This is a genomic window from Pseudonocardia sp. HH130630-07 (genome assembly GCF_001698125.1).
Taxonomy (GTDB): domain Bacteria; phylum Actinomycetota; class Actinomycetes; order Mycobacteriales; family Pseudonocardiaceae; genus Pseudonocardia.
Genome location: NZ_CP013854.1, coordinates 3,583,187 through 3,640,857, shown reverse-complemented (window position 1 = coordinate 3,640,857; position 57,671 = coordinate 3,583,187). Strand labels below are relative to the sequence as shown.

Here is a 57,671-nt window from a genome sequence, read left to right as displayed (position 1 = left end):
GTCGAGCATCGGGTGCACGAGGATCTGGCGGGCGGGCGGGGGACCTTCCCGGTCCCGGGCCATCATCGCCACCGCGGCGGCCATCCCGGCACCGGCGCTGTCCCCCATGACGGCGACGCGTGCCGGGTCGGCGCCGAGCTCGATCGCGTGCTCGACGGCCCACAGGAACGCGGCGTACGCATCCTCGACCGCGGCCGGGTAGGGGTGCTCCGGGGCGAGACGGAAACCCACTGACAGCACCGCCACGCCGGACGCGACGGCGTAGCGGCGGCAGAGCGGGTCGTGGGAGTCCAGGCTGCCCAGGAACATCCCGCCGCCGTGGAGGTAGACGACCATCGACCCGGTGGAGGGGGTGGTGCCGCGGTAGAGGCGCAGCGCGACCGGCGCCCCGTCCGGGGCGGCCGCGACATGCTCGGTCATCTCCGCACCCGCCTGCTCCGGCAGCGCCGCGGTGTAGGTGCTGATCAGGCTGCCGCCGAGGTCGCGGCGGGTCTGCCAGTCCCCGGCCGCTGGCGCCGGTGCGGCGGCCGCGGCCGCGGCGATGGGTGCGATCGACTCGGCGACCTCGGTGTCCATCTGCAAGCTCATCGGTCTGCTCCTGACCGGGTTCATCGCGCCCCGGATCGACGTCGGCCGGTACGGATCGGCACCGGTCAGTACTGCTCGGCGAGGCGCACGACGGTGTCTCGCAGTGGTGCCAGTGCCCGCGCGACGCCGTCACCGGCCGCTCCCGGGCAAGCGACCAGGATCGACATCCGCTCGCCCACCGCGAGCGGCACGACGGCCACGTCGGCGCCGGGCACGAAGATCCGCCGGAGTAGGTCGTCCCGCCGTGGCGCCGGTTCCTCCCCGGTACGGGTCGCCACCGGCTGACCGCTGTTCAGTGCCTGGCGGATCGTCACGTTCAGCGGGCAGGGGTCGACGAGCGTCCGGTAGGCCTGCTGGACGGGGGCCAGCACCGGGTCGTCGAGTGCGCGCGCCTGCCGCAGCACGCGCGTGACCACGTCGGGCGACACCGCGAGGCACACCCGCTGCCGGGTGACGAGAAGCAGCCACACGTCACCGTCCGGCAGTGCCGCGACCGCATCGCGGACCTTACCGAACAGCGCCCGGTCGAAGGACGTCTGCAGCGCCGCGAGCGCGGCGCCCGCCCGCCGCTCCAGCACGTCGTAGCCGGTGCGAAGGGTGACGAGGAGGTGGTCGCGGACCCCGCCGAGGACGTCGGTCCCGAACGTGCGTGGGAGGGTGAGGCACACCGAGTCGAACCGCCCGATGCTGCCGTCCAGAGCGGTCCGGTGGTCGACGTACACGCCCGGTGCGTCCAGATCGGGTGTGGCGACGTCCTGCAGGGTCATCCGCAGGGTCCGTTCGCGCTGGAGGTCCGGCCGCAGCTTCAGCACCAACCTGTGGCCGCCCGCGTAGAGCACCTGCACGTCCGGTGCTGCCGGCTCGGCCCGCTCGTCCAGCACGTCGAGGACCGCCTGGGTGCACAGTGCCAGCAGCACCTGCTCGAAGCGGTCGAGCTGCGCGCCGACGTCGCCGTGCGACGCGCTGCCCAGCGGATGGTCGAGGCTGCGGGTCACGCGGCGGCGCAGGGTCGCTGCGGACGGCGGATCGGGACCGACCATCACCGGACCCGCCGGCGGAGGCTCGGGCCGGACCGCGACCCGCCCGTCCGCCGCGCCGGGCCGTGGCGACGGCGGACCGGCGGGCGCTGCCGGCGGTACGCCTCCGGTGGCGCCGTACCAGAGACTGCGGAACTGCTCGATGTCCCCGTGGAGGAAATGTACGACGCGGTGCACGGAATCCCACGGAGGAACCTCGGGCGCAGTGAAGATCTTGGACAGGGTGGTATGACTGCAACCGACTCCGCGGGCCATCTGACGAAGGCTCGGCCACCCGGCCCGATGATGGAGTTCATGCAGTGCCTCGTGCAATTCTCGGGCTGGCCCGTCCGGCAGTGGAGGTCGGGTGAGGGGCTTCATGCAAGTAGTCCTCGCACGTTATTCGACGGTTTATCTGCGGCCGCGCGAACGGCGTGTCACGGACGTCGTCAATGACCCCGTGGCCGGGCCGGGTACGCGGTCCGGCGCGGTCGCGTGGCGTGCTCGCCACCCTCCGCGAGGGCGCTTCCGACCTGGCGTGACCAGGGCCGAGCACCCTATCCCGTGCGTCAGCCATGTAACCAGCAAATCGGACACATGTCCAACTTCAGGCAGGAATCGGACCGTTTCCCCTGCTCGTGGGCTCAACCCCGGACCGTAGGCGGCGACCCACCGCACCGGCGCGGAAGCCGGTCCGTCCGGCGCCCGCGCAGGGGTGGGCGACCCGGACCCCACCGGCCCGGCCCGGAGGGACCGGCGCGCCCGGGGACCGCCGCCGTGGTTCGTGCGTGGTCGATCCTGGCAACTTCGCAACCCGGATGGACATCACTGGCGCCGTCGTGGCTAATGCGTTGTCGAATACGCCGTATTGCGTGTGACGTGTTGTCCGAATCACCGCGGCGATCAACCCGGTGCAACGACCTGTCCAGAGCGAGGGGATTTCTGGTGAATTCGGTGAGACACGATCCGACCGAACTATCGGCGTATCAGAGGGACATCTGGGCCGCCGCGGCGCAGGATCCGGAGCACCCGCAGTTCACCGTCGTCGTCGCGGAATGGCTGGACGGGCCGGTGGACACGGCACGCCTGCTGCGCTGCACCCGCCAGCGGGTGGCCCGTACCGACGCGCTGTGCCTGCAGGTGACCGAGCGGGCGGGCTCGCCGGTGCAGGTCGTCGATCCCGACGGCGTGACGGTGGACGTCCACGTCCCGGAGGAGGGCGTCGAGGAGTGGATCGCGGCGGCGGCCGACCGCGCGTTCGTTCCCGGCGACGGTCCGCTGGCGGCGGTGACGCTGCTGACCGACGGGCCGGACCGGTGCGTCCTGGTCGTCGCCGCGCACCACATCGTCGCGGACACCCGGGCCCTGACGCTGTTCACCGACGCGGTGCTGACCGACTACGCCGGAGCCGGGCCCGAACGGGACGGGCGGTCCTACCTGGACGCCGTCGCCGACGATCTGGCCTACCGGAGCTCCGACGAGCATGCCCGTGACCGCGCCGCGCTGGCCGGGGAGCTGGCCGACGCCGTGCCGGTGCTGTTCGGCCGCGACACGACAGGTTCCGGTGCGCGGCACCGCCTGTTCCTCGACGGCCCCCTGGTCGACCGGATGCTGGCACTCGGCGAGTCACCGTTCTCGTTCGTCGCGGCGGCCGTCGCGACCTACCTGTCCCGCGTACACCACGCCGAGGAGGTGATCATCGGGGTACCGCTGCTGAACCGCCGGACGGGCCGGGACGAGTCGACCGTCGGTCAGTTCGCCAACACGCTGCCGCTGCGGCTGTGGACCGACGGCACCCGCACCCTGCGCGCGCTGGCGGGCGAGGTGCGGGCGTCGACGTCGTTCCTGCGCCAGCACGAGCGCCTCTCGCTCGGGGACCTGCTGCGCGAGCTGGAGCCGACCGCGGGCGGTCCGCGCACCCCGTTCGACGTCACCGTGTCCTCCCTGCGCCACCCCCGGCCGGTACAGGTGCCGGGGATCCGGCGCACGACCTCGCACCGCGCCTCGGCCCACCGCGGCGACGCGCTCGCGATCCACATGCACGCGGTCGAGGGCCGGCCGGGGATCGAGGTCGACCTCCACTTCGGCGAGGGCGTCTTCGACGACGACCTCTCGGCCGCCGCCGTGGTCGGGCACCTGGAGAACCTGATGCGCGCGGGCGTCGAGGACCCGCTGACACCGGCCGGCGGGCTGGCCATGACCACCCCGGACGAGCGGGACCGGCTCGCTGTCATCGCGGCCGGTCCCGAGATCGACCATCCCGCGGACCTCACCCTGACCGAGCTGATCGAGCGGTGTGTCGACCGGGATCCGCACGCGCCGGCCGTCGTCGGCGACCATCCCCTCACCCGGGCGGAGCTGGACGCACGGGCGAACCAGGTCGCGCGCGGGCTGCGGGCCCGCGGCGTGCGGCGCGGCGACCGGGTGGCGGTGCTGCTGGAGCGCGGCCCCGAGCTGCTGCCCGCCGTGCTCGGCGTGCTCAAGGCCGGCGCGGCCTACGTGCCGGTCGACCCGTCCCACCCGGCGGAGCGGATCGGGTTCGTGCTGTCCGACAGCGGGGCGTCGGTCGTGCTCGTCGGGGCCGGCGCGCCGGTGCCGCCGCCGGCGGGTGCGGTGCCGGTGGCGGACCTGCTGCACGGCCCGGACGGGCGGCTCGGCCCGATCGCCGGCGCCTCCGATCTGGCCTACGTGATCTACACGTCCGGGACGACCGGACGCCCGAAGGGCGCCATGATCGAGCACCGGTCGGTGGTCAACCGGCTCGGCTGGATGCAGCGCGCCTACCCCATCGGTGGCGGCGACGTGCTGCTGCAGAAGACGCCGGTCTCGTTCGACGTCTCGGTGTGGGAACTGTTCTGGTGGGCCGTGGACGACGCCGCCGTGTCGCTGCCTCCGCCCGGCGCGCAGCGCGACCCGGAGCTTCTATTGGACGCCGTCTCGGCGGCCGGGTGCACGGTGGTCCACTTCGTACCGTCCATGCTGGAGCCGTTCCTCGGTGTGGTGGAGGCCGCGCCGGACGGCCGCGACCGCACCGGGTCCCTGCGCCGGATCTTCTGCAGCGGGGAGGCGCTCCCGCCGGCCCGTGTCGAGCAGTGCGCTCGCGTGCTGGGACCGGACGTGCAGGTGGTGAACCTCTACGGGCCGACCGAGGCGACCGTCGACGTGTCCTACCAGGACTGCACGACGGAACCGGGGGTGACGCCGCGGCGGGTGCCGATCGGCCGGCCGATCGACAACACCTCGCTGTTCGTGCTCGACGCGCATGGCAACCAGCAGCCGGTCGGTGTACCGGGCGAGCTGTGCATCGCCGGTCGTCAGCTCGCTCGCGGCTACCTCGACCGGCCGGACCTGACCGCCGAGAGGTTCGTCGGCTGCGCGTTCGCGCCGGGCGGGCGGGTGTACCGGACCGGCGACCTCGCCCGCTGGACGGCGGACGGCACGCTGGAGTTCCTGGGCCGGCTGGACGAGCAGGTCAAGGTACGCGGGAACCGGGTGGAGCTCGGTGAGGTCACCGACGCGGTGCGCCGCCTGCCCGGCGTGCGCGATGCCGTCGTCGTCGACCGGACCGCGCCGGACCTCGGGACCCGGCTCGTCGCCTATGTCGTGACCTCCGGCGAGCCGGATCCGGCCGGGTACCGCGCCGGGCTGGCGTCGACGCTGCCGGACTACATGCTCCCGACCTGGTGGCTGCGGATCGACGAGGTCCCGCTCACGGTCAACGGCAAGACCGACCGGCGGGCGCTGCCGGACCCGGAGCCCGCGACGACCTCGGCGGGGGCCGAGCCGTCCGGGCCGGTCGAGGTCGCGCTCGCCGACGCGTGGGCCCGGGTGCTGGGCACCGGGCCGGTCGGCGCCGACGACGACTTCTTCGTGCTCGGCGGCGACTCGCTGCTGATGCTGCGTGTCCGGGCGGAGGCGGCCGCGGCCGGCGTGCACTTCTCGCTCACCGACCTGCTGCGCGCGCCGACGGTCGCCGGGCTGGCCGCCGTCGCGACCCGGGAGGCGACCGGGCAGGCGCCGGTCGAGCCGTTCGAGCTGGTCCCCCGGGTGGACCGGGCACGGCTCTCCGGCGTCGAGGACGCGTTCCCGGCCCCGCGCCTGGCGCTGGGCATGCTGTTCCACAGCAGCCGCGGAGCCGGCTCCGAGCACTACCGCGACGTGTTCCGCTACAGCCTGTCGATGCCCTGGGCGGAGCGGGAGTTCCGTACCGCGTTCGACGCCCTCGTCCGGCGGCACCCGGCCATGCGCAGCTCGTTCGACCTGGCCGGCACGTCCGAACCGCTGCAGCTCGTCCACCCGTCGGTCCCGTCCCCACTGGAGGTCGTCGACCTGCGCGGCCGGCCGGAGCGCGACGCGGAGGCCGAGATCGAGCGGCACGTCGCCGAGCGCCGCCGGCACCCGTACGCCGTCGACCGCCCGCCGCTGCACCTGTTCCGCGTGCACGTGCTGGACGACTCGGTCGAGCTGGTGGTCAGCTTCCACCACGCCGTGTTCGACGGCGGCAGCGTCGCCCACCTGCTGTCCGAGCTGTTCGCCGACTACCGGCACGCGCTGGGCGAGCCGGTGGACCCCGTCCCGGACCTGCCGCTGCCCGCGCCGGCCGAGCACGTGCGCGACGAACGCGCCGCTCTGGAGTCCGGGGACGACCGCCGGTACTGGGCCGGGGTGCTCGACGGTGCCCCCCGCACCCGGATCGAGCCACTCGCGCCCACGTTCCCGCCCGCCGGCCGGACCCACTTCGCCCGCAGGCTCGACCTGGACGACGATCTGGTCACGGCCGTGCGCGCGCTCGCGGCCGAGCACGCGGTCCCGGTCAAGTCCGTGCTGTTCGCCGCGCACTGCCTGGTGCTCGGCCGGCTGACCGGCGACGACGAGATCGTGACCGGACTGGTCACGCACTGCCGGCCCGAGCGCCGGCACGCCGAGCGGATGGTCGGGCTGTTCCTGAACACGGTGCCGGTCCGGCTGCCCGTCGACGGCACCGCGCTGGACACCGTCCGGACCGCGCTGCACCGCGAACGCGAGGGACACCCGCACCGCCGCTACCCGCTCAGCGCCATCCAGCAGGACCTCGGCAGCACCCCGGTGTTCGACACGGCATTCAACTACGTGCACTTCCACGTGCTGGAGTCACTGCACACCGGCGACCGGGTGCGCCTGGACCGTTTCCGGACCTGGGAACGCACCGAGTTCGCGTTGCTGGTCAACGCGTTCACCGACCCCGGCGACGGGAGCGTGACGCTGCGGCTGGACTTCGACGGCGAGCAGTTCGCCCCGGAGCAGGCCGATCTGGTGGAGAGCACCTGGCTGACCGTCCTGCGCTCGCTGACCACCCGCCCACACCGGCCGGTCGACGGTCCCGACCTCGCCCCGGCGCCCCGGACCGCACCCGCCGCGCACCCGGCGGAGACGGTCGTGCAGTGGGTCGACGACCGGGTACGCACCGCCCCGGACGCCCCGGCCCTGATCGACGGCGACCGGACATGGAGCTACGCGCGACTGGACCGGGCCGCGCGGGCGATCGCGCACGGGCTGCTGGCGGCCGGTGTCCGCCCCGGCTCGGCCGTCGGGATCGCGGTCGGGCGGTCCGCGGAACTGGTCGCGGCCGTGCTCGGCACCGCCATGGCCGGCGCGGCGTGCCTCCCGCTGGACACCTCGTACCCGCCGGCGCGGATCACGGCCATGCTCGACCGGGCCGCGCCCGCCGCCGTCCTCGCCGGTTCCGACGACCTGCCGGACGTCGGGATACCGGTGCTGCGCCCGGACGACCTGATCGCCACCCCGGCGGACCCCGCCGCGGTGCTGCCCCGTCCCGCCGCCCACGACCCCGCCTACATCCTGTTCACCTCCGGCTCGACCGGCGAGCCCAAGGGCGTCGTGATGCCGCACCGCGCCCTGGCCAACCTCGTGTGCTGGCAGAACGCTCGGGACAGCGGCGCCGTGGGCGGGCGGACGCTGCAGTTCGCCCCGATGAGCTTCGACGTCTCCTTCCAGGAGGTCTTCTCCACGCTCTGCGGCGGCGGGACACTCGTGCTCGTCGCCGACGAGCTGCGCCGCGACCCCGCCGGGTTGCTGCGCCTGCTCGACTCCGCCCGGGTGCACCGGGTGTTCCTGCCCTACGTCGCGCTCGAGCAGCTCGCCGACGCGTCCGCGCTGCTGGACATCGTCCCGTCGGCACTGCGCGTGGTCGTGTCCTCCGGCGAGCAGCTGAGGGTCTCCGACCCGGTGCGGGCGCTGTGCGCCGCACGCCCCGGCATGGTGCTGGAGAACCAGTACGGCCCGACCGAGACGCACGTGGTGTGCGCGCACACCCTGGCCGGCGACCCGGCCCGGTTCCCGGCGCTGCCCCCGATCGGGCGGCCGGTGGACGGCACCGAGGTCGCGGTGCTGGACCGGCGGGGGCGACCGGCCGCCGTCGGAGCCCGCGGGGAGATCCACATCGGCGGCGCCTGCCTGGCCGACGGGTACGTCGGGCGTCCGGACCTGACCGCGGAGCGCTTCGTCGCGCACCCGGACCGTCCCGAGGACCGCCTCTACCGCACCGGGGATGCCGGGATCGCGCTGGCCGACGGCTCGGTCGTCTGCCTGGGCCGCCTGGACGACCAGATCAAGGTCCGGGGGTTCCGGGTCGAGCCGGCCGAGGTCGAGCTGACCGTGCGGCGGGTCGCCGGACGCACCGTGCGCGACGCCGCCGTGGTCGCGGTCCCCGGTGACGGCGCGGATGCCCGGCTCGTCGCGTTCCTGGTCGCGGCCGGCGACGGCCCGGTGGACGGGACCGAGGGGCTCGACGGGATCCGGCACGGCCTGCGCACCGAACTGCCCGAGCACCTGGTGCCCGGCCACCTGCAGTGGATCGCCTCCCTGCCGACCACCCCGAGCGGCAAGCGCGACGACACCGCGCTGCGCGCCGTGCCCCTGACCGGACCGGCCGGCGGGACCCCGGCCGCGCCACGCGACGCCTACGAGCACGTGCTGCTCGACATGGCCGGCGAGCTGCTGTCCCGCTCCGATCTCGGCGTGCACGACGACCTGTTCGCCGCCGGGGCCACGTCGCTGACCGCGATGCGCCTGGTCGTACTGATCGAGCAACGCTTCGGCGTCGCCGTGGGGCTGGGGGCGTTCGCCGGCGCACCGACCGTCGCCGACGTCGCGGCGCGGCTGCGGGACGGCCGGGCGGAGGCGGCCTACGACCCGCTCGTGACGCTGCGCGCGGACGGGGACGGCCCGCCGCTGTTCCTGGTGCACCCGATGGGCGGCAACGTCCTCTGCTACCTACCGCTGGTCCGGCACCTGCCGGCCGGGTACCCCGTGTACGGGTTGCAGGCGGCCGGCACGGAGCCGGGCAGCGAGCCCGTCGACTCGGTGGAACGGATCGCCGGGGCCTATCTGGACGCCGTGCGCCGGGTCCGGCCGGACGGCCCCTACCGGCTCGCCGGCTGGTCGTTCGGCGGGTTCGTCGCGTTCGAGATGGCCCGCCTGCTACGCGCGGCCGGGGAGGAGGTCGACGAGCTCGTCCTGATCGACTCGATCGCCCCGGGCACCGGGGACCGCAGCACGGCCGACCCGGACGCGTTGATGCGGTGGTTCTTCTGGGAGCTGCTGTGGCTGCGGCACGGCAGCGGGACCGCCGCCGTCGACCTGCCGGCCGCCCTGGACGAGCACCACCGGTTCGAGCACCTCGCGACGCTCGCGGTGGACGCGGGCGTCCTCCCGCCCGGCAGCACCGGGGCCCTGGTCCGGCGTCTCTTCGCGATGTTCCGTGCGCACTGGACCGCGCTGGACGGCTACCGGCCGGCGCGGACCGACCAGGACCTGACCCTGGTGCACGCGACCGGCCCGCTACCCCCGGTGCTCGAACCGCTGCACGCCTCGCTGGACACCCAGCACGCCGACGCCACCAACGGGTGGAGCAGCTGGACCGACGGCCGTCTCGACGTCGTCGACGTCGACGGTGACCACCTCGACCTGATGGAGGAACCCCACGTGCGCCACGTCGCCGACGTCCTCGCCCGCCTGCTGGGCCGCACCCGGGCGGGGGTGACCCGATGAATCCCGGCCTCTCCGCCGTCGTCGTGGGCTCCGGTATCGGGGGCCTGTCCGCGGCCATCGCCCTGCGCCGGGTCGGTGTCGACGTCCACATCTACGAACGGGCCAGCGGGATCCGCCCGGCCGGCACCGCGCTGTCGCTGATGAGCAACGCGATCGCCGCGCTCGACGAACTCGGGATCGACCTCGGCCTGGCTGAGCGCGGCGCGGTCGTGCGGCGCTTCGACATCCGGACCCGGCGGGGACGCCTGATGCGCCGGATGCCGTTCACCGAGATCTGCGACGACCTGGGCGCCCCCAGCGTCTGCATCAGCCGCTCGGACCTGCAGGCGGCGATGCTCGACGAGCTGCGCGACCCGCCGCTGACCACCGGAGCGACCGCCACCGGGTTCGAGCGCGAGCCGGACGGACGGGTGCGGGTCGACTTCGCCGACCACCCCAGCGCCCGGGCCGACCTCCTGGTCGGCGCGGACGGGTTCGGCTCCCGGATCCGGGAGGCGCTCGCCGGGCCGGAACCGGCGAGGGACAGCGGCTACGTCTGCTGGCTGGCCGTCGTCCCGTTCGACCACCCGCGCCTGACGCCGGGCTACATCGGCCACTACTGGGGCGCGGGACAGCGCTTCGGCCTGATCGACATCGGTCACGGGCGGGCCTACTGGTGGGGCACCCGCAACATGCCGGCGACCGAGTCGGCGAACTGGACCGGCGGCAAGGCCGGCGTGCTGCGGGCGTTCGACGGCTGGGCGCCGGAGATCCGCGAGATCGTCGACCGCACGCCCGAGTCGTCGATCATCGCCGTGCCGAGCCGGGACCGGGCGTTCCTGGAACGGTGGGGATCGGGTCCGGTGACCCTGCTCGGCGACGCGGCGCACCCGATGCTGACCAGCCTCGGGCAGGGCGCCGGGATGGCGGTGGAGGACGCCGTCGTCCTCGCGCACAGCGTGTCCCGGGCCCCGGACGTGGAGACCGGGCTGCGCGCCTACGAGGACGCCCGGCGCGACCGGACCCGCGCGATGGTCGCGAACTCCCGCGCGGTCAGCGACATGGAGCAGATCGAGCGCCCGGTGCGCCGGGTCCTGCGCGACCTCTACATGCGCACCGTCCCGCGGCGGGTGCTCACCGAGCGGGCCCGCGCGGCGCTGGCGTTCCCGGGACTGGCGGGGGTGGCGTGATGGATCCCCGCCCGTTGAGCCCGCTGGAACGCTGGTACGACGTCGCCGACCGGATCAGCCCGCTGAACGTGGTCGGCCGGCTGACCGTGCACGGCCCGGTCACGGTCCCCGCGCTGCGGGACGGCCTCGACGCGGTGCAGCGCACCCATCCGCTGACCCGGGTCGCCGTCGGCGGCGACGGGCCGCGGCCGCGCTTCGTCCCGGCCCGTGCGCCGGTCCCGTTGCGGGTGCTGACCGGGGACCGGGAACCGGGCGTCGTCGAGGACGAGCTGGCCCGGCGGATCGACAGCCGGACCGGGCCGCTGCTGAGGGCCGCGGTCGTGCTCGCCGAGGACGGCTCCGGCGCGGACCTCGTGCTCACCGCCGCGCACAGCATCGCGGACGGGACGACGGTGCTGTCCCTGTTGCAGGAGTGGGTGGAGCGGGCCGCCGGGACGACGGCGCCGGCGCGGCCGGGCGTCCGCCCGACCGAGGAGCTGTTCCCGGCGCCGGCGCGGGGCCGTCCGGGCGCCGCGGCCGCCCGGGCGAAGGCCGGGCGGGACCACGCGGACCTGGCCCGGCACCGGCCGGCGCGGGTCGAGGCGGACCGGATCGTGCCGCACGCGTCGCGGCGCACCGGGCTGGTCCGCCGCGAGATCGCCGGCCCGGCGCTCTCCGCTCTGGTCATCGCCTGCCGCGCGGCGGGGGTGAGCGTGCACGGCCTGCTCGGGGGCACGCTCGCCCGGGTCGTGGCCCGGGAGTCCCCCGGCGCCGGGTGCATGGTGCTCGGCTCCCCGGTGGACTTCCGGGCCGACCTGGAGCCCCCGGTGGACCGGCACGAGGTGGGCAGCTTCGTCGCGACGCTGCCGACGGTCGTCGACACCACGGGTGACCCGTGGGACGCGGCCGCCGCGATCGGCGACGACCTGGCAGCACGGCGCGCCCGCGGCGAGCACTTCTCGATGATCACCGAGCTGGGCCGGGCCGCGCCGGCGACCCCGGACGCGGCCGGGCCGTTCCTCGACCGTCTGGACCGGGAGGGCCCGATCAACCTCTGCCTCACCAACCTCGGCGTGTGCGCCGTCCCGGACCGGATCGGCCCCTGGGACGTGAGCGGCGCCCGGTTCGCGGCCGGGATCTCGGTCGTCGGGCTGCTGGTGGCCGCCGTCACCACCCACCGCGGCGTGCTGTCGATCGATCTCACGCACGTCGAGGACGCGGTCCCGGCCGCCCGCGCGGCCAGGATCGCCGACGGATGGCTCGACGAGCTGACCGGTCTGGTCGCCGCGCGGCGCCCGATCGCCGCACCGGCCGGGGTGGCCCGGTGAGCGCCCGCGGAACGGTCCTGGTGACCGGCGCGTCGTCCGGCCTGGGCCGGCACTGCGCGCTCACGCTGGCCCGATCCGGGTTCACGGTGCTGGCCGGCGTGCGCCGCGGCACCGACGGCGAGCGGATCGCCGCCGACGCCCGCCCCGGCGCCGTGCACCCGCTGCGGTTCGACGTCACCGACGAGGACGCGGTGCGCGCCGCCGCGGCCGAGGCGGAGCGGCTCGGCGGGATCCGGGGCCTGGTGAACAACGCCGGGATCTGCGTCTCCGCGCCACTGGAGTGCCTGCCGCCGGATGAGCTGCGCCGCCAGCTGGAGATCAACGTCGTCGGTCAGGTCTCGGTCACCCAGGCGTTCCTGCCCCAGCTGCGCAGGCATCGGGGACGGATCGTGAACGTGACGTCCGGCCTCGGCAGCCTGGCCGTGCCGTACATGGGTGCCTACGCGATGGCGCAGTTCGCCAAGGAAGCCATGAGCGACGCGTTGCGCCGCGAGCTGGCACCCCTGGGCGTGCGTGTCTCGGTCGTGCAGCCCGGTGCGATCCTGACCCCGATCTGGGACAAGGTCTCGGACACCGCCGACGAGGTGCTCGCTCGCTCACCGGACGTCGCGGACACCTACCGGGACGTGTTCACGCGGTTCCTGCGCGGCAACGCCGAGGGCGCCCGCACCAGCAGAACCACACCGGACGACGTCGCGCGCGCGGTGCTCCGGGCGCTGACCGCGGCCCGCCCGCGGACCCGCTACCCGGTCGGCCGGGACGCCCGCTCCGCGGTGCGCCTGGCCCGGCTGCTGCCGGACGGCCTGCTCGACCGCCGGTTCGTCCCGCTCACCCACACCTGAACACCTCCCCGCGCCGCGGGGCCACAGAGGAGAAGGAGAGTCCCATGTCGTTCGTCAAGTACACCGCCGAGGACGCGTCCTGGATGCGCTTCGCCGACCGCCGGATCTTCCTCGGCGACGTCGTCGACGCCTCGAACTCGACGTCCATGGGGGTCGGGCTGGCGCACTTCGGCGCCGGCGAATCGATGCCCTGGACCCCCAGCTACGACGAGGCGGTCGTCGTCCTCGACGGCGAGTTCACCGTCGAGCGGGGCGCCGAGCGGGTGACCGCGGGGCCGGGCGAGATCATCTGGCTGCGCCCGGGCCCGGAGGTGGTCTACCGCGCGGGGCCGGAGCCGGTCACGCTCGCGTTCGCCACGCACCCGGTGTGGACCAGCACCGACGAAACCGCCGCGGCGGCCTCCGTCCTGCAGCCGGTCGCGCTCGCCGAGGTCGAGGGAGCGAACCGATGACCGCCGTGCAGCCGATGTCCACCGCCGAGCTGGTCGACCGGGCCCGCGCGCTGGGCCCGCTCGTCGCCGAGCACTCCGCCCGCGGTGACCGGGACCGGCGGCTGCCGGACGAGGTCGTCTCCGCGCTGACCGACGCCGGCCTGTTCGACCTGTCGGTCCCGCGCGCGCTCGGCGGCCCCGAGCTGCCGGTGCGCGGCGTCATCGAGGTCGCCGCCGCCGTCGCCGAGTCCGACGGCGCCGCCGGCTGGGTCACGGCCATCTACAACTCGTGCGCATGGATGGCCGCGCTGTTCCCGGACCGGGCCCGGGAGGAGGTGTTCGGCGGGACGGGCGGACGGCGGGTCTCCGGCGTCGTCGCCGGCACCGCCGAGACCGCCCCGGTCGACGGCGGCTACCGGGTCAGCGGGCGCTGGCCGTACAACTCCGGGTCCTGGCACGCCGACTGGGCGGTGCTCGGGGTGCCGGTCACCGGGGACGACGGGACGGTGCTCGACCAGGCCCTCGCCCTGGTGCCGACGGCCGCGTGCCGGGTCGAGGACACCTGGGACGTCGCGGGGATGCGCGGCACCGGGAGCAACACACTGGTCGTCGACGACGTCGTCGTCCCCCTGCACCGGATGTTCTCGGTGACCGGGGCGCTGCGCGACGACCACGTCGACGGCCCCGGCTCCCCGTACCGCTCGGCGTTCCTGCCGTACGTGTCCGTGGTGCTCACCGGGCCCCTGCTCGGCCTCGGCCGGGCCGCGCTGTCCCTGGTCACCGCGAAGGCACACGACAAGGCGATCGCCTACACGACCTACGAGCGGCAGGCGGACTCCGTCGCGTTCCAGCTCGCGGTCGCGCAGGCGGCCACCGAACTGGACACCGCGGAGCTGCACGCCCTGCGCGCGGCCGACGACGTCGACGCCGCGGCGCAGCGCAGCGAGCCCCTGTCGCCGCTCGTCCGGGCCCGGGTGCGGGCCGACATCTCCCGGTGCGTGGAGTGCGTGCTGTCCGCGGTGGACGGGCTCGTCTCGGCACACGGGGCGGGATCGTTCGCGACCCCGAACCGGCTGCAACGGATCTGGCGGGACACCGGCACCGCTGCACGACACGCGGTCCTGGCGCCCGCGCTGGGCTATGAGCTGTACGGCAAGGCACTGCTGGACGTGCCCAACACGACGTCGCCCTTCGTCTGAGGCGTGCGCCCATTTCTCGAACGATGGTACAACTAGTACTATCGTCCAGGAAATGTCCCGACCGAGAGCGAGGTCCGCATGACCACCTCCACCCGACGACGCGCCGGACCGAGGGAGTGGGCCGGTCTCGGCGTCCTGGCGCTGCCGACCGTCCTGCTCGGTCTCGACGTCACGGTGATGTACCTGGCCATCCCGGCGCTGTCCGCCGACCTGAACCCGAGCAGCGTCGAGGCGCTCTGGATCATGGACGCGTACGGGTTCCTGATCGCCGGGCTCCTGATCACGATGGGCACCCTCGGCGACCGGATCGGCCGCCGGCGGCTGTTGATGATCGGCGCGGTGGCGTTCGGTGCCGCGTCCGTGGCTGCGGCGTTCTCCACCAGTGCCACCATGTTGATCGCCTCGCGGGCTGCGCTCGGGATCGCGGGCGCGACGCTGATGCCCTCCACCCTGGCGCTGATCAGCAACATGTTCACCGACGTCCGCCAGCGGGCGTTGGCGTTCGGGGTGTGGGCGACGATGTTCGCCCTCGGGATGGCGGCCGGTCCGCTGATCGGCGGCCTGCTGCTGGACAGCTTCTGGTGGGGCTCGGCGTTCCTGGTGGCGCTGCCCGTCGTCGCGCTCGTGCTGGTCGCGGCCCCGCTGCTGCTGCCGGAGTACCGCGACCCGGGCAGCGGCCGGATCGACCTGATCAGCGTGGGGCTGTCCCTGGCCGCGATCCTGCCGGTGATCTACGCGATCAAGCACGGCGCCTCGGAGGGCGTCGACGCCACCGCGGTCGTCGGGCTCGTCGCGGGCCTGGCGTTCGGCGTCGCGTTCGTCCGGCGCCAGAACCGCCTGCCGGACCCGCTGCTGGACCTGCGGTTGTTCGCCGCACCGGCCTTCACCTCGGCCCTGACCATCCTGCTCGTCGGGCTGGTCGGCGTCGGTGGCGCGATGTTCCTGGTCACCCAGCACCTCCAGCTCGTCGAGCAGCTCCCGCCGATGCAGGCGGGGTTCTGGATGGGCCCACCGGCGCTGATGATGTTCGTGGCGGCGATCGGCGCGCCGCTGCTGGCCCGGCGGATCCGGCCCGGCCACATCGTGGGCGGCACGCTCGCGCTGTCCGCGGTGGGCTACGTGCTGCTGCGCAGCGTCGACGGCCCGGGCAGCATCGGGCTGGTCACCGCCGGATTCGGCCTGGTCTATCTCGGGCTCGGCGCGATCGCCGCGCTCGGGACCGACCTGGTCGTGGGCGGCGCGCCACCGGAGAAGGCCGGCTCCGCGTCGGCCATGTCGGAGACCGTGCAGGAGCTCGGACTGGCCGTCGGCGTCGCCGTCCTCGGCAGTCTGGCGAGCGCGGTCTACCGGGACCGGCTCGTCGCACCCGCGGAGCTGCCCGCACCGGTCGCGGCGGCCTACGGCGAAAGCCTCTCGGGGGCGTCGTCGGTGGCCGACCGGCTGCCGGCCGGCCTGATCGAGCAGGCCAGGGCGGCCCAGGTCGCAGGCCTACAGGTGACGGCGACGGTATCCGCGGTCGCCATCCTCGCGCTGGCCGTGCTGTCCGTCGTCGTGCTCCGGCACATCGGGACGGTCGGCGACGACGAGACCCGCGGCGAGACCGAGGACGCCGACGAGCAGGCCGGGGCCGCGGTGGACGCCGGACGAGCCACCGGGTCCGGCTGACGAGGATCCGGTGCAGGACAGGGTCGCCGGCACGGGCGCCACGTGCGCCCGTGCGGGCGACCGCCTACGCTCACCCGATCGGCATTCCGGGGACGACCCGGCACCGGGACAGGAGGAGCGATCGGTGGCCCGAACCGACGCACGCGACCGCAGCACCCCGGACCCGAGCACGGACGGCCGTCGCGCCCGCGGTGAACGCAAGCGGGGCGAGATCATCGACGCCTGCCTGCGGGTCGTGCAGCGGGACGGCGCGTCCGGGGTGACCCACCGGACCGTGGCCCGCGAGGCCGGTGTCCCGACCAGCCTGACCACGTACTACTTCGCGACGCTCGACGAACTGCTGGTCGCCGCGCTGTCGGCGGTCGCCGAGGCCTACGCGGTCACGTTGCGGGACATCGTCGACCGAGCCGGCGACGAGCTGGGCGAGCTGGCCGGACTGATCGCCGCCGCCGGCACCGACGCCGGTCGCGGGCGCGCCCTCGCCGAACGCGAGCTGTCCACGCTCGCCTCCCGGCGCCCCGCGCTGCGGCCGATCGCGCAGCACTGGCGGGACGAGGTCGCCCGGATCGGACGCCTGCGCACGACCGACCCGGTCGCCGTCGACGCCCTGGTCGCCGCCGCGGACGGCCTCTGCGCGGCCATCCTGGTGTCCGGCCAGGCACCCGAGGTGAGCCACATCCGCGCGGTCCTGGCACGCGCACTCGGACTCGACCCCGACGCCACACCGACCTGATCACGGCCGGCTGCCCCTGAGGGCTCAGCGGGTGGCGTGACCGCCGATGGCGAAGATCGTCTGCCCAGTCTTGAGCCCGTCACAGACCACGATGCAGGCGTCCGCGACTCCACGGTTCTTGATCTCGGTCAGGACCTGCAGCCAGTAGCGGAACAACCAGCGGCGGCGGACGACGAATCGACCACGAGACGTCACCTGACGCCGCCGCGTCAGCCCGCGCCGACGTCACCGTCATCGCCGACCACGCAGACATGACCGCGCCCGCCCTGCAGCAGCTGTTCCGGTGCCACCTCGGCTGCTCACCGAGCGCGTACCTGCGTCGCATGCGGCTCGACGGCGCCCGCTGCGACGTGCGCGGGAGCGACCGCTGCCGCCGGGATCACGAGCTCCGGGCATCCGCAGCGGCGAGACCTCCACAGGGTGTGCGGCCGGGGTCGAGCCCGTCGCGTTCAACCCGCCAGGAACGCAAGACGATGCTCGGGTTCTGCCCCGACTGTCACCGGTAATCGGCGGCGAGCCAACCCGAGTTCGAGAACCCCCAGCGGGCCGCGATCGGGCCAATGGTGTTCCCGTCTGCGCAACCTGCGGCGGTGTTCCCGTCTGCCACACCTGCGGCGCAGAGGTCTCGGTGCGCACGTTCGAGACGGATTCGACGCAGGTAGGTCAGCGGCGTCCGACACGGTGACGTCCCGCGGAGTGGGGTAGGTCCGGTCGCGGGGATCTCTGCGGGTTAGATCATGCGATGAGCTGCGGTGTCGCCACCTCCTCGGTACTGGCGGTGGTCGTGGTGAGCTGGGCCATGGTGGCTTCGCCGAGGTAGCGGCGGTCCCCGGTCTGCCACTCGTCGTGGGCCTCGGCCAGTACCGGGCCAGCCGCAGCAGCGCCTCGGGGTTGGGGAACACCCCGACCACGTCGGTGCGGCGTTGACCTCCTTGTTGAGCCGTTCCAGGGTTGGTCGACCAGATCTTCTTCCAGTGGCTGACCGGGAAGTCGGCGAACGCGAGCAGGTCCGGGGCGGCATCGCGCAGCATCGTTTCGACCTTCGGGGCGTGGCGGCCGAGCAACCCGGCGATCACGGCGACTTGGTCGCGGACCATGTCGGCCGTGGGCTGGGCGAAGATCGTGCGCACGGCGGCGGCGACCATCTCGGCGTTGCCCTTCGGGACCTGCGCCAGGACGTTGCGCAGGAAATGCACTGGACACCGCTGCCACGCCGCTCCCAGGAGGACCGCGGAGATGGCCTGCTTGAGGCCGGTGTGGGCATCGGAGATGACCAGCTGCACCCCGCCCAGACCACGCGCCTTCAACGAGCGCAGGAATGCGGTCCAGAACGCGCCGTCCTCGCTGTCGCCGACGGCGAACCCGAGGACCTCCCGCCATCCGTCGGCGCGGACGCCGGTGGCGATCACGACCGCCTGGGACACCACCCGGTGGTTGACCCGGGCCTTGCAGTAGGTGGCGTCGAGGAACACATACGGGAACGCCTGCTCGGCCCGTGACCGGTCTCGGAACGCGCCGACCTCGGTGTCGAGGTCGGCGCAGATCCGGGAGACCTCGGACTTCGAGATGCCCGAGTCGGCACCGAGGGCTTTGAGCAGGTCGTCGACCTTCCTCGTGGAGACGCCGTGCAGGTAGGCCTCCATCACGACCGCGAACAGGGCCTGGTCCACCCGCCGGCGCCTCTCCAACAGGCTCGGGAAGAACGAGCCGGTGCGCTGCTTCGGGATCCGCAGCTCCAGATCCCCTGCCGTCGTCGACAGCGTGCGGGCCCGGTGCCCATTGCGTTGGGCGGATCGTGATCCGGTGCGTTCGTGCGGGGCGACGCCGATGGTGTCGGTCAGCTCGGCCTCGATCAACGCCTGGTAGACGGTTTCGGCGGCGGTGCGGACACGGTCACCGACATCGGCGGCCTTGAGTGCCTCGAGGACGTCGAACAGGGCAGCCTGGTCCAGGGCCATCGCGTGGACTTCCTTCTCTGACTGATCCTTGGCGGGTTCAAGCAGAGATTCACGCGATGGCCCCTCCTATATGGACACGCCACGCCGGAGCGGGCCCGGACTTACACCACCACCTGGGACGTCACCGTCGACATCTACGCCCAGAGCGACAATTGAGGTGCCTGTGCCGCCAACATAGCCTGCCTCGAGTACCGGGCTCGCGTCGCGACGCGGACAGAGTGGACGTCGCATCGCCCAGTCAGCGCCCGCCTACGTTGCCGCGCAAGTGGAACCGTCGCGGACATGCCCAGCCCCCTAGCGGGGGCGATGGCGCAGTTCCTGTATGTATCCCGCCGTCGATCGCGACCTGCGACCGAGCCGTGCAGGTGCCCGGCAAGATCGCTGGGTCACCCGCCGCGGCAACAGGATCTCGTCCGACCGCTCGGTCGGTCCACCCGCCGCGGCCACGGTGCCGGGCGCAGAGTGCTCTGAGGTCCGTGCCGCCGGGAGTGTGTGGCCCGGTCACGTGGCCCGGTCAGCGCGGTTCGTACACCGCCACTGATCGGTCACCGCCTGTGGTGGCGCATCTGCTCGACCAGCGCCACTACCGCGGCGGGATCAGCGACTCGCGATCGTGTCTTGACGGTCCCCGTGCTGTCGGCATGGAACTCGTGAACGTCCGCGGCGATCAGCAGATCCGCGCCGTCCACACCGACGGTCAACGTCGCGATCCGCGGGTCACCCCACCCGACATTGACCATCGGCCCCTGCGCGCGCCGCACGACCAGCCGACGCCGCGTCAGCGCCACGGTCCAGCGCACCGGCTGCCTGGACCACGAGGTGTACCGGCCCGGCGAGCGGTAGTGGCGATAGGTCAACGACCCCGACACCGTCTCGCAGAACACCACACCCTCCCCCCGCAGGTCGGACACATCCGGTGCCTCTCGACGCCACCACGCCACACCACCCAGCCTATCGACCGGGCACGATCCTCGATCATGACGACATCGAGAACGACCACATCAACGAGCGAGCATGCACCGACACGGACCGCACTCGTTGTGGTCGACATGCAGAACGTGTTCATCGACCCCTCCGCCCCATCCGCCATGACCGGGGCCGACGCCGTCCTCGACGCGGTCAACACACTCGTCGCCGACGCCGTCGACCACGACCGGCCGATCTTCTACACCCGCGACGTCGACCCGACCGACCTACCACCCGGCGACCCCGACAACCAGACCGGGCTCCACCCGGATCTCGACACCCGCGGCACCGTGATCGACAAGGGACCCGGCAAGCACGGCGTGTACTCCGGGTTCGTCCTCAACGCCAACGACCCGGACAGCGGCGGCCCCGGCCGGGGCGGGCTCAACGACCTCGCCGAACACCTGCGCGCCACCCGGGTCACCCACCTCACCGTCGTCGGACTGGCCGCCGACGTCTGCGTCGCCGCCACCGCCCGCGACGCCCGCCGCCTCGGCTACGACGTGACGATCCCGCTGTCCGCGACCGCGTTCGTCCACGCCCACCCCGACGGCGACGACGCCGCCCTGGCCGACCTCACCGCCGCCGGGATCACCATCACCGACTGAGATGTCCGCTGGCGAGCACGACCCGACACCGTGGGGCCTCACGCCCGCCCGACCCGGACCGGTGCCTCGCGGCAGTACCCGTCCGCCGAGCGGGTCAGGGATACAACCAGCCCGTGAGCAGGCGGGCCAGCGCCGGCATCACCAGCCACGTCAGCAGCGCGCCCATGACGGGAACGAGCAGCGCGAATCGCAGCGGGGCGGGCAGGACCGCGAGCCAGGGCCCGGCCGCCAGCGTGATCGCGGTGATGAGGCACCAGATGGCGACGCTGGACACGATCCAGGTCTTCCACCGTCGGGGCGGCCGGACGACCCGCCCGTCGCGGCCGGCGAACCAGGCGTCCTGGGCGTCGGCGTCGCGTTCGTGCGGTGCGGCGTCGGTGAAACCGGCGGACAGCTCGACGAGCCGCCGGTGTTCGACCGACTCGTGCCACGCCCCGCAGGTCCTGCGTGAGGCGAAGCGGTACACCAGGACGGCCCCGCGATCCGGCTCGTCCGGGACGAGCAGCGCCGTCCCGCGGATGCCGGGCCGGCGCCCGAGTGCGTCGCAGACCCGCTGCAGGTCCGCGGCGAGGCCCTGCTCGTGCCCGGGTCGCGCGGTACGGGTCGCGATCACGGTCACCGCGGTGCGACGGCGGGCCGCGGCCGGGGCGCTCACACCGGCTCCTCGGCGGCGATCACCGGCCGGTCCAGCACCGCCCGCAGCCTGCACCACACGTCCTCGGTCGCGGCGGCGTCGTAGGTCTGCGGCCGGTCCGGGCACAGGAACCCGTGCGGCTGTCCGGGGTAGGTGACCATTTCGTGCGCGACGCCGGCGTCGTCGAGTCGGGCCCGGATGCGTCGCCACTCGTCCTGGGAGACGACGTGGTCGTTCTCGCCGACCACCCCGAGCAGCTCGGTGCCGAACCCGGCGATCGCCTCGGCGTCGTCCAACGGCGGGTGCGGTTCGGACAGCGGTGCGCCACCGTCCAGCGTCCACGCGCCATAACACGACGCCACCAGGTCGAACGGCATCGCCGTCGCGGCAAGCACAGCGACATGACCCCCACGCTGAACCCGAGCATCGCGACACCACCGGTCTGGTCTGCCCGCTCCCTCACCAGATCGCGGGCGCCCGCGACGTCGGCGAGCGCACCGTCGGCGTCCACGGCCGCGAGCAACTCGAACCCGCGCTTCCGGTCGTCGTCCTCGTAGCCGAGTGCGATGCGCCGCCCGCTGCGCCAGTACAGATCGGGCGCCGCAGCGACCACCCCGAACCCGGCCAGCCGACGCAGCGCGTCTAGCACGTGGTCGGTGATCCCGAACAGCTCGCCGACCACGACGGCCGCCCCCGGACCCGCCCCTCGGGCATCGCCAAGGCCGCCTCCGCGCCGGACTCGACGCCGACCCACTCGATCGTTGCGCTCACGGTCGCCTCCTCGGTCTTTCGACCAGACGATTTCCGCGCAGCCGGACAACGCCCGTCCGGCGATCCCAGCGTTGAGCGGCACTCATGATCCACCGCGATGGGCCGCGCGCTCCTCACCCTCGCACTGCTCGACCTCGCGCTCCGCCTCGGCCACGAACGCCCGCGCCGCCGCCGACTCCGCCCCGCTGACCCAGGTCAACGCCGTGCACAACGCGGGTGCGTCGTGCAGCGGGACGAACACGACGTCGGGATGGTTGTAGTAGTCGGTGATCCGCGCGGACGTCGGGTGCACGATCCGGCCACGGGCCACCGCTTCGAGCACGTCCCAGATACCGTCGACGTCGAGCACCACCGGGATCGGGCGCCCCGAGGGCGTCGCCTTCGGCAGGATCGGCAGGTGCAACGATTCCGGGTAGCGAGGGAACCGACAGACCCCCCGATCGGCCAACACCTCCACCGACACCGACCGGGCGGCAGCCAGCGGATCGGTACGTGCCACCGCGAGTACCCGCCCGTCACGGTCGAGTTCCGGGCCCACCGCGAGGTCGGGCTCGTCGAACGGCAGCCGGACCACGACCAGATCGAGCTCACCACGCCGCAGCATCGCCAACGGATCCGAGGTCGTCGGCTCGACGAGCATTACCCGACATCCCGGATGCGCCGACCGGAAACGACGATCAGCCGCACGCAGGCTCGGCCCGTTCGACATCGCCATCGGAACCCCGCAGCGTCCCGCCGACCGGCGCCGCGGACCCGCTCACCCGGTGCTGCACAACAGCGTCCAGCAGCGCCCGGTAAGCCGGCTCGACCGCGGCCCGGAACCGCTCACCCCGAGCGGTCAGCACGACCCCCCGGCTGCTGCGCTCGAACAACGTGTCCCCAACCGGCGTTCCAGAGCGGACACCGTCTGGCTGACCCGCGACGGGGTCAACCCGAGCCGCGTCGCCGTACGGCCGAAATAAGCTCCTCGGCCAGCACCAGGAACACCCGCAGGTCACGGAGCTCGACATTACCCGCCACGAGTCCACGGTAGGACGATCCCCACGTTCGTCAACCGACGATGTCGTTCCGGGACGGCCAGTAGCCGCACCGGCCCTGCGGTGCCGCACCGCCGAGGTTGTCGAACACCGACCCGACCGGATCCGCTGAGGTAGGGAGCCATGCGATGGTCCGCCACCGGCCACACCTGACAGAACGACCCGTAGGTCTTTCGGCCGACCAGCAGCACGTCGGCGTCGTCGAGCAGGCGTATCGTGTACTGCTCGCGTGGTTCGACGACTTCCGACGGGGCGGCGTTGAACAGGTCGACCTCGTCATTCGGCCCGTCCACTGAGTACACCCCCTCACGCGCCCGGTACCCGGCAACATCCCCGAGGGGCTGCTGGGAGGAGTCGACGACCCGGCGGCCCCGATCGACGTCGAGCCCCCGCTGGGCGGGCTGCGGCAGGCGTTGCCGCCGACTGTCCCCGAAGGCAGGTTCGAGGCCCCCGCACCCAGGCCCGGAGTGCTCCTCACCCAGCGGTCACGGCGCAGGTGAGCACGAAGCCCAGTAGCAGCAGCCACGAGCGGACCGCCTGGTACCGCTCCCACCGGGTCCGGGTCTGCTCCCAGTCCGGCGGCGGGTCCTCGGGCTCCAACCGGCTGGTCGCCATGTTGATCGGGACGTTCACCACCACCGTGGTGGTTACCGCGACCAGGAACGAGGCCGCCGCCGCCCAGCTGACGGCGGTATTCCGGTCGACCGCGAGGCTGACGCCGACGACGACGCACATCACCATCCCGGCCGGCATGACCCGGCCGAAGGTCTGGAGCAGACCCTTCTCGACGTCGATCCGTTCGCGGCTGGGCAACCGCCGCATCACAGGATGCACGAAGGCGTAGGAACCGAACTCCGCGCAGGACACGAAACCGGTCACCGCGAGCGCCGCGACGGCGAGCGCGGTCATCGTCGCGGCCCCGCGGACGCTGCACGGACGGGGCCCAGCGTGTGCTCGACGAGCGCGGCCGGATCCGGCCAGGGCATCTCTGGCTTGGTGATCCGCAGGTCGACGACCCCGTGCAGGGAGGCCCACAGCTCGACTGCCAACTCCAGGATCTCGCTGTCGACGTTGATCTCGCTGTCGACGTTGATCTCGCTGTCGACGTTGATCTCGCTGGCGAGGCAGCCACCGACGGCGTTGAGCAAGGTCCGGAAGGACGCCGCACCGGGGTGCTCACCATCCGCTGTGATGCCGAGTCCCGCGGGACCGGCTCCGGTGGCACCGAACAGGACGCGGTAGGTGCCGGGGTCGTCGAGGCCGGCTCGGACATAGGCGTGTGCCATCGCGGTGAGCCGGCCATCCGCTCCGTGCGCCCCGTCGCGCGCAGTTGTCAGGATGGTGGTGAACGCGGCGAAGCGATCCCCGATCACGGCGCGAACCAGGCTCTGCTTGTCCGGGAAATGGCGGTAGACCGAGGGCGCGGTGACACCGGCGGTGGTGGCGACCGCGCGCATGGTCAGCGCCGCGACATCACCGGTCTCGGACAGCAGCGCCGCCGTGGCGTCCAGGACGACCCGGCGAAGCTCGTGCCCGGCGCCTCGCCGACGACGCGCACCCACAGCGTCGCCGGAACGGGTAGCAGTCACGGTGTCAGGCCGAGCGCAGGCCCGGCCTGCCCGCCACCCATCCGGCGACCCACCCCCTCGGCAAGCGCGGCCAGGGCGGGCAACGGCCGAAGGAACACCGTCAGGTCCGCGATCCGCCCATCAGCGGCAGGCCGGGCGAACAACAGCCCGTCGGCGCGCCCCGGATAGCCCGCCACCGCTGCGGTGAATGTCTGCACCTGCACGCCGACACCAGCGTCGGCGACAGCGGTGGTGACGGCGGCGGGAACAGCGGCGAAGTGTTCGACGGGCCTCACGTCGTGCAGCGGCCCGTCGAGAACCACCTCCAGGATCGCCTGGGCCGCCGCGGCGCCGGAGAACGGCCGGTCGTGCACGGCCACCCGCAGTGTGACGTCGTCGTGCAGGGTCGCGGCAGCATCTGAGGCGTCCGCATCAGCCAGGGCCTGGGTGAGTCGTTCGAGCATGGCACCCCCTCTAGGATAACAATCGTTATGTTAACAGGCGTTACTCTAGCTTGGATAGCAGCACTCGACTACCGCGGGGGAGTCCTCGTTGCCGAGGGTCGATGCAGCGGCACGAGGTGTCCGAGTCCTCAGGGCGCAGGTCCAGCCCGGTGTTCGGGCCACGAAAGGTTCACGCCCATCCAGCACCCACCCGCCTGAGCGATGCACCACAGTCGAGTGAATGGACTGGTGACCGCCAGGCCGCGGCTGGCAGGTCTGCCAGCCGTACCGGTTCTATATGCTGCCTGACGGTGTGTCGGAGCTCATCGAGCGACGGGTCGATGACTTTCCGCCGGGTAGCCGTAGCAGGCCTGTCACGGTGGCGAGGACGACGAGGGCGGCCACGGCGGTCACAGCGGTGCGGAAGCCACCGGCGTCGGTGAGCCCGCCGCCGAGCAGCGGCCCCACGACCAGGCCAGCGGCATAGGCCAGGTTGAACGCCGCGTAGGCGGCGCCGAGCGCCGGTGGGCTCGCGCGCATGCCCTGGTGGCCGATCAGGGTGGTGGCCGGTGCGAGCAAGAACGCGTTGGACGCGCCGAGCACCGCCATGCATACCGCGACCTGCCAGGTCACCCCGGCCAGCCCCAGCCCGGCCAGAGCGACCACGGCGAGTCCACCACCGAACCCGGTCAGCAGCCGCGCGTCGACGCGACCGACCAGACCACCGACCACCGGGTTGAGAACCGCACCGGACAGCACCAGCAACGCGAACAACAGCCCCACCGCCGCCGGGCCGAGCCCCTGATCAGATGCCAGGTGCACCGGCAGGACCGGGCCGATCACGGCGAGGGTCGCCGCCCCGACCAGGACCACGGTCAGGACGCTCCCGCTGCCGCGCACCCGCATCACCGCGCCCGGGCCCGCGGTGGGCCCGATCTGTGGTGGGTCAGAACGCAGCAACGTCACCCGCAGCACGCCGTCGAGCAAGGCGACGGCGGTGGCGGCCAGGAACGGCGCGCGCGGCCCGAACGCATCCACCAGGGCACCGGCCAGCGGCGGCCCGACCAGCACACCGACCGACACCATGCTCATGGCCAGCCCCATCGACCGACCGCGGTCGGCCACCGGGGTGTTCGCCGCGATCAGCGACAAACTCGCGACCCACGCCATCCCGGCCGCCAACCCCTGCAGCACACGAGCCACGACCAGCAACGCGAACGGCCCACCCACGGCGAACAACAGTGTGGACGCGGCCAGCCCGAGCAGCGCGACCAGCAGCGGGCGGCGGGACCCGACCCGGTCGACCAATCGACCGGCCACCGGTGTCGCGACGATCATGGCCAGCGCGTAGACGGCGAACAGCACCCCGGTCGCGGCCGGGCCGGCGTCGACCGTCGCGGGCAGCAACGGCAACACCGGGATGGCGATCCCGTAGACGAGCATGTCGGTGAACAGGGCGACACAACCGACCAGTAGCGCCACTCGCGGTCGCACACCACCGACGGGCCGACCGGCCGGATCATCGCTCATCGTCGCCTCCCTCGATCAGGCCGTGCACGACCGCGGCCGCGGCGGCACGACGCTCGCTGTCGGTGCTCGGCAACCGGTCCGGTTCCAGCGCCGCCGTGTCGTTGCTCCCGAGCACGACCGCGACGACCACGAACACGGCCATGTCCGGGGTGACGCCGGCGCGCAGGACCCCGGACGGGCCGAGCACGCCGTGCAGCTCCGCTCGCCAGCCGTCCAGGGACCGCCGGTGCTCCTGCAGACCCTCCTCGCCGCCGGCCCGGGCGTGCGGCGCCACCAACGTGGTCACGGTGGCCAGGGCGCGGAACGACGCGTCCTCGGCCAGCCGGCGCAGATAGCCGACCAGGAAGCCCCCAAGCCGGTCGGCGGGTGACCCCGCCGGCTCACGCAGCGGCGCCAGGACGGCGTCACCGTGGCGCGCCCACTGCTCGACCAGCAACTGGACCAGCAACTCGTCCTTGCCGCCGCGGAAATGATGGTGCACCGCGCCCCGGGTCACCCCGGCGCGCGCGCCGATGTGCTCGAACGTCGCACCCTCATAGCCACGCTCGGCGAACGCGACCGTCGCCGCATCCACCAGCCTGCGGCGCGTCTCGGCGGCATCGGCCGCACTCCGTCTCATACAAACAAGCTGGCACGTATGTAAATTCTGGCAAGAGGGCCCACGACGGAGATCAGGCGGCCTCCCCCCAGAAGCCGTCGCCCGGCCAGGTGTACCGCGTTGGTGGTCGCCGCCGGCTACGACCGTCCCGCGACGATGCCGCCCGTCACCGTCCGCCCGACGCCGTTCGACCGTCGTCGACAAGTCGGCGCGCCACACGAACCTCGAAGCAACTCTGTCGGACGACATGAGCGACCTCCGCACGTGTCGCCGCGTCTGACGTAACGGCCTCCATCGAGGCGTTTGACCGACGACAACGCGCGGCGATCACCTGGTCCGGGTTTCGCCTCGTCGACGTTGCCGCGCGAGCCGAAGCGTCGCACACATGGTCAACTCCCCGAGCGGGGGCGGTAGCGCAGTTCCTGTATGTATCCCGCCGGGGGCACACCTTGTGCCAACAGCAAAGATCGGCCCCTCACCTGGTAAGACAGGGTGAGGGGCCGATCTTGTTGTGTCCGGAGGTCACCGGCCATGGGTGGCTGTTGACGGCTACTTGTTCCCAGGGTGTTCCCACGTCCCGTTCCCAGGACGTTCCCACGATCACCGGCCGTTGAGCGCGGCCTCGACTCGCTGTCTCGCGACGGTGTCCTGGCCGTCGAGACACTTCGCGTAGACCTTCAACAGCACCTCCACTGAGTGCCCGGCCCACTCGGCGACCTGTGTCGCCGGGACGCCGCCGTTGAGCCACGTGGACACACACGCGTGCCGCAGCGTGTAGGGCGTCGCCCCGAGCGGCCCGGCTGCAATGTCGGCGGTGAACGCCCGCTGCCGCGCCGCCCGCCACGTCCGCATGTACGTGAGCTTCGGAAGCTCCAGGGCCCGCTCCCCTGGGAACAGCCGCCCGTCGACCCCGAGCGGGCGACTCGACAGATGACGGTTCAGGTGAGCGGTCAGCTCCGGCGGCGTCGGGACAGTCCGCCCCTCCCCCAGTGCCCGGTTCTTGAGTTGACGGACGTCGCGCTGCTCACCGGTGTCGGTCCAGTCAGCTCCGGCGTAGGGAACGGCCTCGTCGATGTAGATCTCGCCCCACCCGGACGACGGCAGCGAGAGATTGCGCTTCCGAACGTTCGCCGCCTCCTCCGGCCGGAGCGCAGCGAAGTAGAGCAAGGCGAAGAACGCCACCAGTTGCGGGCCGCTCCGTTGTGTCTGATCGACTGCGACCAGCAGAGTGCGGGCCTGAACCGGGTTGACCACTGTCCGCCGGTCGATTCCCGCCGAGACCTTGGGCGCGGTCCACTTGAACGTGGACAGCGGGTTGGTCGTGAGTAGCTGCCGCTCTACGGCGTACTCCAGGACGTTGAACAGGACTCGCCGCCGCTTACTCACGACGCTGGCAGCCGCCGGGCGGCCGTCGAGCCGTTTCGCCAGCGTGTCAAGAACTCCTCGGAGCACCGTGCGGTCAGCGAGTCGACTAGGGTGTGTCTCCCAATGCGCGGAGCCAGGTGACGATTGCCTTCAGGACGGCGCCGCCGCGGAAGGTCAGGGCGAGCTTGTCGTAACGGGTGGCCAGCCCGCGCCACTGCTTGACGTGGCAGAACCCGCGCTCGACGACGTTGCGGTTTCGGTAGTCGACCGGATCGAATGCGGGCGGTCGGCCACCGCGTGAGCCCCGTCGTTTGCGGTGTCCCTGCTGGTCAGAGGGCTCCGGAATGACAGCGATGATCCGGCGCTCGCGCAGGTGCCGGCGGATCGCGCGTGAGGAGTAGGCCTTGTCCGCGCGCACGCGTTCGGGCCGGGTCCGGGGTCGTCCCGGGCCCGGTCGGGCGATGCTCAGGTGCGCCATCAGGTGCGGAAACATTGGCGAGTCGCCGCCCTGGCCGGGGCCGAGGAGGACCACCAGCGGGCGGCCGTGCCCGTCAACGAGCTGGTGGATCTTCGTCGACAGCCCTCCGCGGGACCGTCCCAGCGCGTGATCTGCTGGTTCGGCGAGCAGATTCGTGTAGTTCGATCCGGCCCCCTGTGTCGCGCTTGAGGGTCGCGGCGTGCTGGTGGGCACGGATGATCGTGGAGTCCACGCTGACCGCCCACCCGAGCACCTCGGCGGCGTCGGCCTCGACCAGAAGAGCAGCCAGGATGTGGTCCCAGGTGCCGTCGCCGCTGTAGCGGCGGTGCCGCTTCCACAACGTCTGCCACGGCCCGAACTCGGCTGGGACGTCGCGCCAGGGAAGCCCGCACCGATACCGGTAGATGATCCCCTCGAGCACCCGGCGGTCATCGCGGAACGGGCGCCCGCGACGACCCTCGGAGGAGGGCAACAGCGGCGCCAGACGGGCCCACTGGACATCAGTCAGGACAGCGGTACGCGGCACCGATCAAGCATCGCGCACCCCGCTCCGCCTATCTGGGAGACACGCCCTAGGGCGTGTCTCCCATATGGGTGTCCGGACTGCCGGCAGGATGAGCCGGTGAGTTCGTCGAGGTTCGCGCTGCTCTCGGATGCTCAGTGAGCCTTTTTCAACCTGACCAGCGAGCTTCTGCGTCAGGAGATCGCGAAGGTTGCAGCGCAACTGCTCTGACCACAGCTGCACAGGTCACCGGCTCGCCAGCTCGGCGTCTGCACCCACACAACCAGGCCCCTGAGCTGCCGGAACGGCAGGTTGAAAAAGGCTCAGTGGCAGTTGATCGGGCCGCTGCTGCCCTCCAACGCCGGGCGGCGTGGGCACCCGTTCGGCGAGGATCGCCGCGTGGTGGAGGGGATCATCTTCCGATACCGAACCGGGATCCCCTGGCGAGATCTGCCGCGGGAGCAGTTCGGGCCCTGGCAAACGGTGTGGAAGCGACACCGCCGCTACGCCGCTGACGGCACCTGGGACACCGTGCTGGCCGCACTGTTGGCCCAGGCCGACGCCAAGGGCGAGATCGACTGGACGGTGTTGACAGGTGTCGGTGGACGCCACGATCAACCGGGCGCACCAGCACGCCACGAACACCACCCGCCCCGAGCAGGACACAGGGGGCACGGTCGAACTACACGAAATCCCCTGACGGGTTCATGCCCAGCCCGCTCGGCGGACCGCGAGAACCCGCAGGTCACGGCATCGGCCGTTCCCGTGGCGGGCTGACGACGAAGATCCATGCCGCGGTCGACCGGCGGGGCCGGCCGCTGGCGGTGGTGGTGACCGGCGGGCAGCGCAACGACGGCGCCATGCTCGAGCAGGTCCTGGCCGACATCCGCGTCCCCCGCCTCGGCGCGGGACGGTCCCGCACCCGACCCGACGCCGTGGTGGCCGACCGGGCCTACTCATCCGGGGTCAACCGGCGCGCACTGGCCCGCCGCTCGATCACCACCGTCATCCCGCAGAAACGCGACGAGATCGCCGCCCGCAAACGCCGCGGCTCCCTCGGCGGCAGACCACCCGGACTCGACGTTGAGACCTACAAGGGCCGCAACGTCGTGGAACGCCACTTCGCCCTGACCAAGCAGTGGCGCGGGCTGGCCACCCGCTACGACAAACTCGCCATCACCTATCGCGCCGCCACCGTCCTCAGCGCCTGCATCACCTGGTCACGCCTATTGGGAGACATGCCCTAGTTGGTGTGGAGTAGAACTGCCCCTGCTGCGGATCCAGGGGGTCGTGCAGATCCGATTAAGGGTGGTGTCACTGGCAGCTGACTCGGTCCTCGAACTGTGTATTTACCGGTCCTTGCCAGGCAACCGGCCAGCCAAAGGTCAGCTCCGATGACTTCCCGCGCGAGGCGGAATCGGGTCTGGCGGTGACTCTACACGCACACGCGCCGCCTGGACGAACGTGTCGGGTCGAGTTCATCGGCTACGCCCACACCAGTACCGGGCGCATCTCGACGCGCTGATGTCGAGCCGGCCGCTCTCGGCCCATGGCTCGCTAGGCCCGCCGCCAACACCTCGCACCGCTTCCGCGGGCGAGCGAGCGGCCTGGACGTCCGCGGCACCGGCGCGCTCGCGCCGACCGCCCTCGAACGCTCCCGGGACTCACCCGGGAGCCGAACTCACCCCACCGTTGATCGGAGACCTTGTCATGCCCGCATTCCGGCGCCTCGCCGCTGTCCTGGCCGTGTTCGTCGCGGCCGTCGCGCTCGCCCTCGTACCCACCTCCGCCGCTCTTGCCGCGCTTCCGCCCGGACCGGCGTCGACCAACATCGCCACCGATGAGATCTCTGATCTGTTCCGGCCCGGTGAGGAGGGTGGCCAGCTCGTGCGCAGCGCCCGGGTCCGGCTCGACGAGGGCTTCTACACCTACGGCCAGCTCTACAACACGAGCATGACCCACGACCGGACCGGGGTGTACCTGCCCGCCGGAACCTACGAACTGTTCGACATGCTCTCCGACACCTGGGACACCTCCCGCACCATCGACGGCGAGCCGATCCGGATGCACGCCTCCTGGCTCGACCCCGTCGACGGCGCCGACCCCATCCCCGGCGGCGTCATCATCACCGGCCGCGCCATCCCCGCCACTACCGAAACGATGGACTGGGGCTGGATGCTCCTGCCCGAGCCCGCCGAGTAGCACCCCTCCCCCGCGCGCACGGCGCGCCGAACCCCCTCCACATACCAAAAGTCCATTGTGGACTTCAGGTATGTGGAGGGTCGCGCCGAACGGGATCCGGCCGAGTTGCCCGCGGCGAGCGGGCTCGGCGATGCCGGCAACGGCGAGACGGAAGCCGAACCGCCCGGCCGACGCGAGTCATCCTGCGTGACGTCGACGTCGTCGGGCTCCGGACAGGCCCGGGTTCGGATCATGCGGCGACTCGTCCGCGTGGCCCGCCGCCGCGGGCTCTGTCGCGCCGTGATGCGGGTGGCGTGGCTCAACGTGCGAGTCGGTGCGAGTCGACTCGCGGAACGACTCGTGCCCGCGGCATCCCCGGGCCCCGCGACGCGCCATCACCGGCGGCCGGGTGCCGCCCGCCCCGGCTCACGACCACGCGTCCCGGGCCTGCCCCGTCCCTGCACCACCGGCCGGACCGGGACGCCCAACCGACAACCCCCCCCCTGCTCTGCCAGCGACCCGGACACCCACCCGGCCCGCTTTAGAGGTCGTTGCAGAAGTCGGGGCGTGTTGGTCCTATGTAGATGGACCTGGTCGGGTGATGCTCAGAGTTGATGGCAAGGGCATCGACGGTCGAACGACTGGTCACCGACGAGCTGTGGGAGCTGATTGAGCCGCTGCTTCCCCGTCCTCGGCCACGTCGGCGAGGCGCGCGGACCGGCCGGCCACCAGTACCGGACCGGGCCGCGCTGGCGGGGATCGTGTTCGTGCTGACCACGGGGATCGGCTGGAACGACCTGCCGCCCGAGTTGGGCTGTGGATCAGGGACCACCTGCTGGCGACGGCTACGCGACTGGCAGCGGGCGGGGGTCTGGGATGAGCTGCACCGAGTAGTGCTCGATCGGCTCGGCCAGGCCGGGGTTCTGGACTGGTCGCGAGCTGCGGTGGACTCGGTCAGCGTGCGCGCCAAGCGCCGCGGCGAACAGACGGGGCCCTCGCCGACCGATCGTGGGAAGGCCGGGTCGAAGTACCACGTGTTATGCGACCGCAACGGCCTGCCGCTGCACGCGGTCGTGACCGGCGCGAACACCCACGACAGCCGGATACTGGCCGAGCTGCTCGACACCAACCCCGGCGTCCGCGAACGGCGCGGCCAGGCCGGACGCCCGCGGCGGCGTCCCGGCAAGCTGCACGCCGACAAGGGCTACGACTATCCACGGTGTCGCCGCTACCTGACCGGGCGCGGGATCGGGGTGCGGATCGCTCGCCGCGGAGTCGAAGACTCCTCCCGGCTCGGCCGGGTCCGGTGGGTCGTGGAGCGCACGATGGCCTGGCTGCTGTCGTTCCGGCGGCTCGGGCTGCGCTACGAACGCTCCCGCACCAGCATCGAGGCCTTGCTGAAACTGGCGTGCGCGTTGATCTGTTTGCGCCGTCTGCCCTGAACGACCCCTCGCGGTGGATCAGGACCGCGCCGTCGCGCTCGCCCCGGCCAAACGCTCCAGCGCTCGGTCGGTGGCGACGAGGTCGAAGTGGTGTGGGTCGAACCGGTCCGAGCCCCACCACTCGACCCGCTCGGCGTGCTCAGCATGATCGGGATCGGCGAGCGCGTCGACGAACTCCGAGTAGCCGAACACCCCGCCCACATCCTCGGGCGGACACGCACCCTGACCCTCGACACAGCGTGGGTACCGCACCCCAGGCTCTGGGATGGTGACCGCGTCGACGACCAAAACGTGGTGCCAGTTGTCGCCGAAGTCGTAGACGTAGCCGGCGTCATCACCGGCAGCCAGCACCCGGAACAACTTCGTCTTGGCCTCGTCGAGCGTGCCGGTGTCCCAATCCGGATCAGGCAGCCCGTAGCGGACACCGTCGATCTCGAATTCGTGCAGGTGGGAGTTGGTCCAGCCCATCGCGTCCTGCACGACCTCGTGCAGGACCGCGAGGCTGGCCTCACCCGGAACCTCGACCACCCGTCGCACGGTCGGCTCGACATCGACCAACACGATCTCGATCCGGAAGATCTTCGTCTTCGTCGTCACCCGAGGCCTCGCCATGCTGCGATGCTCCCACCGCTCCTCGCACCCCCAGCACCCGCTCCCGGACTTCTGCAACGACCTCTTAGCACGGGCCCGTCCCGCCCCCCCCCCCCCCCCCGGGGTCGGCGGCCGGGCCCGCCGTCCCCAAGGGGGTGCCTGCTCTGCCAGCGGCGGGGCCCCCCGGCGCACGACGACGGCCGGGCCGGACACCCGCGTGGTCACGGTGTCCGGCCCGGCCGGGGGTGATGCGGGGGACGGTGGTCCCCGGATGGTCAGTCGTCGAATGTGGGGTCGGTTGCCCAGGACGGGCACCACGGTTCGCACCGCTCACCCACCCCGGCCCCGCACAGGTCGGCGGCACCGACACACGCCGGGACCGGGCGGGCGTCGTGGGCGGCGGCGCACGTCGGGTGCATGTACCCGGTCCACCCGGACCGGGTGTGCACGAACGTCGACGTGGCCTGTCCGCATGCGGGGCAGGCGTCGCCGGTGCCGTCGTCGTCCGGGTTCAGGGTCAAGGTGGCGTGGTCGCCGGTGCCGCGCTGGCAGGCAGAGCACCCCGCCCCGCCCTGGTCAGGGTCGCGTGGTTCATCGGGCGCGTTGCGGTAGTGGGCGTGCAGGGCATCCATGACGGCCCGTCGCAGCGAGTCGGACGCGGACACGGTCACCACCCCCCAACAACGGACACGGCGGCGATGATCGCGACGGCGAACGCGACACCGCACAGGAAGATCACCACAGCGTGCCCGACCACGCTACGGCGACCGGTCACCGGCTGCGGCAGCGGCCAGCGCTGCCGGTGCCGCGGTGGGCGAGCCGAATCGACTCGATGCCCTGGCGAATCGAAACCGACGTCGGGGGTGTGATCGTCGGGGGTGTTGCTGGCAGGCTTGGACATAGCCGGGACTCCTGGTCTTGTCAGGATGAACGGTCAGGCCCTGGCCCGGCGGTGCAACGCCGAGTCGGGGCCGTTCACATCGGTTCCCCGGGGTGCTGTGCCCCGGGTTGTAGCGTGACCGGGGTGCGGGTCACTGAGCCTTTTTCAACCTGACCAGCGAGCTTCTGCGTCAGGAGATCGCGAAGGTTGCAGCGCAACTGCTCTGACCACAGCTGCACAGGTCACCGGCTCGCCAGCTCGGCGTCTGCACCCACACAACCAGGCCCCTGAGCTGCCGGAACGGCAGGTTGAAAAGGGCTCACTGCCCGTCGGTGTCCGAGTCCGACTCGACGTCGGCCACGGTGTCGTCGGTCGTGTCGTCGGCGGTGACGTCGTCGGCCCACTGGTAGCGGCGCGGACGGTCCGCGGTGACGATGACCGTGCCCGCGTCGACCATCCGGTCGGCCGAGTTCTTGATCGCCCCGGGGCTCTTGCCGCCGATCGCCTTGCTGATCTCACCGGGCGACCAATCCTGATCGGCGTGGTCGCGCAAGTGGGTCGCGACCATCGTCTTGAGCTGCCCCGGCAGTAGCGCGGTCCCGCCGTCGTTGGTCTGGCGACCCCCGGCCGTCGCCGACGACGTCGCCCCGCTGGCCGCCATCATCGCGGCCTTGCGGGCGTTGGCGATGATCGCGCCCGGGGTGACCGGCGCCCACCGGGTGACCTGTCCGTCCTGGTCGGCGGTCACGATCCCGACCCGCTGAAAACGGGTGAGCACCCGGTCCACAGCGGCGACGTCCAAGACGACCCCGCGGTCTTCGGCGTCGGCCGCCATCCGCCGCGCGGACACCCCGGGCGACGTGTGCAGCGCGTCCCATACCGACTGCGCCACGATGACTTCGGGCATCGTCGGGCGGCTACCGGACTGCAAGGCAAGCCACACGATCGCATCCGCCCACGTCGCCGACGACAGGTCCGCATCATCGACGCTGTCCGTGCCGGTGGTGTCGGTGGTGTCGCCCGGCTCACCGGCCGCAACGTCGGTCGCGGTGTCGGTCGTGGTGTCGTCCACTGCGGGGGCCGAGTCGGCCGCCGCGTCGACGGCGGCATCGGTGGTGGTGGTGTCGTTGGTGTCGGTCGCCGCGGAACGGGGCCGACGGGTGGTACTGAGCCTTTTTCAACCTGCCGTTCCGGCAGCTCAGGGGCCTGGTTGTGTGGGGGCAGACGCCGAGCTAGCCCTGGTGATTCACGGAGCTGCGGATTGACCGCGTGATCGGCTGGCGGCGGATCCGGTCCGGTTCGTTCGATGGGTGGGCATGGCGAAGGGGCCGGCCTGCGCGTTCTGCCGGGAGCTCCCGCCGCTCGTCGTGTCGGGCTTCGGAGATCAACCAGCAGGAACAGGCAACGCGCACAGCCGCGCGAACGCGCGGGCGAGATCGACCGCCCAGGGCCAGGACCGTTGGATGCGGACCCAGACTCGGCGTTGCCCGCGGGTGATCCGCGCGGCGGTGTGCAACAACCGGTAGCGCAACGCCTTCGGCTCGACCTTCGCCAGGTCGCCGTCGAGAAGCAGGCGCTGGGTCCAGGTGATCAGGTCGACCGCGAGCATGACCACGGTCAACCACGCCGCGTTGACGGCGAAGGACCGGGACGGGAAGTGGTTGAGGCCGGTGTCCTTGCCGCAGCGGATCCGGTCCTCGACCCGGGCGTGGGCGCGGTGGCGGGCGTCGAGGAAGGCGAGCTGCCCGACGCGGGTGTCGGTGGCGAACGCGGTGTAGCGCCAGCCGTCACGCTCCTCGAACGCATCGAGCTGCGCGCCGGGATGCGGCCGTTCACGACGGACGACAACGCGGGTCCCGGCCGGGTAGTCGACCAACGCGGAGGCGGGGAGCAAGCCGGTGATCTCGGCCAGCCCGGCGCCGTCACGGTGCCCGCCGTCAGCGTCGACCGCCTCGGCCCACACCGTCTTCGGGACCAGGCTGATCACGGTGCGTTCGCGGTCGGTGACGGCCCAGCCGACGGAGAACTCACAGCTCACCGCTGTGTCTTGTTGCGCTCGGATGTGGGCGAGGAAGGCTTTCGTGGCGCCCGCGGTGTCGGTGCGGACCAGGATCGGGTGCCCGTGACGGAACGCGTCAGGGATCTGGGCGAGCGCGTCGTCGAGCACGCTGATGTGATCCGCGGCGGTGTTCGCACCGGCGTTCCCGCGGCGCAAGCGGGCGGCGAGGAACTCGCCGGTGTTGTCGCAGAACGCCAGCATCGGGTGATACCCGAACGTCTTCTTGAACGTGGGCGTGGCCTGTTCCTTCTCGCTGTGGGCGATGACGATCGTGGCGTCGAGATCGATCACCAGCACGTCCCGGCCGTGCCGGCGCAGGTCGCGGCCGGCGACCCGAGCCGCGGGAAACGCGCGACCATCGACGTCGGCGTGCTGGGCCCAGACCACCTCCCGGGCCCGCGCCCGCCCCGCCGCGATCGAGGACAACCGGCGCTCGTCGAGCTTGTCGAGCAGTCGCCAGCAGGTCGAGTCCGATGCCACCGACCCGAACACCGCGCCCTGATCGGCCAGGACCGCGATCTCGCAGATCCTCGTGGCCCCGTCGGCGACCGCGACGGCCAGATCGACCAGCACCCGCCCCGGATCATGACGCGCCCGAGCTCGTCGCAGCGGTGCGAGCGCGGTCGAGAGTTCACTGGCCAACGTGGTCCGGTCGGCGACATCGGCCAGCAGACGCGACCCGACGTGCGACACCACCCCAGCGCCGTCGGCGGTCACGATGACCGGTGGGCGCGTGCTTGTAGTCTGCACTCGGAAAGTGCCTCCTCGACCATGGCGGACAGGGCTTCGACACCCGCTGTCTTACCTGGTCACGAGGCACTTTCTTCAGTTGGGGTCGGAGATCACCGGCACAGCCCGTGAAGAGTCCGGGTGAGTGATGACATCGGACCTTGTGGGTTCAGCCAAGGATGAGACGGGTTCAGGGCGTCAGCTCTCGCCCGAGCAGGCCGCCGCGGCGGCGATGGTGGCCGACGCGCGAGCACGCGGCCTGGAGCTGACCGGCCCGGATGGGCTGTTGAAGCTGTTCACCAAGAACGTTCTGGAGACTGCGCTCGGGGAGGAGATGACCGAGCACCTCGGGCATGCAAAGAACCGGGCCGACCCGGACCGGGAATCGACGAACAACCGGAACGGTCACCGGTCGAAGACGGTGATCTCCGATGCTGTCGGGGAGGTCGAGATCGAGGTACCGAGAGACCGCGACTCGACGTTCGAACCCCAGATCGTTCGGAAACGGCAACGGCGGTTGGGGGATGTCGATGAGATCGTGTTGTCGCTGTACGCGAAGGGTTTGACGACCGGGGAGATCTCGGCGCATTTCTCGGAGATCTACGGGGCGTCGGTGTCGAAGGAGACCGTCTCACGGATCACCGACTCGGTGATCGCCGAGATGCAGGAATGGGTGTCGCGGCCACTCGATGCGGTGTACGTCGCGGTCTTCGTGGACGCGATCATGGTGAAGGTCCGCGACGGGCAGGTCGCCAACCGGCCCGTCTACGCGGCGATCGGGGTCACCGTCGACGGCCGCAAGGACGTGCTGGGCCTGTGGGCCGGCTCCGGTGGTGAGGGCGCGAAGTTCTGGCTGGGGGTGCTGACCGACCTGCGTAACCGCGGCATGCGGGACGTGTTCTTCCTGGTCTGCGACGGGTTGAAAGGCCTGCCCGAGGTGGTGGAGAACGTGTGGCCACAGACCATCGTGCAGACATGCATCGTGCACTTGATCAGGAACTCGTTCCGGTTGACGTCGCGGCGTGACACCGATGCGATCAAGCGAGGGATTCGGGCGATCTACACGGCCCCCACCGCCGACGCCGCTCTCGCTGCTCTCGATGACCTCGACGAGAAATGGGGTCGCACTTATCCGGCGATGATCCGGTTGTGGCGCAACGCCTGGACCGAGTTCGTTCCGTTCCTCGACTACGATGCCGAGATCCGTGCCGTGTTGTGTTCGACGAACGCGATCTGGGTGTTTAGATCAAGGAGTCGGTCAGGGCGTTGCTTCCCCGGCCGATGCTCGAGGCGGCCAGCCCTGACTCTGAACGCTATTGACGCCGTGAGGCTGTCTTCGATTCGAAGTGTCGGGCTGGCCGCGTGAGCGCAGGCCCGCGGTGCCTGGCTTGAAGAGAGCCTGCCTGACTCAACCCAGATCTGCCGACACCGCGGGCCTGCGCTGTCCACGATAGGCCACGCAGACGGGAACAAGTGTTGACGCACGAACACGGTGTCGCGGGGATCGATCCTCACAAGAATACGGCTACCATCGCAGTCCTCGATCATCGAGGCGGCGTGGTCGACAACAAGTCCTTCTCCATCACCAAGGGCGGTATCGATGAGCTGCTGACGTTCCTGCTCGGTGTCGAGCTGACGATCGACCGGATCGGCATCGAAGGATCGGGATTTCTCGGCCAGCCGCTGGTCCTCGCGCTCGCGGCCGCGGGTTACGACGTGCGCGAAGTCCAAGCCAACCGCACCGCGGAGCGGCGTAAGCGTCGTCGTCGGGCCAAGACCGACGCCGAGGACGCGGAGGCCATCGCCCGAGAGGCCCTCAGCGACCCCGAGCTGCCTCCGGCCGGGAAGCACACCGCGCCCAGCCCGACATGGCAGACGCTCACGGTGATCCGCGACTGGCGTGAATCTCTTGTCCTGCAGCGTGTTCGGCTGCTCACCGAGTCCGAAGCAGTACTCGTCACGCTCCCCGTCGCCATCCGCGCCACGTTGCCCTCGACCAGCCGCGTTCTCCCGCAGCTCCAGTCCCTGGTCGACGGCGTCGCGAACCCCGATCTGCTCAGCCCAGCCGAGCGGCTCAAGCTCGACCGGCTCGCGGCCAGCCTGAACGACATCATCACCCTGACGGCGCGGATCAAGGAACTCGACCGACAGATTCCCGCCCTCCTCAGCGACCTTGGCTGCACCCTCACAGAGGTCCGCGGTGTCGGCGTGGTCACAGCCATGGATCTTCTGGTCGAGATCGGCGATCCGTGCCGGTTCACGACCGAGGCCCAGTTTGCACGCTGGTGCGGAATCGCGCCCGTCGCCCTCTCGTCGGGTGAAGGTCACGGGCCGGCCCGTCGGCACCGACTCGACCTCGGCGGCAATCGAGCTGTCAACTCTGTTCTGCACATCGTGCACGTCACGCAAGTCCGATGCCACCCGCCGGCGAAAGAGTACATGGCGAAACGGGTCACCGACAACAAGACAAAACGTGAGGCTCGGCGAAGCCACAAGCGGCAGCTCGCGAACATCATCATCAGACTCGAATCCGCGAGTAGGCTATGAGCTGATCTTGGTCGGCCAAAGTTGATGTTGCTTGGGTCGGGAGTGGGGTGGTGGGCAAGCGGGCGGCCCGAGTGTCGCCTCGGGTGGCGGGTTCCTGTGCTGGTCGGGGCCGGTGCGGCCGGGTCAGGACGGAGCGGGCAGGGCGCGGACGCGGGCGAGGACCTCGGCGAGTAGGTGCTCGCCGGGTGGTAGGCGCAGGGTGAGGCCGCGGGCGTGGCGCACGAGGCGGGCGGGGATGGTGATCAGCCGCCGGCGCAGGGTGGCGATCATGGCCTGGCCGCCGCGGACGCCGTGCCCGACCAGGCGCCCGTCGCGGGTGCGGGCGGTGAGGTGGTGCAGCCACCCGCTGGTGGTGGCGGCCAGGAGTGCGCCCCACATCCAGGCTCGGTTCACCGCGAGGTGTCCGGAGGGGAGGTGGCGCAGCGCGGCGCCGTGCTTGGTGTCGCGGAACAGGTTCTCCACCTTCGTGCGGTGGCGGTACCAGTACTCGGCCTGCGCGGCTGCGGCAGGTGTGGAGACGTCGAGGTTGGTCACGATGAACGAGTAGGCGAACACCCCGTCGACCTTGGCCACCGTAGCGAGGTCGTCGAGCGGGAGCGCCCGCTGGGCGGGGTACAGGGTGCGTCGGCGCCGCGCTCGCGGGTCACCGGAGACCTGGCCGTGGTCCAGGTCGAGCCGGACCCGACGGATCAGCAGCTGGGTCGCTGCGGGCCACCAGTTCGGGCAATAGTCGGCCACCGCGACCTGCGCGCCGGTCATGTCGATCGCGTCGGTCCACCCGTCGGCCGCGACGCCGTCGAGGATGCGCCACAGCGGCGCGATGCGTCGGGCGCCGATGGCGAACTCCACGCCGACGAACAGGGCTGCGCGGGCGAGCTGCCCGGCGAAGTAGCCCGCGTCCGCACGCACGCGGACTCGCCCCGCCCGCGCCTGCGCGGGGAGCGCGGCCAGCGCCCGGTGGAACAGCTCGGCGCTGGTGGCGCGGGGGTCATCCCGGCCCGAACCGAGGTCAGCGGCCAGCACCACCGCGGTGTCGGCCCAGGTCGCGACGTGCGGGCGGGCGACCCGCTGGCCTTGGTGGTTGAACGCCACGCCCTGCTTGAGCCGGCCGTAAACCTCGACATCGGTGGTGTCCAGATCGATCGTCACGTCCGCCGTCAGCTGCTCGGCCCGGTCCGGGTCGACCTGGGCGAGCAGGTCCAGCGCGGTGGTGTGCACGTCACCGAGCCCGGTCTCCACCGCCGCCCACTGCCCCTCGATGAACTTGCGCGCGAGCCCGGCGGCGGTCGTGGACGCCAACCCCGGCACCGGCGTGAGTGCCTGCCCGGCGGTGTCGGCGCGGTGCCGGTCCAGCCCGACCAGGAAGTCCTCCCCGCACAGCTGCGCCGCCGACATGCCGACCAGCATCTGCCCGGCGCTGCACCCGCGGTCGCGGTCCTTGATGGGCCCGACCGCGGCGTCGAGCTTGTCGATGATCCCGAGCCGGTCGATCAGCTCGGTCACCGCGGCCAGCCCGGAGAACCTGGTCAGCGCCGCGTCCGGCGCGCCGAGACGCACCCGCGCACACCGCGGGCGTCGCTTGCGTACTGTTCGCACCTGATAGGTGTCCTCTCAACCCGCAATGTCGTGTCGTCGCAAACACGATCATCGCAGGTCAGCGGGCACCTATCGCCATCTCCCCAGTCCGGCCACCAGCGCAACTCGCGGATTCGGGTCAGACACATGTGGACCGACGCAAGACGCTCCACGGCGACCACACCGACCAGCTCCGCAGCTGCTGCTTGACAAGAGAGCTTCGAATCACTCAACGCCCGCTACCGCCGAGCGGTACGGGCGCGAGGGCATTTCCCCAGCGAGGCGGCCGCGTTGAAATGCCTGTACCTTGTGACCCGCAGCCTCGACCCGACCGGGCGAGGCCGCGCACGGTGGACGATCCGATGGAAGCCGGTGATCAACGCCTTCGCGATCACGTTCAGTGACCGCTGGCCGTCCGCCGAGCACTACTGACCAACAACGCCGGAACCACCGTTCCTGTTACAGACCCTATACAGTGGGATCACGTTGTCGCCGGGAGATCGTGCGCCGGTACTCCGGGGTCGAACAGGTAGCGGACGGCGTAAATCGTGCGCCGAAGCGCCCCGCGCTCCTGGAGCGCGGCGGCGAGCGTGTTCTGCCGCCCGGACGCAGAGAGTTTCCCGACCAGCAGAGGCGGTGGCGTGCCCGAACTTCAGCGCCCCGGCCAGGCGCAACAGGTCGTCCCGGTGCTCGGCGAGCAGCCCGGTGTTCAGCCGTCCCGTCAGCGGCGGTCCGATATGAGAGAGCCGAGCGGCGACCGCAGCGCGATGCTGGTCACGATAGAAGGTGATCGCCCTCAGCGTCATTCCCCAGACTTACGTGGGATGTGCTCCGGCCAAACACCGTCCGTGAGCGACACCGTCGAGAAAGAGCTGCACCTTGCGCCACAGGTGCGTCCACGGGTCGGCGATGATCACCGCCATGGCCGCACGGACGTCCGCCGGGTAACCGGCGGGTGCGTCGTCGCCCGCCCGGATCGCGAGCGCCTGCCGGGCGCCGTCGTGCAGGAGGTCGATCAGGGTGTCGGCGATGAGGACCGCGGTGGCCGTGTCGAACCCCTTGGCCTTCAGCGCCGTGAGGATGACGGTGAGTCGGTCCACCGCGACCACGGTGAGGTCGGCAGCGGGTCCGGCGAAGAGGGCCGGATGGGCGCGGAGCAGCTCGAGTCGCCACCGCGCCTCCTCCTCCAGGTAGGCGCGCCACGGCAGGTCGGCGTCGGGGAGGGGCGTGGTGACGAAGAGATGCTCGGCGGCGCCGCGGGTCAGGTCCTCCAGACCCTCGACGTGGCGGTAGAGGCTCCCCGGCGTCACCCCCAGCAGCGCTGCCACCGAGCCGATCGTCAGCGGGTCGACCCTGGTCGCGGCCTCGATGATCGACTCTCGCGAGATGCGGGGCTTGGGCCCCGGGCGGTTTCCGGGCCGACGACCAGCTGTCTCGCTCACGGGAACGAGCCTACTGCCCCGCTCTGTGAAAGTAGTTCACTATCAAGTAAGGTCACCCTCATTCCAGAGGAGGTCCGATGACGGCGGAGCAGGTGGAGAGCACCCGACAGGACGGGTCGCGGCCAGGGTGGGTCCTGGCATCGGTGGTGATCGCGTCGGCCCTGATGGGTATCGACATGATCATCGTGGCGGTGGCGCTGCCGCAGATCGGGGTGGAGCTACCGGGGACCTCGCTGGTGAGCCTGCAGTGGCTCGTGGTCGGCTACTCGCTCGCGTTCGCCGCGCTCGTGCAGCCGGCGGGCGCGCTGTCGGACCGATGGGGCTCGCGGTCGCTGTTCCTCGCCGGCATCGCGGGGTTCACGCTGGCGTCGTTGGCGTGCGGGCTGTCCTGGGACATGCTCTCGCTCAACATCTTCCGGATCGTGCAGGGCGCGGCCGCCGCGGTGATGTCGGCGAACGTCGTCCCGCTGCTGGTCCGGGCGATCGAGGAGAAGCGCAGGCCGATGGCCATCGCGATCTGGACCGCGACCGTCACGAGTGCCTCGACCCTCGCGCCGCTGGTCGGCGGCGCGCTGATCGCCGCAGGAGGCTGGCGGTGGATGTTCTTCGTCAACGTGCCGTTCGGCGTCATCGCGTTCCTCGTCGCCTACCGTGTGGTGTCGGCCGACCGGCCGGGGACCGCCGTCGCGGGGCGGTTCGACGTCGTCGGCGCCGCCCTGGTCGCCGCGGTGTTCGTCGCGCTGAACCTGGGCCTGTCCCTGGCCCAGGAGAACGGGTTCGCCACCGTGGGCGCCGTCGTCGGCCTGGTGGCCGCGGTACTGCTCGCCGCGGCCTACTCGGTGCGCTGCCGCCGGATCCCGACGCCGGTGCTGGACCTGGGCCTGTTCCGCATCCGCGCGTTCGCCGGGATCACCGTGCTTGCGATGGTCAACCGGATCGGGACCGTCGGCGGAGCGGTGTTCTACATCGTCTACCTGCAGGTCGGCCACGGTCTCAGTGCCCTGACTACCGGGGTCGTCCTGGTGCCCCTGGGCGTGGCGACCGCGCTGGGCGCGCTGGCGGGCGGGCGGCTGCAGGCCCGCGTCCCCGCCCGTTGGGTACTGGCGGCCGGGTTCGGGATGCTCGCAGTCGCCGGTGTGCTGATCGCGGTCAATGCGGCCGCAGCGGCGGACCCGGTGACCGCGATCCCGGCGCTGAGCCTGTGGGGCTTCGGCAACGGCCTGGCCAACGCCCCGCTGCAGGCGGTGGCAGCGGCGGCGGTGCCACCGGAGAAGGTCGGGATGGCGACGGGGATGGTCAACAGCTTCTTCCCCGTCGGCGCATCGCTCGGGACCTCGGTGCTCGGGCTGGTCTTCACCGGAGCGGTCGGCCAGGTCGACGCCATGACAGTCGGGCGGCCCGAGCTGCTCGGCCAGGGCATCGCGACGGTGTTCGGGCTGGTCGCCGCAGCGATGGCCGTCGGCGCCGTGGTCTCCGGCGCACTCATCGGCGCGCGGCGCGCCGCCCCGGCCTGAGCGATCAGCGCGCGACGGGTACGAGGAACACCTCGGACCCGCCGCGCCGGTGCGCGGCGAGCACCTGTGCGTGGTCGGTGGTCCAGGTGTCACCCGGACCCGCCAGTGGCACCCCGGGTGGGTAGGTCACCAGGAAGCCGTCGAGCACGGTGCCCACCGCGGGACCGTCCTCGGCCACGGCGCCGGACCAGTGGGGCCCGACCGCCGCGGGAACGGTGGCGATCGCGCGCAGGGCCCGGGTCAGGGCGTCGACGTCGGCGTCGGTCACCCCGATGTGGACGTGCGCCAGAAGGGACCCCTGCACGGCCCGGGCGAGGACCACGCGATGCTCCTCGAGCAGCGTCCGCCGCACGGCCGAGGCGTCGACGCCGTCGGACAGCCGCAGCGACACCATCATCGGGTTGCCTCCTGTTCCGTCGGTGGGGACGAGCTCCCGGGTCCGGGGGTCGTCGCGCAGGCCGGCGACCAGCCGGTCCCGCCGCGCCAGGGCCCGCGCGACGGCCTCCCGCCCCTCCAGCTCGGCGTGCGCGCGGGCGAGGTCGAGCGAGGCCAGGACCGGCCACGACGGCGACGACGTGTGCCGCCGGAAGAAGGCCCGCCGCACCGCGGCGACGAGTCCCTCCTCCCCGGCGACGTGCACGTACGCGCCCTGCCGCAGGGCGAGCAGGGTCTTGTGGGCGGACTGCGTGACGATCAGTCGTGCCGGCTCGGATCGCAGCGACAGTGTCGAGGCCGCAGCGGTCCGGGGGTGCAGGGCGTGCGCGGCGGCCCAGGCCTCGTCCACGACGAACACGGTCCGCGGCGACGCCGCGACGAGCGCCGGCAGCACCCGGTCCAGGGCGAGCCGTGAACCGTCGTAGGGGGCCGCAGTGAGCACGACCGCCGCGACCGGGCGACACGAGCGGTGCCGGGCGCCCAGCAGCTCGACGGTGGCGTCCGCGTCGAGCCGCCGCGTTCCGCGGGACGCCAGGCCGGACGGCGCGGGCAGCACGGTCGCGCCGGCGCCGTGCGCGGCGAAGAACACGGACTGGTGACAACTCGGGTCCAGGACGACGACGGGCGGGGCGGCCTGCTCCCCCGGTCCGGATTCGAGAGCGGCGTCGAGCGCGATGTGGTTGGCCAGCGTCGTGCCCCCGGTGACGAACAGCGTGTCGTCGGCACCGAAGAACCGGGCGGCCCGCCGCTGCGCCTGCGCCAGCGGGCCGCTCGGCCGGAACGGCGAGTCGAGGGCCGCGCCGGACAGCGACAGGTCGGCCCCGGGGGCGAGCACCGCGGCGTAGGCGGCCCGCCAGCGGTCGGGCAGCTCGTCGATCATCGCGGTCAGCGGAAGGGCGTGGAAGTTGTGCCACCGCTCGCGGGCGTGCCCTGCGACAGCGTCCGCGAGCGGGGCCACCGGGGTCACCACGCGAGCGTGTCCACCCGGAACATGTCGTGCGCCAGCACGGACTTCCCCACGTAGGCGAGGCACTCGTCGGACTTGGCAGGCATGACGGCGCAGAACGTCGCCTCCCGGGACCGGCGTTCGAGCTCGTGGCCGCGCCGCAGCGCCCGCGACCCGCAGCGGGCGGTCGCCTCGCGTGCGAGCCGCGGTGCGAGCTCGCCGACGACGTACTTCGCCGCGTGCACCGCGGTGTTCGCCTCCAGGCTGCCGCGGTGTTCGTCGACGGTGGCCGCAGCCGAGTGGACGAGCGCGCGGGCCGCGGCGAGCTCGGCACCCATCCGCCCGACGTCCGCCTGCACCACCGGACAGTCCTGCTTCGCCGGATCGGCGGTGAGCTCGGCGACGAGCACCCGGAAGGTCGCCTCGGCGATACCGAGGTACGCCCCCATGTATCCCGCCACCATCCAGTGCGGCTCCCGGACCAGTTTGAACAGCGACATCCCCTCCACTCCGAGGAACAGCCGGTCGGCCGGGAGCGGCACCGCGTCCAGCGACATCGGTGCCGTCGCCGTCCCGCGCAGGCCGGCACCGTCCCAGAGTGCGCCGAAGCCGACGCCGGGATCGTCACGCGCGACGACGAAGTGGCTGACCTCCAGCCCGTCGGCGGCATCCTCCGCGTCGGCGGGCGCCGCCGCGACGACGTAGTAGTCGGCCACCCCGGCCAGGGAGACGAACGACTTCCGTCCGGTCAGCTCGTACCCACCGTCGGGCGTGTGCCGGTAGGTCGTTCCGATACCGCGCAGCTTGGCACCCGTCGCGGCCTCCGAGGTCGCCGCTGCGACCAGCTTGCGTTCCTCCACCACCTCCCTCAGCAACCACCGTCGGAACCGGTCCGCGCGGGGTGGGAGGTCAGTGCCCGCGGTCTCGCACAGCGACCCGATTGCCACGTTGTGCATGGTGAAGCCCAGTGCGAGCCCGCCGTCGAGCAGGGCGAGCCGTTCGAGGAGCCGGGTCAGCTGCAGGAAGCTGAGACCGTCGCCGCCGAACTCGGCGGGGACCACGGCGGACAGGAGCCCGGCCCGGCGGAGGGTGTCGTAGGCCGGGTCGAGTGCGGCGGTGCCGTCGTCGACCCCGCCGGCTCCCGCGGCGAGTTCCGCGCGGACCTCGTCGAGGCGCTCGACGGGGGAACGGCGGGCGGTGGCGTGCATCGGTTCCTCCTCGGAACGGGTCAGTTCTCGACCGGGAGACCCAGGCCACGGGCGACCGAGACCCGCAGCAGGTCGTTGGGGCCCGCATAGACCAACCCGGCGGCGGGGCCGAGCAGGTCGGCGGTGAGACCGGTGTCCTCGACGAACGAGCGGACACCGCCCAGCGCCGCCGCCTGCTCGGCGAAGGCCAGGTGGTCCTGCGACACCGAGAGCTTGGTCAGGGCGGCGGCGTCGGCGAGACCCCGGGCGGACTCTCCCGCCTCGAAGCGCGCGGCCATGCCGCGCACGAGCACCTGCGAGCGGTGCAGCGCCAGCGCCATGTCCGCGATCCGGCCCGCCACCAGCGCGCTCGTCCCCATCCGCCTGCCGAACTGCTCCCGTTCGCGGGCCCAGGCCACGGTCGCGTCGAGGACCCGGCGCATCGGGCCGAGCGCGTAGGCGAGCAGCAGGCCCCGCTCCCACACCGTGGTCGTGGTGAGCACGGCCAGGCCCGAGCCCTCGCCACCGACGACGTCCTCGGGGCGCACGACGACACCGTCGAGGTCCAGTACGCCCATCGGCACCTCGACCAGCGCCGTCTTCGGGAACGTCGCGTCGCGGTACACCCCGGGTGCGGCCAGGTCGACCAGGAACGCGGTCAGTGAGAAGGGGGTCCGCTCGGCCGCGGTGCGGGCGAACACCAATGCGGTCTGCGCCACCGGGGCCGCCGTGACGAAGGCCTTCCGCCCCGAGAGCCGCCACGTGCCGTCGGGGCCGGGCTCTGCGCGGGTGGTCATCGACAGCGGGTCGCTGCCGCCGCCCTCCTCGGTCAGGGCGTGACAGAGCACCCGACTGCCGTCGATCAGGCCGTGCCGCTCGGGCCCGAGCATCGTCCGCAGCGGGTGGGCGAGTCCGAACAGCTGTGAGGTCATCGCATAGCAGACTCCCGGTGCGGCGCCGGCCGCGCCGAGCTCCTCGATCGCCGCGACGGCCGCGGTGACCGACGACGCCGCCGGATCGAGCGGGACGATCGTGCGGTAGGCGTCCCACTGGGTGCGGAACTCCGCTCCCGCGACAGCGGCGACGACCTCGGCCGTGCGGTCCGGGCGGACCCCGTCGAGGACGGTCATCGGCCGGCCTCGGCGGTGGCGTCCCGCACCGCGACGACGGCGGCCCGGACCGTCTCGGGGGTACGGAACGTGCGGGCGACGATCGCCGTCTCGGGGAGGGCCACCCCGGTGGCGGACTCGATCTCGGTGACGATGCGCATGATCGTCAGCGAGTCGAGCAGCCCGGACAGCAGCAGCGGCGTGTCGGGCACGATCTCCGGGGTCTCCCCGCTCGCGTCCGCGACCACGCGCGACACCAGGGTGCACACGTCTTCGACCTGCATGGGTGTTCTCCGTTCGCTGGGTCAGCCCGAGACGGGCTCTGCGAGGGCGGCGACGGCCGCCCGGTCGACCTTGCCGCGGTCGGTGAGGGGCAGCTCCGCCACGAGGTGGATCTCCCCGGGCAGCATCCGCCGGGGAAGCCGTGCCGCCAGGCCCGCCCGCAGGGCGTTCTCCGCGACGACGTCCGCGGCCGCCGCGACCAGGACCAGGGTGCCGCCGTCGGGCCCCGGTCGGACGTGGGCGGCGCAGGCGCGGACGCCCCGGACCTCACCGGCGGCGGCCTCGACGTCGGCCAGGTCGATCCGGTGTCCGCGCACCTTGACCTGGTGGTCCCGTCGCCCGGCCAGCCAGAGCACGCCGTCGGCGTCGATCCTGCCGAGGTCGCCGGTGCGGTAGGCCCGGGCGGGTCCGGTGGGCAGCTCCACGGCGACGGTCGGGTCCTCCAGCCCACCCTCGACGAGATAGCCCCGGAACACCGTGGGTCCGGCCACCGCGACCTCGCCCGGTCCGGGCCCGGTGTGGAGGGTGCCGTCCCCGGCGAGGAGTCCGACCCACAGGCCATCGATCGCCCGGCCCACGGGCAGCCCGTCCCCGGCCAGCCAGTCCGGGGCGAGGGTGGTCCAGGTGCAGACGTTGGTCTCGGTCGGGCCGTACAGGTTGGCGATCCGGGCGTCGGGGAACGCGCGGACGAGCCGTTCCAGGCCCGCGACCGGATAGGGCTCGCCGGCGAACGGCAGTGTCCGCAGCGTGGGCAGGGTCCCGGTGTCCGCGCCGGCCTCGACGATCCGCTGGTAGAGGGTGGGCACCGTGTAGAAGACGGTGACCCGCTCGGCCGCCAGCCACGCGACGACGTCGAGCGGGAACGCGGTGAGAACCTCGGGCATCAGGGTGACGCACGCGCCCGCGGCCAGTGCGCCGAACACGTCGAGTGTGGACAGGTCGAAGGTGAGCGCGGCCTGGGCGCCCAACACGTCGTCGGGCCCGATGTCGAGGGCCCGCACCGCCCAGCGGACGAAATGCAGCACGTTCCGGTGGGTCAGCAGGACACCCTTGGGCCATCCGGTGCTGCCCGAGGTGAACAGGATGTACCCGCCGTCGGGCGCGCCCCACGTGCGCGGCAGGTCGAGGCGGAGCATGGACAGGCCGTCGCCGACGGCGGCCTCGGCACCGGGCACTCCCAGCTCGGCGGCCACCGCGGCACGGCGTGCCCCGTCCGGCGTCGGTGCCAGGACTACGTCGAGCCCGGCCCCCGAGGCCATCCGGGCGAGCCGGGCGGGTGGGTCGTTCGGCGCGAGCGGCGCCACCACCGCCCCGACGCGCAGCCCGGCCAGCAGCGCGACGGCCGCCCGGTGCCCCTTCGGGACCAGGATGCCCACCGCGGAGCCCGGTCCGACCCCGTGTCCGACCAACCGGGCGGCCAGCTCCACGACCCGCGCCTCCAGCTCGGCGTAGGTCAGCCGGATCGCCCCGTCGACCAGCGCGATCCGGCGCGGGCTCGCCCGTGCCGAGTCCGTGAGCAGGGCGTCGAGCCGCTCGTGGCGATCCCCCGGTCCGGTCACGGGAGACCCACCGGGTTCGTGGCCAGGGCGCGTCGGATCGCGGCGGCGACCGGGGTGACGTCGGTCAGCACGGCGAAGTGCCCGCCGTCGAGGACCACCGCCTCGACGACGTCCACGTGCTCGGCCCAGCCGGCGATCTCCGAGACGCCAAAGGCCGGGTCCGCACGCCCCGCGACCGTCACCACCGGCATCCCGGGCCTGGCCGGCGTCGACGCGGCGACCCGGTCGCCCATCCGCAGGTCCGCGAGCAACGGCGGGAGCAGGAACGGCTGCAGCTCGGGGTCACGCAGCTCGACCCGCCCCGGCGCGTCGAGCCGGTCCACGAACTCCAGCAGGGCCGCGGTGTCGAGCTCCTCGGCCGCCCGGCCGACCGGCGACGGCGGTACCCGACCGGGTCCCGGCCACCCGGAGACGACCAGCAGGTCGCATCCTCGGTGTGCGGCGAGTCGCGCGGCCATCGCACCGCCCAGGCTGTGCCCGAACACGACGGTGCGCCCGGGGGCACCCGGCAGCGCGTCGAGGGCGCGGACCGCCCCCGCGACCGCCGCGTCCGGCTCGACCACGGCCTCCTCGTCGAGCCGCAGCCCACGTCCCGGTGGGACGATCCCCCACACCTCGATCTCCGGGAGCGCCGCCGCCAACGACCCGAACGCCGCCGGCGACCCGCCCGCGTGCGGCCACACGACGAGCCGGTCTCCCGTCGTGGTCCTCTGCGCCCCGGACACCGGGCGCACCCGGTGCAGCCAGTCGCTCATGCCGCCACCCGCCCGACGACGTGGGACTCCAGGAACGCGCGGATCTCGGCGCAGAGCCGACCGGGCGACTCCAGGTGGGGCTGGTGGCCGACGCCGGGCAGCTCGACCCGTCACACCGGCCCGGCCGCCCGTTCCGCCACCAGGTCCAGCTGTCGAGCGGTGCCGTACCGGTCGTCCTCGCCCTGGATCACCAGCACCGGACAGACCACCCGGCCGACCTCCTCGATCATGGTGAAGTCCGCGAACTCCGGTGAGAGCCACACGTCGCTCCAGCCGCGGAACGTCGCCTCGGGATCGTCGTGGAACGCGGCGAGACGGCGGGCCAGCTCGCCCTCGGCGTACTCGTCGACCGCGGCGGCGACGCCCGCCACGGTCCGTGGCTCGACGACCACGTGCGGCGCGATGAGCACCAGTCCCGCGACCGGCCGGCGCGCTGCGTGGGCGAGCGCGATCGACGCCCCGTCGCTGTGCCCGATCAGCACGGGATCGAGGATTCCCAGCTCGCCGAGCAGCTCGGGCAGGGCGTCGCTCGCCTCCTTGCGCAGGTAGCCCAACGGGCGTGGGCGCGGCTCCGGTGCAGAACCGCCGTGGCCGTGCCGGGAGTAGGCGACGACGGACCGGCCGGTCTCCGCCGCGAGTCTGTGCGGGAAGCGACCCCACGTGGCGACGCAGCCCAGCCCCTCGTGCAGCAGTACTAGGGGGGCCAGGCCCTCCTCCCCCGTGAGCCACTGGTACTCGACCGGTCCTCCGCGTACGGCGACCTCAGCCACGAACCCCTCCCGACGATCGGTCTCGTGTGGATTGTCGAGTGACGATTATTAGGTTAACCTCACCTAATAGTAAACTATAGTCACTGATTGTCGGTCTGTATAGGCCGATCGGAGGACAGCAGCATGAGCACCGATCACACCGCCCTCGCCGAACTCGACCTCACCCCGTGGCCCGGCGGGCTCGCCGATCGCTACCGGGAGCTCGGCCTCTGGCGCGGCGAGACGTATCGGCAGGTCCTGGCCCGACTCGTCGACGCCTATGCGGACCGCACCGCGGTGGTCGACGACCACCGCAGGCTCACCTACCGCGAGCTCGACGCCCTCGCCGACCGGGTGGCACGTGGGCTGTCCGACCGCGGGCTGGGTACCGCCGACCGGGTCCTGGTGCAGCTGCCCAACCGCAGTGAGTTCCTCGTGGTGTGGTGGGCCCTGCAGAAGATCGGGGCGGTCCCGGTCCACACCCAGCCCGGCCATCGCCGCAGCGAGATGACCCACCTGGCCTCGCTCTGCGGAGCGCGGGCCTATGTCCTGCCCGACGTCCACGCGGGCTTCGACCACCGCGTACTGGCCGACGAGGTGCGGGCCGCGGTGCCGAGCCTCGAGCTGCTGGTGGTGCTCGGCGACCCGGGCGACCGGACGGGTGCGGTGACGGTGGCGGAGCTGGAGGCCACGGGCCACACCGAGCCCGCCGGTGCGCCCGCCTCGACCGCCGGCCCCGGTGACATCGCCGTGCTGCTGCTCTCCGGCGGCACGACCGGTCTGCCCAAGCTCATCCCCCGCACTCACGACGACTACGCCTACAACGGCAGACGGGCGGCCGAGGTCGCCGGGATGGCCGAGGGCTGCGTGTACCTCGCCACGCTGCCGGTCGCTTTCAACTACACGATGAACTGCCCCGGTGTGCTCGGTGCGCTGGGACAGGGCGGCACGGTCGTCATGGCGGGAACGCCCGACCCCGGCTACTGCTTCGAGCTGATCGAACGCGAGCGGGTCACCCACGCGGCGATCAACCCACAGCTGACTCCCCTGTGGCTCGACGAGCGCGAGTTCACCTCCGCGGACCTCTCCAGCCTGCAGGTCCTGCAGATCGGCAGTGCCCGGCTGGCCGACGACACGGCTCGTCGGGTGGTCGCCGAGTTCGGGGCGCGGCTGCAGCAGGTGTTCGGCATGGCCGAGGGGATGCTGTCGCTGAGCAGGCTCGACGAGGACGACCGGCTGCGGACGACGACACAGGGCTGCCCGATCTCCGACGCCGACGAGACCCGGGTCGTCGGCCCGGACGACGCGGAGGTCCCCGACGGGGAGGAGGGCGAGCTGCTGACCCGCGGTCCGTACACGCTCCGGGGCTACTACCGGGCGGGGGCGCACAACGCCCGCAGCTTCACCGCCGACGGCTTCTACCGCACCGGCGACATGGTGCGGCGGCTGCCCTCGGGCCACCTGGCTGTCGTGGGCCGGGCAAAGGACCAGATCAACCGGGCGGGAGAGAAGATCGCGGCGACGGAGGTGGAGGGGCATCTCCTGGCCCATCCCGGCGTCCGGTCCGTCGCGCTGGTCGCGGGGCCCGACCAGGAGCTGGGCGAGCGGTCCGTCGCGTTCGTCGTGGCGGGCGACGGGCATCGACCCGACCGCGCCGCGCTCGCCGCCCACCTGGACGGGAGGGGGGTCGCCGCGTACAAGGTCCCCGACGAGGTCCGGCTGATCGAGAGCATGCCGCTGACCCCCCTCGGCAAGATGGACAAGAAGGCCCTGACCGCCCTGCTGGTGGGCTGACCGGAGTGACCGGGAGGGGGTCCCACCCCTCCCGGTCACTGGGCCAGCACCTCCCACCAACGCTCCAGCAGGTCCGCGGCCAGGTCAGCGGGCAGCCCCGGCCCCACCACGACCTGCAGGGTCCCGTCGAGGCCCGCCATCGCCACGACCCGGTACGGGGCCACCCCGGCCGGTTCCAGCCCGGCGGGGACGACCTCCACCCGCACGTCGGGGACCGGCGATCCGGCCGACGGACCGGGCCGTCCCGCGGCGTGGGCGGATCCCGCTCGCGCCTGTTCGGCGACGTCCTCCACCGACGTCCCGGCCGTCGCCGTCAGCGGATGGGTGGAGGTCAGCGGGCCGACCCCGGTGGCCGGGCCACGGACGGCCCGGTCGATCACCGCGGTCGCCCGGCCGCTCCGCTCGCGCACCGCGACCGCGAACGCCGCGACCAGGTGGGCCTCGTCGATCGGGCCCGGGACCGGGCCCCTCGCGCAGCGTCCACCCGACTCGCCGTCGGTGTCCGCGGGGAGGCCGGCGGGATCGTGGGTGGGGACCTCGCCGAGCGCCGTGCCCCACGCGGTGCCGTCGTCCCCGGCCACGGTGGGGGCCGGCCAGTCGCTCCCGGGGCCGGCGGGTGCCCCACCGTCGAGCAGCACGGTCAGCTCGGCACCGACCGTCGCCAGCGACGTGGCGTCCAGGCCCGTGACCGCACCGACCAGCGTCGTCCCCTCCGGCCCGACCAGCGCAGCGAGGACGCCGCCGTGGGCCAGGGCGGCGAGCGCATCGGCCACCCCGCCGGTCACGACCGATGGTGCCGCCGCCGGATCGTCCGGCCCGAGGACGGCGGCGCGCCAGAGGCCACGGCGACCGGCACGAACCCGCAGACGCAGCGCCTCGTGCCGGGCGGCGACCTCGGTGAGCGCGGCGCGCAGCCGCTCCGGCCCGACCCTCGCGGTGCCGGGAACCGCCAGCGTGAGAACTGCGGCGACGGGCCCGACACCGGCGCGACGGAGCCGGTGCGCCCCGGGGTCGAGCAGGACCGGTCGTTCCGCGGCCTGCGCACGGTCCGGGGCCGACGCGGCGAGCGCCGCCACGGTGCGGGCGGCGAACACCCCGGCCACGTCGAGCGGCCTGCCCGTTCGCCGCGCCGCGGCGACCAGCCGGATCGCGCTGATGCTGTCCCCGCCGAGGAGGAAGAAGTCGTCCTCGGGGCGGACGTCGGGGATCCCGAGCACCTCACCCACCACACGGCACAGGTCGCGCTCGGCCGGGGTCCCGGCGGCCCGACGGTCCCGGTTCACGACCGCGGGGGGCTCGGGCAGCGCGGCACGGTCGACCTTGCCGTTGGGCAGCAGGGGCAGCTCGCCCACCACCACGACCGCCGCGGGCACCATGGCGTCGGGCACCCGACCGCGCAGGTGTGCCTCGACGGCGGCGGGCTCCGCATCACCGACGACATGGAGCACCAGTCGCTCCCCCACGGCTCCTGGGCGCAGCGACGCGACGGCCGCCCGGACACCCTCGGCGCCGCGGGCGACCTCGGCGACCTCGCCGAGCTCCACCCGCTGGCCACGGATCTTCACCTGGTCGTCGCCACGGCCGAGGACCTCCAGCCCCCAGCGTCCGCGGCGCGCCCGGTCCCCGGTGCGGAACAGCCTGCCACCGGACCCGAGCGGATCGGCGACGAACCGCTCCGCCGTCGCCCCGGGCCTTCCCTGGTAGCCGCGGGCGACCTGGAGACCGCCGATGTAGAGATCGCCGACGGCGCCCGGCGCGACGGGGCACAGCCGCGGGTCGAGCACGAGCGCGCGGACGCCGGGGCCGGGTTCGCCGACCGGGTGCGCCCAGCCCGGCGAGACGGCGGCGGGCACCGGACCGTCGACGACGTCACCGGCCAGCTCCGCGCAGCCGTAGGAGTTCCGCAGGACACCGTCGTCGACCAGCGCGGCCAGCGCGGACGCCGAGCCCGAGGTGAGGGCCTCCCCGGTCGAGACGAGCCGGTCCAGCCCACGCAACGCGTCCGGATGCGCGTCCGCGATCGCCGCCAGCAGCCCCGGGACCGCCATGAGATGGCGGACACCGTGTCTGCGCAGCAGCTCGGCGAGGGCCACCCCGTCTCGGATCTTCGCCTCGTCGGCGACGACCAGCGTGCCGCCGGACACCAACGTCTCGACGATCTCGCTGATCGCGTCGACGAACGTCACCGGGCTCTTGGCCAGCCGCGGCTCGCCGGGACCGACCGGCCAGCGTTCCCGGGCCCATCCGGCGCGCGCGAGCAGCGCGGCGTGCGACACGACGATGGCCTTGGGCACACCGGTCGAGCCCGACGTGTACCCGATCCAGGCCGCCGAGTCCGGGTGGACCGGTCGCGCGGTCCACCCCGACCCGCCGTCGGCCCGGGGGTCCACGACCGGCCGCCCGGGCGGCACGATGTCCGCCCGGCCGGGTCCGGCCACCACCGCGAGGGTGCCGCTGTCGGCGAGCAGGGCCCGCAGCCGGGCCGTCGGGTGGGCGGGGTCCAGCAGCAGGACCGCGGCACCGGCGGTGAGCACCCCGAGCACCCCCACCACGAGGTCCGCCGAGCGGTCGGTGGCCACCCCGACGACGGTCTCGGGCCCGGCCCCCAGCGCGGCCAGCCGACCGGCCAGGTCCTCGGCCCGCCGGACGAGCTCCCGGTAGGTGAGCGTGGTCTCCCCGTCGGCGGCGGCCTCGGCGAGCACCGCGACGGCGCGCGGATCGGTGGCGGCCCGGCGCGCCACTGCCTCGGGGACGGACTCCGCCACCACGCCGCCAGAGGGCCCCTCGGCGAGGACCGGGACGGGGACGGGGACGGCGGAGAGCAGATCCGGGACCGCGCGGTCGGCATCCGCGGCTACCGCGAGCAGCATCGATCCCAGCGCATCGGCCATCGCCCCGACCGTCACCGGGTCGAACAGGTCGGCGGCGAAGTGGACGTCGACGTCGAACCGGTCGGGGAAGACGAAGGCGTGGACGGTGAGGGGGAACGGGGTCGCGCCCGCGAACACCGACTCGAACCGGACGTCGACATCGGGCAGCGCAGGCCCGCGGACCTCACCCGACAGGAACACCAGCAGGGAGTCGAACCAGGGCGGGCGGCCCGGTTCACGGGGTGGCCCCAGCGTGTCGACGAGCCGGTCGAAGGAGAACGCGCGATGGCTGAACGCACCGGCACAGGCCTCCGCGACCCGGTCGACCAGATCGCCGACCGTCGCCGCGCCGGTGTCCACCCGCAGGGCCAGGGTGTTGCCGAAGTTGCCCACCAGCTCGTCGGCACCGGGAGTCTCCCGTTCCATCGCCGTGGTACCGACGGTGAGGTCCACGGCTCCGGTGAATCGCCGCAGCACGAGCAGATGGCAGACGAGGAACGCGACGAAGTCCGTGGTCCCGTGCCGGCGCGCGATCGAGCGCAGCGCCGCGGGTGTGCCGGCCGGCAGCGTGACCCGGACCCGTTCGGCACGCTCGGTGGCCGGGCCCCGGGCGATGCGACCGCTCGGCAGCGTCGGCGGCGCGGGCGGGTCGGCCAGCGTTGCACGCCAGAAGGCCAGGTCCTCGTCGTGGGACGGTGGGGGCCACCGGTGCTGTTCGTGCGCCGCCAGGTCCGCGGGGCCCACCTCGGTGCGACCGGGTGTCGCGCCCGCGTAGAGCGCGGTGAGGTCGCGGCTCCAGCAGGCGTAGGACAGCCCGTCCCAGACGATGTGGTGGACGACCAGACACACGACGACCTCGTCGACCGCCGTACGGGCCACCACCAGCCGGAGCGGTCGTTCCGCCAGGTCGAACGGCGTCCGAGCCGCGACGTCGAGGACACCGCCGAGCGTGTCCGGCCGCTCGCGCAGGTCGAGCCGCTGCACCGGCGGCGGGAGCTCCGCGTGCACCCGCTGCTCGGGCTCGCCGGAGTCGAGCAGGTGGTAGGTGGTGCGCAGTGCCTCCTGCCGCTCGACCACGCCGAGCAGTGCGGCGTGCAGGCGGCCGTCGTCGACCGGGCCGCGGAAGGTCGTGGCGATCGTGACGTTGTAGGCATGGCTCGCGGGTGCGATCTGCTGGTGCAGCCACATCCGTCGCTGGGCGAACGACAGTGGCCCGCGGTCGCTGTCGCGGCGGGTGACCCGCCCGGAGTCCGCGCTCTCGAGGTCCCGCTCGGCGAGCCTGCGCCGGAACAGCTCGCGGCGCGCAGCCAGGTCGGACGTGCTCATCGGGCCTCCGTCCGGGTCAGGTGCTCGGCCAGGAGCGGACCGATCCGCCGCCAGCCCGCCCCGGTGCCGACACCGTGGTGGTCGACGTCGACGTCGACCACCGTCAGCTCGCCGCCCAGATGGCGACGCCACCCCGCGTCCCGCTCGGCGCGCAGCGCGGCGGACTTGTCGGCGGTCGCCGAGACGAGCAGGACCTCACCGTCGTACGGGTCGACGCCCGCGCGTTCCATCATCCGGCTGTG

General features: G+C 72.6%; 45 protein-coding genes and 6 pseudogenes (2 of these 51 running past the window's edge). 18 read left to right on the top strand and 33 right to left on the bottom strand.

Translation table 11 applies throughout. From position 1 onward, the window contains the following. Together AFB00_RS17285 and AFB00_RS17280 are read right to left on the bottom strand one after the other, a co-directional pair. Positions 1-588, bottom strand: partial view of an alpha/beta hydrolase gene (locus AFB00_RS17285; protein WP_068798096.1) — the 5' portion only. It extends 363 nt beyond the left edge of the window; only the first 588 of its 951 coding nucleotides appear in the window; the start codon lies at positions 586-588; its stop codon lies off the left edge, out of view. Positions 589-653: 65 nt separating this feature from the next. Beyond that, positions 654-1,880: a hypothetical protein gene (locus tag AFB00_RS17280; RefSeq protein ID WP_156819589.1), complete on the bottom strand. Its 1,227-nt coding sequence runs from the start codon at positions 1,878-1,880 to the stop codon at positions 654-656. Between the two features lie 678 nt (positions 1,881-2,558). Here AFB00_RS17280 and AFB00_RS17275 point away from each other — a divergent pair. The 8 genes from AFB00_RS17275 (at position 2,559) to AFB00_RS17240 (ending at position 16,999) form a co-directional block, all read left to right on the top strand. Beyond that, positions 2,559-9,653 carry an amino acid adenylation domain-containing protein gene (locus tag AFB00_RS17275; RefSeq protein ID WP_068798094.1) on the top strand — a complete coding sequence of 2,365 codons (7,095 nt, stop codon included), beginning with the start codon at positions 2,559-2,561 and terminating at the stop codon, positions 9,651-9,653. Further along, positions 9,650-10,822, top strand: a complete 1,173-nt coding sequence (locus tag AFB00_RS17270) for an FAD-dependent monooxygenase (RefSeq protein ID WP_068798093.1) — start codon at positions 9,650-9,652, stop codon at positions 10,820-10,822. The genes AFB00_RS17275 and AFB00_RS17270 overlap by 4 nt, the downstream gene beginning before the upstream one ends. Next, positions 10,822-12,129, top strand: coding sequence for a phthiocerol/phthiodiolone dimycocerosyl transferase family protein (locus AFB00_RS17265; protein ID WP_068798092.1), 1,308 nt, complete (start codon positions 10,822-10,824; stop codon positions 12,127-12,129). Before AFB00_RS17270 ends, AFB00_RS17265 begins: the two co-directional genes overlap by 1 nt. Then, positions 12,126-12,971, top strand: coding sequence for an SDR family oxidoreductase (locus tag AFB00_RS17260; protein ID WP_068798091.1), 846 nt, complete (start codon positions 12,126-12,128; stop codon positions 12,969-12,971). Before AFB00_RS17265 ends, AFB00_RS17260 begins: the two co-directional genes overlap by 4 nt. A 44-nt stretch (positions 12,972-13,015) precedes the next feature. Continuing rightward, positions 13,016-13,423, top strand: a complete 408-nt coding sequence (locus tag AFB00_RS17255; protein WP_068798090.1) for a hypothetical protein — start codon at positions 13,016-13,018, stop codon at positions 13,421-13,423. Continuing rightward, a complete protein-coding gene (locus AFB00_RS17250; RefSeq protein WP_068798089.1) occupies positions 13,420-14,601 on the top strand; it encodes an oxidoreductase in 1,182 nt (393 codons plus the stop codon). Before AFB00_RS17255 ends, AFB00_RS17250 begins: the two co-directional genes overlap by 4 nt. Before the next feature lie 78 nt (positions 14,602-14,679). Further along, positions 14,680-16,266: an MFS transporter gene (locus AFB00_RS17245; RefSeq protein ID WP_068798088.1), complete on the top strand. Its 1,587-nt coding sequence runs from the start codon at positions 14,680-14,682 to the stop codon at positions 16,264-16,266. A gap of 124 nt (positions 16,267-16,390) precedes the next feature. After that, positions 16,391-16,999: a TetR/AcrR family transcriptional regulator gene (locus AFB00_RS17240; RefSeq protein ID WP_068798087.1), complete on the top strand. Its 609-nt coding sequence runs from the start codon at positions 16,391-16,393 to the stop codon at positions 16,997-16,999. A 69-nt stretch (positions 17,000-17,068) separates the two neighbouring features. On the opposite strand, the pseudogene AFB00_RS36270 reads toward AFB00_RS17240, so the two are convergent. The 3 genes and pseudogenes from AFB00_RS36270 to AFB00_RS17230 form a co-directional block, all read right to left on the bottom strand. Continuing rightward, positions 17,069-17,149 (bottom strand): annotated as a pseudogene (locus tag AFB00_RS36270) (transposase); the annotation flags it as partial. A gap of 299 nt (positions 17,150-17,448) precedes the next feature. Next, positions 17,449-18,957, bottom strand: a complete 1,509-nt coding sequence (locus tag AFB00_RS17235; protein WP_442965812.1) for an IS256 family transposase — start codon at positions 18,955-18,957, stop codon at positions 17,449-17,451. 545 nt (positions 18,958-19,502) lie between these two features. Further along, positions 19,503-19,868: a hypothetical protein gene (locus AFB00_RS17230; protein ID WP_068798086.1), complete on the bottom strand. Its 366-nt coding sequence runs from the start codon at positions 19,866-19,868 to the stop codon at positions 19,503-19,505. Positions 19,869-20,006: 138 nt separating this feature from the next. On the opposite strand from AFB00_RS17230, the gene AFB00_RS17225 reads away from it, so the two are divergent. Continuing rightward, the gene (locus AFB00_RS17225) at positions 20,007-20,531 is read left to right on the top strand and encodes a cysteine hydrolase family protein (RefSeq protein WP_231973963.1); all 525 of its coding nucleotides are present in this window, start codon (positions 20,007-20,009) and stop codon (positions 20,529-20,531) included. 94 nt (positions 20,532-20,625) lie between these two features. Here the strand turns inward: AFB00_RS17225 and AFB00_RS17220 are convergent, their stop codons facing one another. The 11 genes and pseudogenes from AFB00_RS17220 to AFB00_RS32030 all read right to left on the bottom strand — a co-directional run bounded on the left by AFB00_RS17220 (position 20,626) and on the right by AFB00_RS32030 (position 29,481). After that, positions 20,626-21,186: an antibiotic biosynthesis monooxygenase gene (locus AFB00_RS17220; RefSeq protein ID WP_068798084.1), complete on the bottom strand. Its 561-nt coding sequence runs from the start codon at positions 21,184-21,186 to the stop codon at positions 20,626-20,628. Then, positions 21,183-21,814, bottom strand: a pseudogene (locus AFB00_RS32035) (dienelactone hydrolase family protein). Before AFB00_RS32035 ends, AFB00_RS17220 begins: the two are co-directional and overlap by 4 nt. 204 nt (positions 21,815-22,018) lie before the next feature. Further along, positions 22,019-22,576 carry a LysR substrate-binding domain-containing protein gene (locus tag AFB00_RS17210; RefSeq protein ID WP_197519566.1) on the bottom strand — a complete coding sequence of 186 codons (558 nt, stop codon included), beginning with the start codon at positions 22,574-22,576 and terminating at the stop codon, positions 22,019-22,021. 198 nt (positions 22,577-22,774) lie between these two features. After that, positions 22,775-22,867 (bottom strand): hypothetical protein, encoded by a 93-nt coding sequence (locus AFB00_RS36265; protein ID WP_442965811.1) that lies wholly within the window; start codon positions 22,865-22,867, stop codon positions 22,775-22,777. A gap of 580 nt (positions 22,868-23,447) precedes the next feature. Then, positions 23,448-23,882, bottom strand: a complete 435-nt coding sequence (locus AFB00_RS17205; protein ID WP_068798082.1) for an anthrone oxygenase family protein — start codon at positions 23,880-23,882, stop codon at positions 23,448-23,450. Beyond that, positions 23,879-24,430, bottom strand: a complete 552-nt coding sequence (locus AFB00_RS17200) for a TetR/AcrR family transcriptional regulator (protein ID WP_231973962.1) — start codon at positions 24,428-24,430, stop codon at positions 23,879-23,881. The genes AFB00_RS17205 and AFB00_RS17200 overlap by 4 nt, the downstream gene beginning before the upstream one ends. Before the next feature lie 128 nt (positions 24,431-24,558). Next, entirely contained in the window at positions 24,559-25,005 is a 447-nt protein-coding gene (locus AFB00_RS17195) for a hypothetical protein (RefSeq protein WP_068798080.1), read from the bottom strand. A 273-nt stretch (positions 25,006-25,278) separates the two neighbouring features. Further along, positions 25,279-26,466, bottom strand: coding sequence for an MFS transporter (locus AFB00_RS17190; RefSeq protein WP_197519565.1), 1,188 nt, complete (start codon positions 26,464-26,466; stop codon positions 25,279-25,281). 37 nt (positions 26,467-26,503) lie between these two features. After that, complete coding sequence (locus AFB00_RS17185; RefSeq protein ID WP_068798078.1) at positions 26,504-27,133, bottom strand: TetR/AcrR family transcriptional regulator; 630 nt, start codon at positions 27,131-27,133, stop codon at positions 26,504-26,506. A gap of 579 nt (positions 27,134-27,712) precedes the next feature. Continuing rightward, positions 27,713-28,564, bottom strand: a complete 852-nt coding sequence (locus tag AFB00_RS17180; RefSeq protein ID WP_083275594.1) for a tyrosine-type recombinase/integrase — start codon at positions 28,562-28,564, stop codon at positions 27,713-27,715. 19 nt (positions 28,565-28,583) lie between these two features. Next, positions 28,584-29,481, bottom strand: a pseudogene (locus tag AFB00_RS32030) (IS5 family transposase). 267 nt (positions 29,482-29,748) lie between these two features. Here AFB00_RS32030 and AFB00_RS36260 point away from each other — a divergent pair. The 3 genes and pseudogenes from AFB00_RS36260 to AFB00_RS17160 all read left to right on the top strand — a co-directional run bounded on the left by AFB00_RS36260 (position 29,749) and on the right by AFB00_RS17160 (position 33,080). Beyond that, a pseudogene (locus tag AFB00_RS36260) lies at positions 29,749-30,704 on the top strand (IS5 family transposase). Positions 30,705-31,167: 463 nt separating this feature from the next. Next, positions 31,168-31,659, top strand: coding sequence for a hypothetical protein (locus AFB00_RS17165; protein ID WP_068798076.1), 492 nt, complete (start codon positions 31,168-31,170; stop codon positions 31,657-31,659). Positions 31,660-32,252: 593 nt separating this feature from the next. Next, the gene (locus AFB00_RS17160; protein WP_060713947.1) at positions 32,253-33,080 is read left to right on the top strand and encodes an IS5 family transposase; all 828 of its coding nucleotides are present in this window, start codon (positions 32,253-32,255) and stop codon (positions 33,078-33,080) included. 18 nt (positions 33,081-33,098) lie between these two features. Here AFB00_RS17160 and AFB00_RS17155 read toward each other — a convergent pair whose 3' ends face one another. From AFB00_RS17155 to AFB00_RS17145, 4 genes are all read right to left on the bottom strand, one after another. Further along, complete coding sequence (locus tag AFB00_RS17155; RefSeq protein WP_060713948.1) at positions 33,099-33,692, bottom strand: plasmid pRiA4b ORF-3 family protein; 594 nt, start codon at positions 33,690-33,692, stop codon at positions 33,099-33,101. Between the two features lie 254 nt (positions 33,693-33,946). Then, complete coding sequence (locus AFB00_RS33335) at positions 33,947-34,192, bottom strand: hypothetical protein (RefSeq protein WP_156819586.1); 246 nt, start codon at positions 34,190-34,192, stop codon at positions 33,947-33,949. Between the two features lie 146 nt (positions 34,193-34,338). Next, the gene (locus AFB00_RS33330; RefSeq protein WP_156819585.1) at positions 34,339-34,572 is read right to left on the bottom strand and encodes a hypothetical protein; all 234 of its coding nucleotides are present in this window, start codon (positions 34,570-34,572) and stop codon (positions 34,339-34,341) included. A 298-nt stretch (positions 34,573-34,870) separates the two neighbouring features. Then, positions 34,871-35,443 carry a hypothetical protein gene (locus AFB00_RS17145; protein WP_156819584.1) on the bottom strand — a complete coding sequence of 191 codons (573 nt, stop codon included), beginning with the start codon at positions 35,441-35,443 and terminating at the stop codon, positions 34,871-34,873. A gap of 1 nt (position 35,444) precedes the next feature. Here AFB00_RS17145 and AFB00_RS33325 point away from each other — a divergent pair, with 1 nt between their 5' ends. Continuing rightward, positions 35,445-35,816: a hypothetical protein gene (locus AFB00_RS33325; protein ID WP_156819583.1), complete on the top strand. Its 372-nt coding sequence runs from the start codon at positions 35,445-35,447 to the stop codon at positions 35,814-35,816. Between the two features lie 119 nt (positions 35,817-35,935). Here AFB00_RS33325 and AFB00_RS17140 read toward each other — a convergent pair whose 3' ends face one another. Continuing rightward, positions 35,936-37,360: an IS1380 family transposase gene (locus AFB00_RS17140; RefSeq protein WP_068797110.1), complete on the bottom strand. Its 1,425-nt coding sequence runs from the start codon at positions 37,358-37,360 to the stop codon at positions 35,936-35,938. 127 nt (positions 37,361-37,487) lie between these two features. Here AFB00_RS17140 and AFB00_RS17135 point away from each other — a divergent pair. Both AFB00_RS17135 and AFB00_RS17130 read left to right on the top strand, forming a co-directional pair. Next, positions 37,488-38,597: pseudogene (locus AFB00_RS17135) on the top strand (IS256 family transposase); the annotation flags it as partial. A gap of 215 nt (positions 38,598-38,812) precedes the next feature. Beyond that, positions 38,813-39,886, top strand: a complete 1,074-nt coding sequence (locus tag AFB00_RS17130) for an IS110 family transposase (protein WP_083275289.1) — start codon at positions 38,813-38,815, stop codon at positions 39,884-39,886. Positions 39,887-40,009: 123 nt separating this feature from the next. On the opposite strand, the gene AFB00_RS17125 is transcribed toward AFB00_RS17130, so the two are convergent. Next, complete coding sequence (locus AFB00_RS17125; protein ID WP_068798073.1) at positions 40,010-41,443, bottom strand: IS1380 family transposase; 1,434 nt, start codon at positions 41,441-41,443, stop codon at positions 40,010-40,012. Positions 41,444-41,677: 234 nt separating this feature from the next. On the opposite strand from AFB00_RS17125, the pseudogene AFB00_RS33320 reads away from it, so the two are divergent. Continuing rightward, positions 41,678-41,893 (top strand): annotated as a pseudogene (locus AFB00_RS33320) (transposase); the annotation flags it as partial. Positions 41,894-41,942: 49 nt separating this feature from the next. On the opposite strand, the gene AFB00_RS34105 reads toward AFB00_RS33320, so the two are convergent. Together AFB00_RS34105 and AFB00_RS17120 are read right to left on the bottom strand one after the other, a co-directional pair. Continuing rightward, positions 41,943-42,089 carry a transposase gene (locus AFB00_RS34105; protein WP_231974454.1) on the bottom strand — a complete coding sequence of 49 codons (147 nt, stop codon included), beginning with the start codon at positions 42,087-42,089 and terminating at the stop codon, positions 41,943-41,945. Between the two features lie 187 nt (positions 42,090-42,276). Further along, a complete protein-coding gene (locus AFB00_RS17120; protein WP_156819582.1) occupies positions 42,277-42,903 on the bottom strand; it encodes a TetR/AcrR family transcriptional regulator in 627 nt (208 codons plus the stop codon). Positions 42,904-42,980: 77 nt separating this feature from the next. Here AFB00_RS17120 and AFB00_RS17115 point away from each other — a divergent pair, with 77 nt between their 5' ends. Beyond that, positions 42,981-44,417, top strand: coding sequence for an MFS transporter (locus AFB00_RS17115; protein ID WP_083275591.1), 1,437 nt, complete (start codon positions 42,981-42,983; stop codon positions 44,415-44,417). A gap of 4 nt (positions 44,418-44,421) precedes the next feature. On the opposite strand, the gene AFB00_RS17110 is transcribed toward AFB00_RS17115, so the two are convergent. The 7 genes from AFB00_RS17110 to AFB00_RS17080 form a co-directional block, all read right to left on the bottom strand. Continuing rightward, a complete protein-coding gene (locus AFB00_RS17110; RefSeq protein WP_156819581.1) occupies positions 44,422-45,819 on the bottom strand; it encodes an aminotransferase class I/II-fold pyridoxal phosphate-dependent enzyme in 1,398 nt (465 codons plus the stop codon). Beyond that, entirely contained in the window at positions 45,816-47,006 is a 1,191-nt protein-coding gene (locus AFB00_RS17105; RefSeq protein ID WP_068798069.1) for an acyl-CoA dehydrogenase family protein, read from the bottom strand. Before AFB00_RS17105 ends, AFB00_RS17110 begins: the two co-directional genes overlap by 4 nt. A 20-nt stretch (positions 47,007-47,026) precedes the next feature. Further along, on the bottom strand, positions 47,027-48,115 hold the full coding sequence (locus AFB00_RS17100; RefSeq protein WP_068798068.1) for an acyl-CoA dehydrogenase family protein: 1,089 nt from the start codon (positions 48,113-48,115) through the stop codon (positions 47,027-47,029). Further along, a complete protein-coding gene (locus AFB00_RS17095; protein WP_068798067.1) occupies positions 48,112-48,378 on the bottom strand; it encodes a phosphopantetheine-binding protein in 267 nt (88 codons plus the stop codon). The genes AFB00_RS17100 and AFB00_RS17095 overlap by 4 nt, the downstream gene beginning before the upstream one ends. A gap of 21 nt (positions 48,379-48,399) precedes the next feature. Beyond that, a complete protein-coding gene (locus AFB00_RS17090; protein WP_068798066.1) occupies positions 48,400-49,935 on the bottom strand; it encodes an amino acid adenylation domain-containing protein in 1,536 nt (511 codons plus the stop codon). Further along, entirely contained in the window at positions 49,932-50,690 is a 759-nt protein-coding gene (locus AFB00_RS17085) for a thioesterase II family protein (RefSeq protein ID WP_068798065.1), read from the bottom strand. Before AFB00_RS17085 ends, AFB00_RS17090 begins: the two co-directional genes overlap by 4 nt. 110 nt (positions 50,691-50,800) lie before the next feature. Continuing rightward, positions 50,801-51,460, bottom strand: coding sequence for an alpha/beta fold hydrolase (locus AFB00_RS17080; RefSeq protein WP_156819580.1), 660 nt, complete (start codon positions 51,458-51,460; stop codon positions 50,801-50,803). A gap of 123 nt (positions 51,461-51,583) precedes the next feature. Between AFB00_RS17080 and AFB00_RS17075 the strand changes: the two genes are divergently transcribed. Continuing rightward, a complete protein-coding gene (locus AFB00_RS17075; RefSeq protein ID WP_068798064.1) occupies positions 51,584-53,233 on the top strand; it encodes a (2,3-dihydroxybenzoyl)adenylate synthase in 1,650 nt (549 codons plus the stop codon). 35 nt (positions 53,234-53,268) lie between these two features. On the opposite strand, the gene AFB00_RS17070 is transcribed toward AFB00_RS17075, so the two are convergent. Next, the gene (locus tag AFB00_RS17070) at positions 53,269-57,429 is read right to left on the bottom strand and encodes a non-ribosomal peptide synthetase (protein WP_068798063.1); all 4,161 of its coding nucleotides are present in this window, start codon (positions 57,427-57,429) and stop codon (positions 53,269-53,271) included. Beyond that, a protein-coding gene (locus AFB00_RS32010; RefSeq protein WP_083275590.1) for a non-ribosomal peptide synthetase crosses the window boundary here: on the bottom strand, positions 57,426-57,671 show its end. It continues 6,210 nt past the right edge of the window; the window shows 246 of its 6,456 coding nt (coding positions 6,211-6,456); its start codon lies off the right edge, out of view — the gene reads right to left on this strand; the stop codon is at positions 57,426-57,428. Before AFB00_RS32010 ends, AFB00_RS17070 begins: the two co-directional genes overlap by 4 nt.

Bases quoted from the DNA above. Each gene is read 5' to 3' on its own strand.
- AFB00_RS17105 (WP_068798069.1), bottom strand. From the start codon at position 47,006: ATGCACGCCACCGCCCGCCGTTCCCCCGTCGAGCGCCTCGACGAGGTC.
- AFB00_RS17265 (WP_068798092.1), top strand. From the start codon at position 10,822: ATGGATCCCCGCCCGTTGAGCCCGCTGGAACGCTGGTACGACGTCGCC.
- AFB00_RS17085 (WP_068798065.1), bottom strand. From the start codon at position 50,690: ATGAGCGACTGGCTGCACCGGGTGCGCCCGGTGTCCGGGGCGCAGAGG.
- AFB00_RS17195 (WP_068798080.1), bottom strand. From the start codon at position 25,005: ATGCTCGAACGACTCACCCAGGCCCTGGCTGATGCGGACGCCTCAGAT.
- AFB00_RS17210 (WP_197519566.1), bottom strand. From the start codon at position 22,576: ATGCTCGTCGAGCCGACGACCTCGGATCCGTTGGCGATGCTGCGGCGT.
- AFB00_RS17100 (WP_068798068.1), bottom strand. From the start codon at position 48,115: ATGACCGTCCTCGACGGGGTCCGCCCGGACCGCACGGCCGAGGTCGTC.
- AFB00_RS17165 (WP_068798076.1), top strand. From the start codon at position 31,168: ATGCCCGCATTCCGGCGCCTCGCCGCTGTCCTGGCCGTGTTCGTCGCG.
- AFB00_RS17255 (WP_068798090.1), top strand. From the start codon at position 13,016: ATGTCGTTCGTCAAGTACACCGCCGAGGACGCGTCCTGGATGCGCTTC.
- AFB00_RS17250 (WP_068798089.1), top strand. From the start codon at position 13,420: ATGACCGCCGTGCAGCCGATGTCCACCGCCGAGCTGGTCGACCGGGCC.
- AFB00_RS17205 (WP_068798082.1), bottom strand. From the start codon at position 23,882: ATGACCGCGCTCGCCGTCGCGGCGCTCGCGGTGACCGGTTTCGTGTCC.
- AFB00_RS17095 (WP_068798067.1), bottom strand. From the start codon at position 48,378: ATGCAGGTCGAAGACGTGTGCACCCTGGTGTCGCGCGTGGTCGCGGAC.
- AFB00_RS17115 (WP_083275591.1), top strand. From the start codon at position 42,981: ATGACGGCGGAGCAGGTGGAGAGCACCCGACAGGACGGGTCGCGGCCA.
- AFB00_RS17270 (WP_068798093.1), top strand. From the start codon at position 9,650: ATGAATCCCGGCCTCTCCGCCGTCGTCGTGGGCTCCGGTATCGGGGGC.
- AFB00_RS17075 (WP_068798064.1), top strand. From the start codon at position 51,584: ATGAGCACCGATCACACCGCCCTCGCCGAACTCGACCTCACCCCGTGG.
- AFB00_RS17235 (WP_442965812.1), bottom strand. From the start codon at position 18,957: ATGGCCCTGGACCAGGCTGCCCTGTTCGACGTCCTCGAGGCACTCAAG.
- AFB00_RS17155 (WP_060713948.1), bottom strand. From the start codon at position 33,692: ATGGCGAGGCCTCGGGTGACGACGAAGACGAAGATCTTCCGGATCGAG.
- AFB00_RS17070 (WP_068798063.1), bottom strand. From the start codon at position 57,429: ATGAGCACGTCCGACCTGGCTGCGCGCCGCGAGCTGTTCCGGCGCAGG.
- AFB00_RS17280 (WP_156819589.1), bottom strand. From the start codon at position 1,880: ATGGCCCGCGGAGTCGGTTGCAGTCATACCACCCTGTCCAAGATCTTC.
- AFB00_RS33330 (WP_156819585.1), bottom strand. From the start codon at position 34,572: ATGTCCAAGCCTGCCAGCAACACCCCCGACGATCACACCCCCGACGTC.
- AFB00_RS17245 (WP_068798088.1), top strand. From the start codon at position 14,680: ATGACCACCTCCACCCGACGACGCGCCGGACCGAGGGAGTGGGCCGGT.
- AFB00_RS17225 (WP_231973963.1), top strand. From the start codon at position 20,007: ATGCAGAACGTGTTCATCGACCCCTCCGCCCCATCCGCCATGACCGGG.
- AFB00_RS17160 (WP_060713947.1), top strand. From the start codon at position 32,253: ATGGCAAGGGCATCGACGGTCGAACGACTGGTCACCGACGAGCTGTGG.
- AFB00_RS17200 (WP_231973962.1), bottom strand. From the start codon at position 24,430: ATGCGCGCGGTCGCCACCACCGCCGGTGTCACCGCGCCCTCGGTCTAC.
- AFB00_RS33325 (WP_156819583.1), top strand. From the start codon at position 35,445: ATGACTTCGGGCATCGTCGGGCGGCTACCGGACTGCAAGGCAAGCCAC.
- AFB00_RS17185 (WP_068798078.1), bottom strand. From the start codon at position 27,133: ATGAGACGGAGTGCGGCCGATGCCGCCGAGACGCGCCGCAGGCTGGTG.